The 47,680-nt window shown below is 49.6% G+C and carries 43 protein-coding genes and 1 pseudogene; 32 read left to right on the top strand and 12 right to left on the bottom strand.

What is annotated here, in order from left to right; translation table 11 throughout:
- Positions 1–52 precede the first annotated feature (52 nt).
- Positions 53–1,546 carry an Rne/Rng family ribonuclease gene (locus HMPREF3052_RS09895; RefSeq protein ID WP_070749682.1) on the bottom strand — a complete coding sequence of 498 codons (1,494 nt, stop codon included), beginning with the start codon at positions 1,544–1,546 and terminating at the stop codon, positions 53–55.
- A 237-nt stretch (positions 1,547–1,783) separates the two neighbouring features.
- Between HMPREF3052_RS09895 and grxC the strand changes: the two genes are divergently transcribed.
- The 3 genes from grxC (at position 1,784) to recG (ending at position 4,637) form a co-directional block, all read left to right on the top strand.
- Complete coding sequence (grxC, locus tag HMPREF3052_RS09890) at positions 1,784–2,041, top strand: glutaredoxin 3 (RefSeq protein WP_003684090.1); 258 nt, start codon at positions 1,784–1,786, stop codon at positions 2,039–2,041.
- 21 nt (positions 2,042–2,062) lie between these two features.
- On the top strand, positions 2,063–2,497 hold the full coding sequence (secB, locus tag HMPREF3052_RS09885) for a protein-export chaperone SecB (protein ID WP_003682271.1): 435 nt from the start codon (positions 2,063–2,065) through the stop codon (positions 2,495–2,497).
- A 100-nt stretch (positions 2,498–2,597) separates the two neighbouring features.
- Entirely contained in the window at positions 2,598–4,637 is a 2,040-nt protein-coding gene (recG, locus tag HMPREF3052_RS09880; RefSeq protein ID WP_070749681.1) for an ATP-dependent DNA helicase RecG, read from the top strand.
- A gap of 70 nt (positions 4,638–4,707) precedes the next feature.
- Here the strand turns inward: recG and gdhA are convergent, their stop codons facing one another.
- The gene (gene gdhA, locus HMPREF3052_RS09875) at positions 4,708–6,042 is read right to left on the bottom strand and encodes an NADP-specific glutamate dehydrogenase (RefSeq protein WP_070749680.1); all 1,335 of its coding nucleotides are present in this window, start codon (positions 6,040–6,042) and stop codon (positions 4,708–4,710) included.
- 415 nt (positions 6,043–6,457) lie between these two features.
- On the opposite strand from gdhA, the gene HMPREF3052_RS09870 reads away from it, so the two are divergent.
- Positions 6,458–7,252, top strand: a complete 795-nt coding sequence (locus HMPREF3052_RS09870; protein WP_049329872.1) for a thymidylate synthase — start codon at positions 6,458–6,460, stop codon at positions 7,250–7,252.
- A gap of 134 nt (positions 7,253–7,386) precedes the next feature.
- Positions 7,387–10,872 carry a chromosome segregation protein SMC gene (gene smc, locus HMPREF3052_RS09865; RefSeq protein WP_070749679.1) on the top strand — a complete coding sequence of 1,162 codons (3,486 nt, stop codon included), beginning with the start codon at positions 7,387–7,389 and terminating at the stop codon, positions 10,870–10,872.
- A 94-nt stretch (positions 10,873–10,966) separates the two neighbouring features.
- On the opposite strand, the gene HMPREF3052_RS09860 is transcribed toward smc, so the two are convergent.
- The 3 genes from HMPREF3052_RS09860 to pmbA form a co-directional block, all read right to left on the bottom strand.
- Positions 10,967–11,476, bottom strand: a complete 510-nt coding sequence (locus HMPREF3052_RS09860) for a cold-shock protein (RefSeq protein WP_070749678.1) — start codon at positions 11,474–11,476, stop codon at positions 10,967–10,969.
- A gap of 154 nt (positions 11,477–11,630) precedes the next feature.
- Positions 11,631–12,800: a glycosyltransferase gene (locus HMPREF3052_RS09855; protein ID WP_070749677.1), complete on the bottom strand. Its 1,170-nt coding sequence runs from the start codon at positions 12,798–12,800 to the stop codon at positions 11,631–11,633.
- Between the two features lie 87 nt (positions 12,801–12,887).
- Positions 12,888–14,219, bottom strand: a complete 1,332-nt coding sequence (gene pmbA, locus HMPREF3052_RS09850) for a metalloprotease PmbA (RefSeq protein WP_070749676.1) — start codon at positions 14,217–14,219, stop codon at positions 12,888–12,890.
- A gap of 124 nt (positions 14,220–14,343) precedes the next feature.
- Here pmbA and yjgA point away from each other — a divergent pair, with 124 nt between their 5' ends.
- The 3 genes from yjgA (at position 14,344) to HMPREF3052_RS09835 (ending at position 17,622) form a co-directional block, all read left to right on the top strand.
- Entirely contained in the window at positions 14,344–14,865 is a 522-nt protein-coding gene (yjgA, locus tag HMPREF3052_RS09845) for a ribosome biogenesis factor YjgA (RefSeq protein ID WP_070749675.1), read from the top strand.
- Between the two features lie 102 nt (positions 14,866–14,967).
- The gene (recJ, locus tag HMPREF3052_RS09840; RefSeq protein ID WP_070749674.1) at positions 14,968–16,668 is read left to right on the top strand and encodes a single-stranded-DNA-specific exonuclease RecJ; all 1,701 of its coding nucleotides are present in this window, start codon (positions 14,968–14,970) and stop codon (positions 16,666–16,668) included.
- Between the two features lie 18 nt (positions 16,669–16,686).
- A complete protein-coding gene (locus tag HMPREF3052_RS09835; RefSeq protein ID WP_070749673.1) occupies positions 16,687–17,622 on the top strand; it encodes a DMT family transporter in 936 nt (311 codons plus the stop codon).
- A 70-nt stretch (positions 17,623–17,692) separates the two neighbouring features.
- Here HMPREF3052_RS09835 and HMPREF3052_RS09830 read toward each other — a convergent pair whose 3' ends face one another.
- From HMPREF3052_RS09830 to HMPREF3052_RS09810, 5 genes are all read right to left on the bottom strand, one after another.
- Positions 17,693–18,676 (bottom strand): hypothetical protein, encoded by a 984-nt coding sequence (locus tag HMPREF3052_RS09830; RefSeq protein WP_070749672.1) that lies wholly within the window; start codon positions 18,674–18,676, stop codon positions 17,693–17,695.
- An 18-nt stretch (positions 18,677–18,694) separates the two neighbouring features.
- On the bottom strand, positions 18,695–19,126 hold the full coding sequence (locus HMPREF3052_RS09825) for a lysozyme inhibitor LprI family protein (RefSeq protein WP_070749671.1): 432 nt from the start codon (positions 19,124–19,126) through the stop codon (positions 18,695–18,697).
- 18 nt (positions 19,127–19,144) lie between these two features.
- Positions 19,145–19,573, bottom strand: a complete 429-nt coding sequence (locus tag HMPREF3052_RS09820; protein WP_283126976.1) for a lysozyme inhibitor LprI family protein — start codon at positions 19,571–19,573, stop codon at positions 19,145–19,147.
- A 29-nt stretch (positions 19,574–19,602) separates the two neighbouring features.
- Positions 19,603–20,064: a hypothetical protein gene (locus tag HMPREF3052_RS09815; protein ID WP_070749669.1), complete on the bottom strand. Its 462-nt coding sequence runs from the start codon at positions 20,062–20,064 to the stop codon at positions 19,603–19,605.
- Between the two features lie 100 nt (positions 20,065–20,164).
- A complete protein-coding gene (locus HMPREF3052_RS09810; RefSeq protein WP_070749668.1) occupies positions 20,165–21,640 on the bottom strand; it encodes an aldehyde dehydrogenase family protein in 1,476 nt (491 codons plus the stop codon).
- Positions 21,641–22,083: 443 nt separating this feature from the next.
- On the opposite strand from HMPREF3052_RS09810, the gene adhP reads away from it, so the two are divergent.
- On the top strand, positions 22,084–23,127 hold the full coding sequence (gene adhP / locus HMPREF3052_RS09805) for an alcohol dehydrogenase AdhP (RefSeq protein WP_083318825.1): 1,044 nt from the start codon (positions 22,084–22,086) through the stop codon (positions 23,125–23,127).
- 69 nt (positions 23,128–23,196) lie between these two features.
- Here adhP and HMPREF3052_RS09800 read toward each other — a convergent pair whose 3' ends face one another.
- A complete protein-coding gene (locus tag HMPREF3052_RS09800) occupies positions 23,197–24,120 on the bottom strand; it encodes an RluA family pseudouridine synthase (protein ID WP_070749667.1) in 924 nt (307 codons plus the stop codon).
- Positions 24,121–24,462: 342 nt separating this feature from the next.
- Between HMPREF3052_RS09800 and HMPREF3052_RS09795 the strand changes: the two genes are divergently transcribed.
- The 23 genes and pseudogenes from HMPREF3052_RS09795 (at position 24,463) to HMPREF3052_RS09685 (ending at position 46,614) form a co-directional block, all read left to right on the top strand.
- On the top strand, positions 24,463–26,523 hold the full coding sequence (locus HMPREF3052_RS09795; protein WP_070749666.1) for an HsdM family class I SAM-dependent methyltransferase: 2,061 nt from the start codon (positions 24,463–24,465) through the stop codon (positions 26,521–26,523).
- A 17-nt stretch (positions 26,524–26,540) separates the two neighbouring features.
- On the top strand, positions 26,541–27,638 hold the full coding sequence (locus HMPREF3052_RS09790) for a restriction endonuclease subunit S (protein ID WP_070749684.1): 1,098 nt from the start codon (positions 26,541–26,543) through the stop codon (positions 27,636–27,638).
- A gap of 136 nt (positions 27,639–27,774) precedes the next feature.
- Positions 27,775–29,070, top strand: coding sequence for a histidine--tRNA ligase (hisS, locus tag HMPREF3052_RS09785; RefSeq protein ID WP_070749683.1), 1,296 nt, complete (start codon positions 27,775–27,777; stop codon positions 29,068–29,070).
- A complete protein-coding gene (locus tag HMPREF3052_RS09780) occupies positions 29,071–29,700 on the top strand; it encodes a YfgM family protein (RefSeq protein WP_070749665.1) in 630 nt (209 codons plus the stop codon).
- 140 nt (positions 29,701–29,840) lie between these two features.
- Positions 29,841–31,298: a ribosome biogenesis GTPase Der gene (gene der, locus HMPREF3052_RS09775; protein ID WP_049331367.1), complete on the top strand. Its 1,458-nt coding sequence runs from the start codon at positions 29,841–29,843 to the stop codon at positions 31,296–31,298.
- Between the two features lie 299 nt (positions 31,299–31,597).
- Positions 31,598–31,894 (top strand): RNA chaperone Hfq, encoded by a 297-nt coding sequence (gene hfq, locus HMPREF3052_RS09770; RefSeq protein WP_003683208.1) that lies wholly within the window; start codon positions 31,598–31,600, stop codon positions 31,892–31,894.
- A 78-nt stretch (positions 31,895–31,972) separates the two neighbouring features.
- The gene (locus tag HMPREF3052_RS09765) at positions 31,973–32,542 is read left to right on the top strand and encodes a tRNA 5-(aminomethyl)-2-thiouridylate-methyltransferase MnmM (protein ID WP_003683221.1); all 570 of its coding nucleotides are present in this window, start codon (positions 31,973–31,975) and stop codon (positions 32,540–32,542) included.
- A 55-nt stretch (positions 32,543–32,597) separates the two neighbouring features.
- Complete coding sequence (locus HMPREF3052_RS09760) at positions 32,598–32,972, top strand: SirB2 family protein (RefSeq protein WP_049350659.1); 375 nt, start codon at positions 32,598–32,600, stop codon at positions 32,970–32,972.
- Positions 32,973–32,987: 15 nt separating this feature from the next.
- Positions 32,988–33,476 (top strand): 2-amino-4-hydroxy-6-hydroxymethyldihydropteridine diphosphokinase, encoded by a 489-nt coding sequence (gene folK, locus HMPREF3052_RS09755; protein ID WP_070749664.1) that lies wholly within the window; start codon positions 32,988–32,990, stop codon positions 33,474–33,476.
- Between the two features lie 97 nt (positions 33,477–33,573).
- The gene (locus HMPREF3052_RS09750) at positions 33,574–34,209 is read left to right on the top strand and encodes a deoxynucleoside kinase (protein ID WP_003683252.1); all 636 of its coding nucleotides are present in this window, start codon (positions 33,574–33,576) and stop codon (positions 34,207–34,209) included.
- Positions 34,210–34,245: 36 nt separating this feature from the next.
- The gene (locus HMPREF3052_RS09745) at positions 34,246–34,689 is read left to right on the top strand and encodes a peroxiredoxin (protein ID WP_049329898.1); all 444 of its coding nucleotides are present in this window, start codon (positions 34,246–34,248) and stop codon (positions 34,687–34,689) included.
- 81 nt (positions 34,690–34,770) lie between these two features.
- Positions 34,771–35,643 carry a site-specific tyrosine recombinase XerD gene (gene xerD, locus HMPREF3052_RS09740; RefSeq protein WP_210399518.1) on the top strand — a complete coding sequence of 291 codons (873 nt, stop codon included), beginning with the start codon at positions 34,771–34,773 and terminating at the stop codon, positions 35,641–35,643.
- 227 nt (positions 35,644–35,870) lie between these two features.
- Positions 35,871–36,071, top strand: a complete 201-nt coding sequence (locus tag HMPREF3052_RS09735; RefSeq protein WP_003681978.1) for a (2Fe-2S)-binding protein — start codon at positions 35,871–35,873, stop codon at positions 36,069–36,071.
- A gap of 149 nt (positions 36,072–36,220) precedes the next feature.
- The gene (locus HMPREF3052_RS09730; RefSeq protein ID WP_036472354.1) at positions 36,221–36,454 is read left to right on the top strand and encodes a glutaredoxin family protein; all 234 of its coding nucleotides are present in this window, start codon (positions 36,221–36,223) and stop codon (positions 36,452–36,454) included.
- A gap of 69 nt (positions 36,455–36,523) precedes the next feature.
- Positions 36,524–37,132 (top strand): SMC-Scp complex subunit ScpB, encoded by a 609-nt coding sequence (locus HMPREF3052_RS09725; RefSeq protein ID WP_070749662.1) that lies wholly within the window; start codon positions 36,524–36,526, stop codon positions 37,130–37,132.
- A gap of 68 nt (positions 37,133–37,200) precedes the next feature.
- Positions 37,201–37,878 (top strand): annotated as a pseudogene (locus HMPREF3052_RS09720) (BCCT family transporter); the annotation flags it as partial.
- Positions 37,879–38,078: 200 nt separating this feature from the next.
- The gene (gene recN, locus HMPREF3052_RS09715; protein WP_070749660.1) at positions 38,079–39,740 is read left to right on the top strand and encodes a DNA repair protein RecN; all 1,662 of its coding nucleotides are present in this window, start codon (positions 38,079–38,081) and stop codon (positions 39,738–39,740) included.
- Positions 39,741–39,855: 115 nt separating this feature from the next.
- Positions 39,856–40,812: a glutathione synthase gene (gene gshB, locus HMPREF3052_RS09710; protein WP_070749659.1), complete on the top strand. Its 957-nt coding sequence runs from the start codon at positions 39,856–39,858 to the stop codon at positions 40,810–40,812.
- Between the two features lie 68 nt (positions 40,813–40,880).
- Positions 40,881–41,264, top strand: coding sequence for a diacylglycerol kinase (locus tag HMPREF3052_RS09705; protein ID WP_070749658.1), 384 nt, complete (start codon positions 40,881–40,883; stop codon positions 41,262–41,264).
- Positions 41,265–41,395: 131 nt separating this feature from the next.
- On the top strand, positions 41,396–41,875 hold the full coding sequence (locus HMPREF3052_RS09700) for a copper chaperone PCu(A)C (RefSeq protein WP_070749657.1): 480 nt from the start codon (positions 41,396–41,398) through the stop codon (positions 41,873–41,875).
- A 126-nt stretch (positions 41,876–42,001) separates the two neighbouring features.
- A complete protein-coding gene (gene mnmA / locus HMPREF3052_RS09695) occupies positions 42,002–43,105 on the top strand; it encodes a tRNA 2-thiouridine(34) synthase MnmA (RefSeq protein ID WP_070749656.1) in 1,104 nt (367 codons plus the stop codon).
- 94 nt (positions 43,106–43,199) lie between these two features.
- Entirely contained in the window at positions 43,200–44,855 is a 1,656-nt protein-coding gene (locus HMPREF3052_RS09690) for an AMP-binding protein (RefSeq protein WP_070749655.1), read from the top strand.
- A 124-nt stretch (positions 44,856–44,979) separates the two neighbouring features.
- Positions 44,980–46,614 (top strand): CTP synthase, encoded by a 1,635-nt coding sequence (locus HMPREF3052_RS09685; RefSeq protein ID WP_049350648.1) that lies wholly within the window; start codon positions 44,980–44,982, stop codon positions 46,612–46,614.
- Between the two features lie 64 nt (positions 46,615–46,678).
- Here the strand turns inward: HMPREF3052_RS09685 and HMPREF3052_RS09680 are convergent, their stop codons facing one another.
- Complete coding sequence (locus tag HMPREF3052_RS09680) at positions 46,679–47,425, bottom strand: carbonic anhydrase (RefSeq protein WP_070749654.1); 747 nt, start codon at positions 47,423–47,425, stop codon at positions 46,679–46,681.
- Between the last annotated feature and the right edge of the window lie 255 nt (positions 47,426–47,680).

Raw genomic sequence — 47,680 nt, 5'->3', positions numbered from 1 at the left:
ATGAGTGTCCAAGATTTGGGGGCCAGTTCAGTTTTCAGACGGCCTTTTATCTTTACAGCAACACAATATCGTATTGCTCCTGCGTGTAGGCGGTTTCGACTGCCAGCGAAATCGGCTTGCCGATAAAGTCTATCAACATCGCCAGCGATTGCGATTCTTCGTCTAGGAACAAGTCGATGACATTCGGAGCGGCCAAAATGCGGAAGGCTTGGACATCATAGCGGCGCGCTTCGCGGACGATTTCGCGTTGGATTTCGTAGCACACGGTTTGCGGCGTTTTCAGACGGCCCCGACCTTGGCAGGAAGGGCAGGGTTCGCAGAGGATTTGGCTTAAGTTTTCACGCGAGCGTTTGCGGGTCAGTTCGACAAGACCCAGGCTGGTAAAGCCGTTGAGGGTGACGCGGGTGCGGTCGAAACTGAGGGCTTTGGCAAGCTCTTGCAGGACGGCTTCGCGGTGGATTTCCTGCGCCATATCGATGAAGTCGATGATGATGATGCCGCCGAGATTGCGCAGGCGAAGTTCGCGGGCGATGGTGTGGCAGGCTTCGAGGTTGGTGCGGAAGATGGTTTCATCAAAATTGCGTGCGCCGACAAAGCCGCCGGTGTTGACATCAATGGTGGTCATGGCTTCGGTAGACTCGATGATGAGGTAGCTGCCGAAGTTGAGGTTGACGCGCGGTTGCAGGGCGCGGGCGATTTCCTGCTCGATGTTGTGGGTTTCAAATAGGGGGCGTTCGCCTTTGAACAGCTCGATCCTGCCCAATGCACCTTGAACGTATTGTTCGGCAAACTGGGTCATACGGCGGTGGTTTTCGGTGGAGTCGACCAGGATTTTGTGCGTATCGAGGCTGAACATATCGCGCAATACGCGCAGGCTCAAAGGCAAATCTTGATAGAGCAGGGTTTCGGGCGGCTGAATTTTTGCCTGTTTTTGAATGTGTTCCCACACTTTGGTCAGATAGTTGATGTCTGATTGCAGTTGGTCATCGGAAGCGTTTTCAGCGTTGGTGCGGATGATGTAGCCGTGGCAGGCGTTTTCGGGCAGCAGGTTGTTGAGGCGCTCCCTCAAACTGCTGCGTTCGGCATCGTCTTCGATGCGCTGGGAAATGCCGATGTGGTCTTCCTGCGGAAGGTGGACGAGGAAACGCCCCGCTAACGAAATTTGAGTGGAAAGGCGCGCACCTTTGGTATTGATGGGGTCTTTGATGACCTGAACCAAGACAGACTGGCCTTCAAAGAGCATGTGTTCGATGCGTTGGGTTTCGTCCGGATTGCGGCGTTGTTCGAGGACATCGACGATATGCAAAAACGCGGCGCGTTCCAAGCCGATATCGATAAACGCACTTTGCATGCCGGGGAGGACGCGTTTGACGACACCCAAATAAATATTGCCGACCAAGCTGTGGCCGCTGTTGCGCTCGATGTGCAGCTCGCAGATATTGTTTTCTTCCAAAACGGCCACACGCGTTTCTTGCGGCGTAATGTTGACGAGGACGGTTTCGGACGGACGCACGGCGTCCTTGGGGATGGGAATTCCTGAAAGCATGGGGATACCTGATTTTGAATAGAAAAACTTTTGCGATGTGTTCTTCTCCAAAAAACAAATGGCAAAAGTCATTCTGCGAAAGCGCTTATCATACTTTAATTATGGTTTTTCCGCATCTGCACAAATGTTTATGGCCAAGAGGCCGTCTGAATGTTTTTTACAACCGTACGGCGGGAACACTTGTAAAATAACACCTATGCCCATATAGTCATGAACATTGGTATTTTGGAAGAAATCATGCAAACCGTTACTGTTTATACCGGTCCATATTGCCCGTACTGCACCATGGCGAAAAGGCTGTTGCAGGCGGTGGGTGTGAAAGAAATCAACGAAATCCGCATCGACGGCAATCCGGAAGTTTTTGCCGAAATGCAACAGCTTTCCGGCCAGCGCAGCGTGCCGCAGATTTTTATCGGCGACACCCATGTCGGTGGCTTTACCGATTTGTACCGCTTGCAGCAGGAAGGCAAGTTGGACGAATTACTGAATCCTTAACCCTTAACTTAGGAAAATAAAATGAGCGAAGAATTGCAACCCGTATTCAGCGTTGAGCGTTTGTATGTAAAAGACTTGTCTTTGGAAGTGCCTCACGCACCACAAATCTTCTTGGAACAAGGCGAGCCTGAAGTGGATATGCGCGTTTCTACCGGCAACACCAAACTGGAAGACGGCTTCTACAGCGTTGACGTTACCGTGACCGTGACTGCCAAACTGAACGAAGAGCGCACCATGTTCTTGAACGAAGTTACCCAAAGCGGCATCTTCCGTCTGGAAAACATTCCTGAAGAAGACGTACAACTGCTGCTGGGCGTTGCTTGTCCAAACATCCTGTTCCCTTACGCACGCGAAGCCATTTCCAACAGCGTAACCCGCGCCGGCTTCCCACCTGTGCTGCTTGCTCCGATCAATTTTGAAGCAATCTACCAAGAACAACAGGGAGCTAACGCTTAATCGCGTTATACCTAAATTAAGGCCGTCTGAAACATTGCGTTCAGACGGCCTTTTTGTTTTCGGATAAAATACAGCAAACTTTCAATCAGCTGCCTTTAAGATGACGCCCGAAACCCAAAAACAGCTCAAAATCACCGATGTTTCCGCCAAGAAGCTCGAAAAACTCAACCTCCATACCGCATGGGATTTGGTGTTGCACCTGCCGTTGCGTTATGAGGACGAGACGCACATCATGCCGATTAAGGATGCGCCGATCGGCGTGCCGTGTCAGGTTGAGGGCGAAGTTATCCATCAGGAAGTAACGTTCAAACCGCGCAAGCAGCTTATCGTCCAAATCGCCGACGATTCCGGCAGCGTCCTTTTTCTGCGCTTCATCCACTTTTACGCCAGCCATCAGAAACAGATGGCGGTCGGCAAACGCATCCGCGCCGTGGGCGAAATCAAACACGGGTTTTACGGCGACGAGATGATTCACCCTAAAATCCGTGATGCCGAGAGCAGCGGTTTGGCGGAAAGCCTCACGCCGATTTATCCGACCGTAAACGGTTTGAACCAGCCTACTTTGCGCCGTATTATTCAGACGGCCTTGGACGTTACGCCGTTGCACGACACCTTGCCTGATGCTCTATTAGGCCGTCTGAAATTGCCGCACCTCGCCGAAAGCCTGCGCCTTTTGCATTCGCCGCCGCCGAGTTTCACTATTCATCAACTTTCAGACGGCACGCTGCCTGCATGGCAACGGCTCAAATTTGACGAACTTTTGGCGCAACAGCTTTCCATGCGCTTGGCGCGGCAGAAGCGTGTCAGCGGCTCGGCCACGGCATTGGGCGGCGACGGCACATTGACTCAAGCCCTGCGCCACGCTTTGCCGTTTGCCCTGACCGATGCGCAAGAAAAAGTTGTTTCCGAAATCTGCCGCGATATGGCGCAAACCCACCCCATGCACCGCCTGCTGCAAGGCGATGTCGGCAGCGGCAAAACCATTGTGGCTGCCTTGTCTGCTTTGACCGCCATTGAATCCGGTGCGCAGGTGGCTGTAATGGCGCCGACCGAAATCCTTGCCGAACAGCACTTCATCAAGTTCAAACAATGGCTTGAGCCGTTAGGGCTTGAAGTCGTTTGGCTTTCAGGCAGCCAGCGCAAAAAAGCCAAAGACGAAGCCAAAGCCAAACTTGCCGACAGCAGCGTCAAAATCGCCGTCGGTACGCACGCCCTGTTTTCAGACGACGTCGAGTTTCAAAATCTCGGCTTGGTGATTGTGGACGAACAACACCGCTTCGGCGTCGCCCAACGTCTCGCCCTCAAAAACAAAGGGCGCGACGTCCACCAGCTGATGATGTCCGCCACGCCTATCCCGCGCACGCTCGCCATGAGTTTCTTCGCCGACTTGGACGTGTCTGTCATCGACCAGTTGCCGCCCGGGCGCACCCCGATTAAAACCCGCCTCGTCAACAACGTCCGCCGCTCCGAAGTCGAAGGCTTCGTTCTCAACATCTGCCGCAAAGGGCAGCAGGCATACTGGGTCTGCCCGTTGATTGAAGAAAGCGAAACCCTGCAACTGCAAACCGCAACCGAAACCCTAGAGCAGCTTCAGGCGGCATTGCCCGAACTCAACATCGGCTTGGTACACGGGCGCATGAAAGCCGCCGAAAAAGCCGAAGTCATGGCTCAGTTTGCCGCAGGTCGTCTGAATGTATTGGTTGCCACCACCGTCATCGAAGTCGGCGTAGATGTGCCCAACGCCGCCCTGATGGTGATCGAACACGCCGAGCGCATGGGCTTGGCGCAGCTGCACCAATTACGCGGACGGGTAGGGCGTGGCGCGGCAGAAAGCGTGTGCATCCTCCTGTTTGCCGAACCCTTGAGCGAACTCGCCAAAGCGCGGTTGAAAGTCATTTACGAACACACCGACGGCTTCGAAATCGCCCGCCAAGACCTCAACATCCGCGGCCCCGGCGAATTTCTCGGCGCGCGGCAAAGTGGCGTTCCCATGCTGCGTTTTGCCAATCTCGAAGAAGACTTACACCTTTTAGAACAAGCGCGCGAAATCGCCCCGATGCTGATTGAACAAAACCCTGAAATCGTTGAAGCGCATTTGGCAAGATGGCTTTCTAGCAGGGAAGGTTATTTAGGCGTATAAGGTTTGCTTTAAAAGAAAAAGGCCGTCTGAAAGATTTCAGACGACCTTATGATTTGCGTTGATGCAGCTTTTAGAAACCTTGCGCCAACATGGCATCGGCAACTTTGACGAAACCGGCAATGTTCGCACCATTGACATAGTTTACTTTGTCGCCGACTTTACCGTATTTCAGGCAGGATTCGTGGATGTTGTGCATGATGTCAAACAGGCGGCTGTCCACTTCTTCGCGTGTCCAAGACAGGCGGATGGCGTTTTGACTCATTTCCAAACCTGAAGTCGCTACACCGCCGGCGTTGGAGGCTTTGCCTGGAGCGTAGAGGATGCCGGCTTTGATAAATTGTTCGACTGCGCCTAAAGTTGACGGCATGTTCGCACCTTCGGCAACCACATAGCAACCGTTGGCCAGCAAGATTTTGGCGGCATCTGCATCCAATTCGTTTTGGGTGGCGCAAGGCAGGGCGACTTCGGCCGCGATGTTCCACGGTTTTTGGTTTTCAAAGTATTGCAGGCCTTGTTCTTTGGCATAAGTGGCCACGCGTTCGCGGCGTACTTCTTTCAGCTCGATCAAAGCAGCCAGTTGCGCTTCGGTCATACCGCTGTCAGGGAAGAGGACAAAGCCGTTGGAGTCGGAAACGGTCAATACTTTTGCACCCAGTTGGATGGCTTTTTCGGCAGCGTATTGCGCCACGTTGCCGGAGCCGGAAATCAACACGCGTTTGCCTTCGATGCTGTTGTTGCGGGTTTCCAACATGGCTTGGGCAAAATACACGCAGCCGTAGCCGGTAGCTTCAGGACGAATCAGGCTGCCGCCCCATTCGAGGCCTTTGCCGGTCAGGACGGAAGCAAACTCGTTGCGGATTTTTTTGTATTGGCCGAACAGATAGCCGATTTCGCGGCCGCCTACGCCGATGTCGCCGGCAGGGACGTCGGTGTCGGCGCCGATGTGGCGGTAGAGTTCGGTCATAAAGGCTTGGCAGAAGCGCATTACTTCGGCGTCGGATTTGCCTTTAGGATCAAAGTCGGAACCGCCCTTGCCGCCGCCCATAGGCAGGGTAGTCAGCGCGTTTTTGAAGACTTGTTCAAAAGCGAGGAATTTCAACACGCCCAAATCGACGGTAGGGTGGAAGCGCAAGCCGCCTTTGTAAGGGCCGATGGCGGAATTCATTTGGATGCGGTAGCCGCGGTTGACTTGGACTTGGCCTTTGTCGTCCATCCAAGTGACGCGGAACATAATCACGCGCTCCGGCTCAACAATGCGCTCAAGCAGGCTTTGTTGGGTGTATTTCGGGTTTTTCGCCAAAAACGGATCCAAACTCATGAACACTTCTTCAACGGCTTGATGAAAGGGTTCTTGGTTGGGGTTGCGTTGTTTGAGATTGGTAAATAGAGTGTTCAGGTCGGTCATTTTTCTAATCCTATTGAGTGAGATGTTTCAATATTTATGTTTTGAAATATAGCCGTAAAAATTTTACTTGCCAAGAAAAATTTTGCCTAGATTGTTGACATTATTTTTTTACTAATTTGTAAAAATGGAATTATATTTTAAATTTAACTAAAAATTTTCAAATATATTTTGTAAAATAGATTTTATAAAAAATAAAATTCTAATCATTTAAATTGGAGAATACTGAAAAATTTTTTTGTAAAAATTTAATTCAGCTCAAAAATTTCTGTAAATTAGTGCGGAATTGTCAAAATTGTTAATGAGTGTACTACGCGAATATAGGGAAGATTGCCTCATTGAAGACAGAGAGGCAGGCCGTCTGAAAATTCGGTACAATACACACGAAATTCCCACAACACATACATTAAGGAAACACATGAAAGCCTATCACGACCTTATGCGCCATGTTCTCGACAATGGTATCGATAAATCCGACCGTACCGGCACCGGCACGCGTTCCGTGTTCGGTTACCAAATGCGTTTTGATTTGAGTGAAGGCTTTCCGCTGTTGACCACCAAAAAACTGCATCTGCGCTCGATTATTCATGAGCTGCTTTGGTTTCTCAAAGGCGATACCAACATCAAATACCTGAAAGATAACAACGTTTCCATTTGGGACGAATGGGCGGATGAAAACGGCAATTTGGGCCCGGTTTACGGCTACCAATGGCGCAGCTGGCCCGCACCCGACGGCCGCCATATCGACCAAATTGCCAATGTGGTTGAACAAATCAAAAAAAATCCCGACTCGCGCCGTCTGATTGTATCGGCATGGAATCCGGCTTTGGTCGACGAAATGGCCTTGCCGCCTTGCCACGCGCTGTTTCAGTTTTACGTTGCTAACGGCAAACTGTCCTGCCAGCTTTACCAACGCAGCGCCGATATTTTCCTTGGCGTACCGTTTAACATCGCCAGCTACGCATTGTTGACCATGATGATGGCGCAAGTATGCGGCTTGGAAGCAGGTGAGTTTATCCATACGTTTGGCGATGCGCATTTGTACAGCAACCATATCGAGCAGGCTCAACTGCAATTAAGCCGCGATTTCCGAAGCCTGCCGACCATGAAAATCAACCCTGAAGTCAAAGACTTATTTGCCTTCAAATTTGAAGACTTCGAGTTGGAAGGCTATGATCCGCATCCGCACATCAAAGCAGCCGTATCGGTGTAGTTCAAATTAAAAATAAAAAGGCCGTCTGAAACTTCAGACGGCCTTTTTATTTGATTTGAGTTGTCAGATTTTCTCTCAACGTATAAGCGTATTTCCGTTAAAATACGCCTTCTTTTCCGATTCGAAACATTGCCATGCGCCTTACCCACATCAAACTTTCCGGCTTCAAATCTTTTACCGACCCGACCACGATTCATGTTCCGGGGCAGCTTGTTGCGGTTATCGGGCCGAACGGCTGCGGCAAGTCGAATGTGATTGACGCGGTGCGCTGGGTGTTGGGCGAGGCTTCGGCGAAGCAGCTTCGCGGCGAGAGTATGCAGGACGTGATTTTTAACGGTGCGGCGACGCGCCGTCCTGCGCCGAGGGCTTCGGTGGAGCTGGTGTTTGACAATAGCGACCATAGTTTGCAGGGGGCGTGGGGGCAGTATGCCGAGGTGAGCATCAAGCGGCAGCTGACGCGTCAGGGCGAATCGACGTATTTCATCAACAATCAGACCGTGCGCCGCCGCGACATTACCGATTTGTTTCTGGGTACGGGCGTGGGCGCGCGTGGTTATGCCGTTATCGAACAGGGGATGATTTCGCGCATCATCGAAGCGCGGCCGGAGGAGTTGCGCGCCTATATTGAGGAGGCGGCGGGCGTGTCTAAATATAAGGAACGCCGCAAGGAGACGGAAGGTCGTCTGAAAGACACGCGCGAGCATTTGCAGCGTTTGGGCGATTTGCAGAACGAGTTGGCGCGTCAGGTGGAAAAGCTGGAGAAACAGGCGGAAACCGCCGAACGCTACAAATCCCTGACCGCGCAGTTGAACCAGAAACAGGATTTGCTCGATTACGCCCAATGGCAGCAATCGCTTGCCGCCGCCGACAAGGCGACCGCGCAGCATCAGTCTTTGCAGGCGCAGCAGGACGAAACCGCCGCGCAGGTTCAGGCGTTAAACGACGAAGTACACGCCTTGCAGACCGCCGAGCAGGCGCAGCAACAGGCAGTACACGAATTGAGCAACAAACGCGGCGTGTTGCGCGAGCAGATTGCCCGTTTGGAAGAACAAATCCGCCATCAGCAAAACCTGCATCAACGCATCGAACGCGACAAGCAGGCGGCGCAGGCGCAGATGCAGCGTATCCATCAGGAGCAGCAGCAAATCCGCGTACAGCTTGAAGAAAACGAGTTGCAGGCCGAAGAAAAGCAAACCGAATTGGCGGAATGGGCGATGCAGGTTGCCGAACACGAAGAGCGTCTGCCCGAATTGGAAGAAGCCCAAGCCACGCTCAACGCCGCCTTCCAAACCCAGCAGGACGAGGCAAACCGCATCCGCCGCGAACTGGCGTTGAAGCAGCAGCAGCTTGCCCATGCCGAACAAACCGTTGCCAAGCACGAAGAGCGCAAAGGTCGTCTGAAACAGGAAAACCAAGCCCTGAACCTGCCCGACGAAGCGGAAACCGCCGCTGCGCAGGAAGCCGCCGCCTTGTTGCAAAGCCAGCAAGAGCATTACGAAGAACAAATCATTGCCGCCGAAGAAGCCCTACACGCCGCCCGCGAAGCGTTTCAGACGACCTCAAACCGCTTCCAAAGCCTGAAGCAGCAACATATTACCTTGCAGGCGCAGCAGCAGGCGTTGTCGCAAATCCTGTCGCAACAGCAGGAAGCCGCCGACTTCTGGCAGGCAACCGACCACGCCGCCGTGCCGCAACTGTGGCAACACATCACCGCGCCCGCCGAGTGGCAGCACGCCCTGTCCGTCATCCTTGCTGAACGCCTGCACGCCCGCGCCGTGCCGCACAGCTTCGTTCCCCCCGCGCCTTTGCCGCAGGGGCAGGCGGCATGGCTTTCAGACGACCTCTCCGGCGGCATCAAAAAATCCCTGCCCGTACAGGCATTGCTGAACCAAATCCAAGCGCAGCCGCCGTTTCAGACGGCGTTGCACCACTGGCTCGACGGCGTATTGTGCGCGCCCGATTTGAGCTACGCCCTCGCACATCAAAGCGATTTGGGCGCACACCAAATCTGGCTCACACCCGAAGGCCATCAGGTCGATAAAGTCAGCGTCCTGCTCTATGCCAAACCCGCGCAGGAAAGCCTGATTGCCCAAAAAGCGCGCTTCGACGGTATCGCGTCCGAACTGGAAAAACTTGCCCCCGAACTCTCCGCCGCCGAATCCGCGTTCAAACAGGCGGAGGCCGCTGTGCGCTCGTCCGAAGTGCAGCACAAAAACTTGATGCAGCAGCAACAGCAGCACACGCGCCAATACAGCCAAGCGCAGCAACGCGCCGCCGAACTTCTGGCGCGCACCAACCAAGGGCAAATCCGCCGCGAACACATCGAGCGCGAACTGGCGCAGTTGGCAGAAGAGCAGACCGTGTTGCAACACACGTCCGACGGGCTTTCAGACGACATCGTTACTTTGCAGGAAGCCGTCGCCGAACTCGAACACCAACAGCAAACCACCGCGCACAGTCGCCAAGAGCAGCAAGGCCGTCTGAAACAGGCGCAGCTTGCCCTGTTGGAAGCCAACCGCCAATACGGACTGGCCGAAGTCGCCGTTCACAAACTCAATCAGCAAAAACAAAACTACCAACAGCAAATTGCCCGACTCGAACAGCAAACCCTCGACTGGCAGGAACGCCAGCAAGAGCTTGCCCTCGCCTATGAAACCGAGTTCCAAAACGACGAGCAGCACATCAAGCTCGACGAGCTGACCGAAGCCGTGCACACGCTGGACGAAGAATACATCGCCGTGCAGGAAAAACTCGCGCAGATTCAGGAACAGGGCAGGGAGCAATACGCCCGCGTACAAACCCTGCAAACCAAGCTGCCGCAGCTTCAGGCCGCTACCCAAACCGCCCTGTTGCAGCAGCAGGAAGCCCTGATTAACGCCAAACGCTACCATCAAAACCTGACCGAACGCGCTGCCGATTTGGACGCGCTCGAAGCGTTGGCGAAAGAATCGCCGAAAGTATTGAACAGCAGCATCGGCAGCCTTACCCAGCAAATCGAAGCACTCGGCGCCGTCAACCTCGCCGCCCTGCAAGAACTCGAAGAAGCGCGCGAACGCGACGGCTACTACCGCAGCCAAAGCGAAGACGTGCAGGCCGCCATCACCCTTTTGGAAGAAGCCATCGCCCAAATCGACGACAAAACCAAAGCGCGTTTCAAAGAAACCTTCGATGCCGTCAACGGCAAAGTCCAAACCTTCTTCCCCACCCTGTTCGGCGGCGGCGAAGCCACCCTCAAAATGATAGGCGACGACCTCCTGACCGCCGGCGTGTCCATCATGGCGCGTCCGCCCGGCAAGAAAAACAGCACCATCCACCTCCTCTCCGGCGGCGAAAAAGCCCTCACCGCCATGAGCCTCGTGTTCGCCCTGTTCAGCCTCAACCCCGCCCCCTTCTGCCTTCTGGACGAAGTCGACGCCCCGCTGGACGACGCCAACACCTCGCGTTTCTGCAATCTGGTCAAAGAAATGTCGGCGCAAACCCAGTTCCTCTACATCTCTCACAACCGCCTGACCATGGAAATGGCAGAGCAGCTCGTCGGCGTAACCATGCAGGAAAAAGGCGTATCGCGCGTCGTTGCCGTGGACATCAAGCAGGCGTTGGAAATGGCGGAGCCGAATTGAGGTAAGAATAAAGGCCGTCTGAAAGAATGAGGAAGAAATCTATAATTTCATCTTCCCATTTTTTCAGACGGCCTTTTTTGTATTGGATACAGCGTTATTGTTTTGACGCATCATCTTTGGCGCGTTGAGGCTGCCCCGAGCGTTGGTTGCTGCGGTTGACGGCATCGCGCCATGCTTTGCGTTCGGCTTCGATTTTGGCGGCTACTTCGTGAACCATGGTTTCTTGTTTTTTGACGGCTGGCTCTTCCGGTGTGTTGTCGGAAAAGTGGAGGCTGTACCATAAGGCAGCGAAAATGCTGCAGACGAAGATAACGGCAATCAGGCCAACAATGGCTTGCTTGCCGGCGAGGGGTTTTTCGGGGGGAGGGACGAGGATATCGAAGCAGTCGGCGCAATCGAGGGCGAAGCAGACGTTTTCGGCTTCTTTGCGGCCGCGTCGGCCTTCTGTGATGTTGAAGGAGATGTGTTGCCCTTCGGCCGGAAGGCGGGTAAGGGTGGTGAAGGCGGCAAGGGCAAGAAAGATTTCTTGGCCTGTGTCTTCTATGGTAGCGGCGCCGAAGCCGCGTTTGCTGTTCCAGCGAGTAATCGTTCCGTAATAGCGCATAATGTATGTGGGGATATTATTATAGGTAACAGTTTTTCTTTGGACTGATTTTAAATCAAAAAGTTTGGTTATTGTCTTAATTTTACACTAGATTTGTCTTGTTGGAAGAAGACGGGCTGTCTGAAGGATTTCAGACGGCCTGTATGGTTTATGCCTACTTATTAAGCACTTTTTGGAAGGTGTCGATCAGGTGTTGCGCAATGGCACGGCTGCCGAATTGTTGCAGGCAATCTTGGCGTAAGCGGACGGGATCGTATTGTGCATGGTTTTCGTAGAGGGTGAGCAATGCTTTGGTCAGCTCCGGTATGTTTTCGATTGGCACCAGCAGGCCGTTGTCGGATGTGACGATGGACTCGGGGCCGCCGCAGCGTGTTGCGATAACGGGTAAACCTTGCGACAGTGCTTCGATATAGACGACGCCGAAGGTCTCGGTACGGCTGGCGAGGACGAATGCGTTGCTGTGGCGCATGAGGTCTAAGGTTTGGTCGGTGGTCAATGCGCCGGTAAAGGTAACGGCGTGGTTGATACCCAAGTCGCTTGCCAGTTGTTTCAGACGGCCTTCTTCTGCGCCGCCGCCACCGATTTTGAGTTTGAGCTGCGGATGGGTTTTGAGTGCTTCGGCAAAAGCAGGTAGGAGCAGGTCGTGGCCTTTGAGATGGCGCAGATGGGAGACGCTGCAGAAGGTGAAGTCTTGATTGTTCTTTTCGGGGAACTCGAAATCCTGTTCAAAATTGCCGCCCAGCATATTGGGCAGGTATTGCCAGTCTGTACCGGCGTAGGTTTTTTCGAGAATGCGGCAGAAATCACGGCTGACGGCGAACCGGGCTGCGCTGTGGCGCACGGCTTCGTGCATGGACGGCCATTGGTTTTTGCGGACAAGACCGCGTGAAATGGCGCTGCTGTGTTCGGTAATCACATAGGGAATGCCGTATTTTTTGAAGATGGCACAGGCCAAAATGCCGGCGTAGTTGACGCAGTGGGCATGAATTACGTCGGGTTTGCCGTTGTCGGCGATATAGGCTTCAAAAGCTTTCATGCCTGCGTTGACCCAGCGGATGCGGTCGATATCGACAACCGGACAGCGCGGGAAGAAATACATGCTGTCGTAGGCGTAAGTGTTGAGTCCGCCTTGTTGATGGCGGCGCAGGCCGTAGAAGCGCGAGAAGATGGTTTTCGGCTGGCTTCTCAAGTAGCGGAACATGGGCACGACCATGCCGATTTTCATGCCTTCGCGTTGCAGGGCTTGGGCTTGGAGGCGGAAAAAGATTCCGTCCACGTCGGTTTCGGAAGAAGGATACCAAGAGGGGATAACGACAATATGCATGATGTGTTTTTTATGGAAGTAGATAACGGCGAGGCCGTCTGAAAAGAAAAGATATCTTTCAGACGGCCTTTTGTATATTTAGTTCAATCAGTTGCCGGCAACCGTCATTTTTGAAACCAAGATGGAGCCGATTTGGTTGGACGAACGGCGTAATGCGTCGTCTGCCACGCCGATGATGTCGCGGTACATATCCTGCAAACGTCCGGCAATGGTGATTTCCTGAACCGGATAGGCAATGACGCCGTTTTCCACCCAAAAACCGGCCGCGCCGCGCGAGTAGTCGCCGGTAATGCCGTTGACGCCTTGTCCCATTAATTCGGTAACTAGCAAACCTGTCCCCATTTCTTTCAACAGGTCGGCCTGCGTGGCGTGGGTGTGGTTCAGATACAGATTGTGCGCGCCGCCGGCGTTGCCCGTTGTCTGCATGCCGAGCTTTTTCGCGCTGTAACTGCTGAGGAAATAGCCCTCGACGATGCCGTCTTTCACTACAAAACGCGGCTGAGTGGCCACGCCTTCGGCATCGAAATAAGTGCTGCGAAACGAGCGCAGGATATGCGGTTCTTCGCGCAGACTCAGAAACTCGGGCAGCACCTGTTTGCCGATGCTGTCAATCAGGAAGCTGCTTTGACGGTAGAGCGCGCCGCCGCTGAGCGCGCCGATAAGGTGGCCGATTAAACCGACTGCGACGGTAGTGTCAAACAGTACGGGATAGCTGCCGGTCGGTACGCTGCGGCTGTTCAGACGGCGTAAAGTCCGTTCGGCCGCGGTTTCGCCGATGAGTTCGGGCGCGTCCATGTCTTCGTGACGGCAGGAAGAATCATACCAATAGTCGCGCTGCATGCCATGTTCGTCGCTGGCGACCACGCTGCAAGAAATGCTGTGGTGCGTGCTTTGCTGGTGTGCGGCAAAGCCATGGGTGTTGCCGTAGACGTATTGGTAATGGCCGGTATGAACCGATGCGCCTTCGGAATTTTCAATGCGTTGGTCCGATGACAGCGCGGCCTGTTCGCATTGTTTGGCTAAATCGATGGCGGATTCGGTACTCAAATCCCATTCGTGGTAGCGGTCGAGGTCGCCGATGTGGGTTGCCATCAAGGCAGCATCGGCAAGGCCGGCGCAATCGTCTTCGGCGGTATAGCGTGCAATATCGATGGCGGCTTTGACCGTATCTTGCAGGGCGCGTTCGGAGAAGTCGGCAGTGCTGGCGCGGCCTTTGCGTTGGCCGACATAGACCGTAATGTCTAAAGATTTATCTTGTTGGAACTCGATTTGTTCGATTTCGCCCAGGCGCACGCTGACGCTTTGACCGAGCGACTCGCTGAAATCGGCTTCGGCCGAGGTGGCGCCGGATTGTTTGGCCAAATCCAGCGTGTGTCCGCACAAGCGCAACAGCTCGTCCGGTGTGTGGTTAAACAGCATAAAAAGGTTTCCTGACAGGGTTTTGCGGCATTTTAACCGTTTCAGACGGCCTCTGCAAAAATCGCACGGAAAGGCCGTCTGAAAACTGATAAAATAGGCAGATTCAGAAAATCAGGGAAACACAATGTTTGAACAAGAAGACGAATGGGTCAGCAAAACCCAAATGAAAAAGCAGATGAACGATTTGCAGGCTTTGGGTATGGAATTGACCAAGCTCTCCAGCGATACGCTGAAAAAAATCGGCTTGGACGAAGAGCTGTTCGAGGCCATCGCCACCTATAAAAAAATCACGTCCAACAGCGCGCTCAAACGCCAAGCCCAATTTATCGGCCGCCTGATGCGCGATACCGACCCTGCGCCCATCGAAGCCTTTTTGGCCAAACTGCGCGGCGACAATACGGCGCACAATGCCTTTTTGCAACGCGTCGAGCAGGCGCGTACCCGACTGTTGGCAGACGATGGCGCGATTACCCAATTTATGGCCGATTTTCCGCAAGCCGACGCCGGCAAATTGCGCACCTTGATCCGCAATACCAAAAAAGAACAGGAACAAAACAAACCGCCGAAAAACTTCCGCGCGCTGTTCCAAGAAATTAAAGCAGTGATGGAGGCCGGTCAATCCGATGCTTCAGAAGAAGGGCAATAAACCTTAAGGCCGTCTGAAAACCGATTGCAGGTTTCAGACGGCCTCCTCCTTAAAATAAACGCTTCAAAAATATTAATTTTTCTCTATTTAATCCCACACACCATGTCCGTCAAAATCCAAACACGTTCCATTAATCCGACTGTTTTTAACGACTTGCTTACTGCCGGTACCGATCCTTTGATTGCGCGGCTGTGCGCTGCGCGTGATGTGCAAAGTCCGGCCGAGTTGGATGACAAGCTTGCTGCGCTTTTGCCGTATCAAACGCTGACAAACTGCGAAGCTGCCGCCGGCCGTTTGGCAGATGCGATTGAGCGTCAGGAAAAAATCCTGATTGTCGCCGACTATGATGCCGACGGTGCGACGGCGTGTTCCGTCGGTATGAGCGGTTTGGCGGCGATGGGGGCGAAAGTGGATTTCCTTGTGCCTAACCGCTTTGAACACGGCTACGGCTTAACGCCCGAGCTGGCTGAAATCGCGGCAGAGCAAGGTGTGGATTTATTGGTGACGGTGGATAACGGTATCGCCAGCATTGCAGGCGTGGCGCGTGCGCAGGAATTGGGTTTGGATGTGATTGTTACCGACCACCATCTGCCTGCCGAGACCGTACCCGACTGCATCATCGTCAATCCGAACCAAAAAGGCTGCGGTTTCCAAAGCAAAAGCTTGGCGGGCGTGGGCGTGATTTTTTATGTATTGATGGCTTTGCGTGCCGAACTGCGCCGCCGCCATTATTTTTCAGACGGCCTGAAAGAGCCGAATCTGGGCGACCTTTTGGATTTGGTCGCACTCGGTACCGTCGCCGACGTCGTCACTCTAGACCACAACAACCGTATCCTCGTGTCTCAAGGTTTGAAACGGATGCGTTCGGGCAAAATGCGCCCCGGTATCCGCGCTTTGTTTGAAGTGGCGCGACGGGATTGGCGCAAGGCTCAGCCTTTCGATATGGGCTTTGCGTTGGGGCCGCGCATCAATGCGGCCGGACGGCTGGACGATATGTCGGTCGGCATTGCCTGTCTGTTGGCACGAGATGATGCCGAAGCGCAGGAACTGGCGGCTCAGTTAAACAACCTCAATATCGAACGCCGTGAAATCGAGCAGTCTATGCTGCAAGACGCGCTGAATGATTTTCCTGAAACCTTGCCTTCAGGGCAGACGACTTTGGTGGCGTATCGCGACGATTTCCATCAAGGCGTGGTCGGCATCGTTGCCAGCCGCCTCAAAGACCGTTTTTATCGTCCGACCATCGTATTTGCGCCTGCCGACAACGGCGAAGTGCGCGGTTCGGGACGCTCCATTCCCAATCTGCACCTGCGCGATGCTTTGGACTTGGTGTCCAAACGACATCCCGATTTGATTTTGAAATTTGGTGGACACGCAATGGCGGTGGGTTTGAGCATACTTGAACACAATATTCCTGCGTTTCAGACGGCCTTTGAAGAAGCCGTGCGCGAGATGGTGTGCGAAGACGATTTGTCGCAAACCTTCATCACCGACGGCAGCCTGCCTGCCCGCGATATTACACTGGAACAGGCGCAAAACCTTGCCCGGCACGTTTGGGGGCAGGGCTTCGCGCCGCCGAGTTTTACCGACGAATTTCATGTTGTCCGCCAGCAGCCTTTGGGCGCGGAGGGCAAACACAAAAAAGTCTGGCTGCAAAAAGACGGCTACGAATTTGAAGCCATGTTTTGGCGTTGCAGCGAAGACATTCCCGAATACATCCGCACGGTGTACCGCCCCGTTGCCAACGAATGGCGGAATAATCTCGAATTGCAGCTTTATATCGACTACTGGGAAGCCGCGTAAGCAAAGGCCGTCTGAAAAATGAAGAAACAAAAACCTTGGCTCGGCTTTTCATTGGCGCTGCTTGCCACCATGACTTGGGGCTCGCTGCCGGTCATCGCCCAACAGGCCTTAAAAGCCGTTGATGCACCCACTTTAGTGTGGGTGCGCTTTTTAGTGGCTTCGCTGGTGTTGTTTGCGTTGTTGGGGCTGACCGGCAAGCTGCCGAGGCCGTCGGAATTTTCCAAGCAAACCTTGTTTTTATTGGTGCTGGGCATTATCGGTATTTCCGCAAACTTCGTACTTGTTGCCATGGGTTTGCACTATATTTCGCCGACAACCACGCAGGTGTTGTGGCAACTCTCGCCCTTTACCATGATTTTGGTCGGCGTTGGCGTGTTTAAAGAAGCCTTTACTCATTGGCAAAAAATCGGCTTGATGCTTTTGCTGACGGGTTTGGTCATGTTTTTCAACGACAAATTCGGTGAACTTTTCAGCTTGGGCAGCTACGCGGTCGGCGTGATGATGGCGGCTTCGGGCAGCATGATTTGGGTGTGCTACGGTGTGGCGCAAAAACTTCTGTCCAAACATTTCAATTCGCAACAAATCCTGCTCATGATTTATTTTTGCAGCAGCTTTGTTTTCCTGCCGTTTGCCGAACCGTCGCAAATCGCCCATATCGGCAATCCGTTTTTATGGGGCTGCTTTATCTATTGCTGCCTGAACACGCTGATCGGCTATGGTTCATTCGGCGAAGCACTCAATCATTGGGACGCTTCAAAAGTCAGTATCGTAACCACGCTGATTCCTGTATTCACCATGATATTTTCCACCGTCGGCCATCATCTCGCCCCCGATTATTTTGCCGCTTCGGATATGAATATCGTCAGCTATGTGGGTGCCATGGTGGTTGTGACCGGGGCATTGCTGGCTGTGGCCGGAGAGAAAGTAATGGGGCTTTTTTTGAGAAAGATATAAAGCATTTATTGCGAAACAGAATAAAGCAAGGCCGTCTGAAACAGGTTTCAGACGGCCTCATGTGGAGCGATTAGCCGAAAGACCGCCCACCAAATTCCCTTTCCGCAGGATTCTGCTGCACAGAAATTTCCCTCGCTGCCGTTTGTTGCCGTTCCTGTTCCATTCTTTCCTGTACTTTTGCATTGAAAGCATCAACAACTTCACGGTTCTCCGCCAAAACCTGTTTGGCGAAAGAGCCGTCCTTATCATTGAGCAAGCCTTGAACCAAGGCATGGAATTTATCTGTTTGGGTTCGCGGTTTTTCGCGGGTCGGAGCGGTAACGTCCTCGATGTGTTTGTCTCTGCGACGGGCATCGGCGGGATGTTTGACACCGTAAGCCGTATTCATACGGAAGTTTTTTAAATCTTCCATATCCAGTTTGCCTTCGACTTTGACCTGTCGTCCTCCCGGCAGCCTTACTCCGTTATCTTCTTTACTCTGGCTGAGGAACTCCTCCAAAGCTCTGTTTACTTTTCCTCCATATTGGTTGCCTATATCGGCAATAAAGACTTGTGCCTGCATATTGGATTGCAGGAATTTTTTATTTTCGTTATTTTTAATATCAGAAATAACTTGATTGACGTCTTTAACTTTTTTATCAAGAACTTTATCGTAATTCTGATTGATTAACGAGATACCCGCTTCGGAAGCCAAAGCCTGATTCAATTTCGGTTTCAAATTTTGATACACCTGTTTGTCTTCGGCAGACATTTTATTGAACGGCTTGTATAGATGAATTTGCATCTGCTTTATTTCATTATCGGAAATAAAACGGTTGCCTTTTGAGTCTGTTGCTTCTCGCGCAATCTGTTCTAATAATTTTTGTCCTTTAACATTGCTGCCTATGTCGTATTGGATGGGGCCGAAACTCGGACCGCTGGAAGCCTTCTCCGCATTCGATATTTTGTATGCGCCGTGCCCACCCGACAATTCGTTTACCATCATTGCCTGATGGATATAGTATTTTAAACCGTCTTCCGGTTTCAAATGGTCTCCGCCTGTAAAGCGACTCATATCAGTCTCCTAAAAAAATTAAAAACGTTCCAATGCCTTCAAATGAAGTTGTGTTTGTTCGATATAACACATATAAAAAACTCTGTCCGCCGGTGATTTTAAATCAGTCGTTACCGTCGGATCATCACAGAGTTCGTCCCGATAAGCCTCCCATTTTGAGCGGACGCTTGTGAAATACTGTTTGGATAAACCGTGCAGTTTTTTGTCTTTGGTGGCAGCCCGCCTAAATAAATCTTTATATTTTGTGTTCAATTTGCCTTCGAATTCCCTTGATGTAAGCCTCAAACAATCTTCATCCATTTGGTCAACAGGTTCGGGACAAAGATTCTTTTCCTGTTTTGGTTTAACGGCATTTGCAGCTTTTCCAGACGACCCTGCCGCACCGACACAGGCGGCGGATGTCATTATTGCCAGCAACGGCAGAATGTAACGGATTTTGTGTTTCGACATATCAGTCTCCTAAAAAAATCAAAAACGTTCCAATGACTTCAAATGATGTTGTGTTTGTTCAATATAACACATATAAAAAACTCTGTCCGCCGGTGATTTTAAATCAGTCGTTACCGTCGGATCATCACAGAGTTCGTCCCGATAAGCCTCCCATTTTGAGCGGACGCTTGTAAAATACTGTTTTGTCAAGCCATGAAGTTTTTGGTCTTTGGCAGCGGCACGTCGAAATAAATCTTCGTACTTCTTATTTAATGCAATTTCAAAATCTAATAGGGTAAGCCTCAAACAATCTTCATCCATTTGGTCAACAGGTTCGGGACAAAGATTCTTTTCCTGTTTCGGTTTAACGGCATTTGCAGCTTTTTCAGACGGCCCTGCCGCACCGACACAGGCGGAGGATGCCATCATGGCCAGCGGCGGCAGAATGTAACGGTTGTTGGATTTCAATATATCAGCCTCCTAACTATCTATCAGCTTTATAAAGAATTTTCAAAGCGTTCCAACGCTTTCAAATGGTTTAAATTCTGCTCGAATCTGCAAATACGGATGTAGCGTCCTGCAAGAGGACGAACTTTCGTCGCAACGGATGGGTCTGAACACAGCATTTCTGTATAACTTTCCCAATTCTTACGGATAGTCAAAAAATATTCTTTGGATACTCCATTCAATTTGGGGTCTTTTGAATCGATACGGTGCAGCAGATTTTCGTATTTCTTATTCAATTGCTTTTCCAACCTCATACTGAAAATATCCACACATTCATAGCCTTGTCTGTCTATGTCTTTCATCATGCTTTGGGGGCAAATATCCTTACTGTCCTGTTTTTGCCTTGTTACCTTTGGAACAGCTTTTTTAGATGGCTCCGCCGCACCGACACAGGCAGCAGATGTCATTATTGTCAGCAACGGCAGAATATAACGTGTTTTGTGTTTCGACATAATTTATCTCCTAAAAAAGTTATTGTGTAATTAATAGGGCAGTTTGAAAAGTTTTCAAACTGCCCTATCATGTTCAAACCGCTATCATGCGAACATTCAATCAATAGAAGCCTTCGCGTTCTTCACGGGTGCTGATGTAGATGTTTTTCACTTGGGTGTAGGCGGAGAGCATCATTTTGTGGGTTTCGCGGCCGATACCTGAAGTTTTGTAGCCGCCAAACGGCGCACCGGCAGGCAGGCGGTTGTAGCAGTTTACCCAAACGCGGCCGGTTTCCAATGCGTTGGAAACGCGCAGGCAGCGGTTGATGTCGGTACTCCACACTGCGCCGCCCAAGCCGTATTCGCTGTCGTTGGCCATTTTGATGACGTCTTCTTCGGTTTTGAATTTAATCACGGTGGCAATCGGGCCGAAGATTTCTTCTTGGGCAACACGGGCTTCGTTGCTGCTGGCTTCAATCAAAGTAGGCTCGACAAATTCGCCTTTGCTCAATTCGCCTTCGATTTTTTTACCGCCGGTAATAATGCGGCAGCCTTCCTGTTCACCGATTTTGACGTATTTCAAAATAGTCTCGAGTTGACCGGCGTTGACTTGCGAACCCATTTGAGTGTCGTCTTCCCAAGGCAGGCCGACTTTGATTTTTTTGAATTCTTCAGCCAACGCATTGACGAATTTGTCGTAAATGCCTTCTTGTACAAAAATGCGCGAACCGGCGCAGCACACTTGGCCTTGGTTGAACAAAATACCTTTTTGCGCGCCTTCGAGGGCTTTGTCGAAAGGCATATCGTCGAAGAAGATGTTGGCAGATTTGCCGCCCAATTCCAAAGTGGACGGAATCAGCAATTCGGCGGAGGCAATACCGACGCGGCGGCCGACTTCGGTTGAGCCGGTAAAGGCCAGTTTGTTGAAGCCTTTGTGGTGCAGCATGTATTCGCCGGATTTGGAACCGCGGCCGGTAATCACGTTCAACACGCCTTTAGGCAGCAAGTGGTTGATTTTTTGAGCGAGGGACAACAGGCTCAATGAAGTGCTGGAAGAAGGGTGGATGACGATGGTACAACCTGCGGCCAATGCCGGAGCGATTTTCCATGCGGCCATCAAGAATGGGAAGTTCCAAGGAATGATTTGGCCGACAACGCCGATCGGTTCGCGCAGAACGATGGACAGGTCTTCGGCATCAAGTTGGGTCGCAGTACCTTCTTCGCCGCGGATCACGCTGGCGAAATAGCGGAAATGGTCGGAGGCCAAAGGCACGTCGGCAGCGCGGGTTTCGCGGATGGGTTTGCCGTTGTCCAAGGTTTCTTGCAGGGCGAACAATTCGGCGTTTTCGTCAATCACATCGGCGATTTTGTTCAAAATGGCCGCGCGTTCGGCAGTCGTGGTTTTACGCCATGTTTTGAACGCTTCTTGCGCAGCGGCTACGGCAGCATCGACATCGGCATCGGTTGCGTCGGTAAATTTGGCTAACAATTCGCCGTTGGCAGGATTGTATGAATCCAAAAGCGCGCCGGGTTTGGTCCACACGCCGTTAATCAAAAGGCCGTACTCTTTATCAAACACATTTAAATCTTTTGCCATGATGCTGTCTCCTTGGTTGTCTTCTTGAGATTTCGGACGTATCTCCAACGTCGTCTGAAAATAGAATAGTATTTTTTCTCTTTCAGTTCAAGCACTAAAAATGATAACATTCTCAAAATTCCAAATATGTAATTTTCTAAAATAGGAAATCCAATCCGATAAGGCTTGACCCCGCATGGAAATGAAGCGGGTTTGTTAATGTATTTAAAGTTTTCAGACGACCTTTTTTACATGATGCGTGTAAGAATTTTTCAGCGTTTTAGCGGGCATATTTTCATACAGACAAAATGTTATGGTATAACATTTTATTTCTTATTTTTCAAAAAGATAGGGTGTTGACACGGCGAAATGAAGGGGAGTATTCTCATTTAGAGGAAAGGCGTTATTCCGATTCCGCCTGTCCCACCATTTACGGATTTCTGACGAATGCCAAGGAGAACACCATGAAAATGCATGCTGTGGTAGTAAATAAAGATGTAGCAGGTGATGTAGAAGTTGTTGAACGCGAACTGCGTCCGCTGGAATACGGCGAGGCGTTGGTGGAAGTCGAGTATTGCGGCGTGTGCCACACCGACTTGCACGTTGCGGCAGGCGATTACGGCGACAAACCAGGTCGCGTGTTGGGACACGAAGGCATCGGTTTGGTTAAAGAAGTTGCTGACGGTGTGAAAAATCTGAAAGTTGGCGATCGTGTCAGCATCGCATGGCTGTTCCAAAGCTGCGGTTCTTGCGAATACTGCAATACCGGCCGCGAAACCTTGTGCCGCTCTGTATTGAACGCAGGCTATACTGCCGACGGCGGCATGGCGACCCACTGTATCGTCGATGCGGACTACGCCGTTAAAGTACCCGACGGTCTTGACCCTGCGCAAGCTTCGAGCATTACTTGTGCCGGTGTGACCACTTATAAAGCGATTAAAGTTTCCGGCGTCCGTCCGGGTCAATGGATTGCCATTTACGGTGCGGGCGGTTTGGGTAACTTGGGTGTCCAATACGCGAAAAAAGTATTCGGCGCACACGTCGTCGCCATCGACATCAACGATGAAAAACTGGCATTCGCTAAAGAAAGCGGTGCAGATTTAGTCATCAACGCCGCCAAAGAAGACGCAGCCAAAGTGATTCAGGAAAAAACCGGCGGCGCACATGCAGCCGTTGTTACCGCCGTATCTGCCGCCGCGTTCAACTCTGCCGTGGACTGCGTCCGTGCAGGCGGTCGCGTCGTTGCCATCGGTCTGCCGCCCGAATCTATGGACCTGTCCATCCCGCGTCTGGTCTTGGACGGCATCGAAGTGGTCGGCTCTCTGGTCGGTACCCGTAAAGATTTGGAAGAAGCATTCCAATTCGGCGCAGAAGGCTTGGTTGTGCCTAAAGTCCAGTTGCGTGCTTTGGATGAAGCGCCTGCCATCTTCCAAGAAATGCGCGAAGGTAAAATTACCGGTCGTATGGTGATTGATATGAACAAAGAGTGCAGCTGTATTCATCACTAATCAAATGATTTTGTGACAAAAAGGCCGTCTGAAACTTTTCAGACGGCCTTTTTTATTGGATTGGATAACTTAAAGTGCAAAATCGCTTTCAAATGCGCGGATTTCTCCGCTGACAGGATCGGTAAATTCTATTCTTTTGGCCAGAAGTTTTAAAGGTCTGTCGTAGTCTTCATCACCGGCCGCCAAGGGGTTAGGGTAAAGCGCATCGTTCATCAGCGGCATATTCAAACTCATCATATGCACGCGGAGCTGGTGTTTCTTTCCGGTATGCGGCGTGAGGCGGTAGAGGCTGAATGCACCGCGGTTTTCGATAAGTTCGATGGTTGTGTGGGCGTTGGGTTCGCCTTCCGTTTCACGCGTGAGAAAGAATTTTTCGCCGCGTTCCATTCGTGACGAAAGATCCAGCGGATAGTCCAAATCCGTCCGCGTCGGCGCCACCGCTTCATAGGTTTTTTGTACGGTTTTTTCTTGGAACATGGTCTGATAATCACGACGCGTGGCAGGGTTGAGCGAAAGCAGCATAACGCCTGCCGTATCTTTGTCCAAGCGATGAATCGGCGTAATGTCTTCAACATTCAAATGCTGCAATTCAGACCGCAAACGCAGGCGCGTGAGCAAGGTTTCCCGCAAAAATCTGCCGCTGGGGATGACGGGCAGAAAATGCGGTTTGTCCACCACAATCAGGTGCTCATCAATATGCAAAATCTTTTCTTCAAACGGAATACGCGGCTCGCTCTCACGGCTGGTTTCACGGTAATAAAACATCGTCTTGCCGGGTTCGAACAAGGTATTCTCATCAAACGGCACGCCATCCGCGCCCACCACAAAACCGCTGTTCAGCCGCCGCCGCCAGTTTTCTTCGCCGACAAAGGGAAAATGAGCGCATAAAAAATGCAGCAGCGGCAAGCCGTAAAACTGCTTTTCATGCGGCAAAACCAAGTAGCTGGGTTTGACACCGTCTAAAAGGGGTAGGGGATTGGTACGTTTTTTCATGCGGCGGATTGTACTCGGTTTTTAGGGTTTTTTCAGACGGCCTTTTGATTGCTATTGACGCGATATTGCACTTTTTATCATGATTTTCGTTGTAGATGGAAATCTATCTTTTATAAAGGACAACCTGTTGTAAAGTAGGAAAACTGTATTTTTTCAGGAAGAATAGGAACGACATCTTTTCCGGATTTGATATTGCAAACAGATTAACTATTCAAGTTAAAGGTTGTTTGAAAATTTTGAGGATGGTTTTCAAACGACTTTAGTAGGAATAAATCAAGCATGAAAGGGGCGAGTATATTATCATAGCGGTTGTTTACACATTTCATATGTCGGATAAAACCAATGACCCAAGCAAGCAAAAAATCCAACAAATCCATTGAACCCAATATCGCTGATCTTGCTAACGGTTGGCTGAAATCCTACAAGCTCGATTACAGACTTGAACAAGCAAGCCTCAATACTGAAATTGACAAAGCCTTAGACGACTATTATTCCAAAAACGGTGGCACCGGCGGAAACCGTCCCGATGTGAAGCTTTTGCTACAAAGCAGTAAAAACGGGCGTTACTATCCCGTGCTTATCGAATATAAAGGTCATAAAGACAAACTGGAAAAACTTGATGCTGATGGTAATGTCGAAAACCGCAACGCTAAAAACGAGCCAATTTTCAAAAACATCAACGGCTATGCCGTAAACGGCGCGGTACATTACGCCAACGCCGTACTGCACCATACCAGTTACACTGACATCATCGCCGTCGGCATGACGGGCTACAAAGACGAGCAGGGAGAAATTCGTCATGAAATCGGCGTGTATTATGTGTCTAAAAGCAATTTAGGCGTAGGGCAGCGCGTCGGCGATTTTGACGACTTTTCATTTCTAGCAGCAGAACACTTTGAAGATTTCATCAGCCAAGTTGAAGAACTCTCGCTCACGCCCGAAGAATTGGACAGGCTCAAAGAAAAGCGTGAAAAAGAAATTGATGCCAGCCTAACCAAGCTCAACAACGACATCTACCAAAACGAAAAAGGCCTAGGTGAAAACGACCGCGTCTATCTCGTCGCCGCCGCTATCATCGCCACCATCGGCATACCCGGAAAAGTTGCGCCTCTGGAAAAATCCGACCTCAAATCATCAAACGAACGCGGCTGGAGAGACGGCGATATCCTTGTGCGCAAAATCGAGTCTTTCTTGGAAGAAAAAGCTCTACCCAAAGAAAAGAAAGAGATGATTTTACGCACATTGTCCAATACTCTTCTGACCGAAAATATCAATAAAGTTCACAGTGGCGAAACCCAATTAAAACGTGTCTTTACCAAAATTGTCGATGACTTGGGCATCTACTACAAAATCGGGCTGACTACCGATTTTACTGGCAAGCTCTTTAACGAAATGTACTCATGGCTGGGCTTTACTCAAGATAAGCTCAACGACGTGGTGCTGACCCCATCTTATGTCGCCACATTACTTGCCAAACTTGCCCGCGTTAATAAAGATTCCTATGTTTGGGACTTTGCCACAGGTTCAGCCGGGCTGTTGGTTGCTGCCATGAATGAAATGCTGATAGATGCTAAAAACAGCATAGATTCCCCACAAGAACTACGAGAAAAAGAAGCACAAATCAAAGCTGAACAGCTTTTGGGTTTGGAGTTGCTTTCTAACGTCTATATGCTTGCCATTTTGAATATGATTCTGATGGGCGACGGTAGCTCTAATATCTTAAACAAAGACTCACTGACCGATTTTGACGGCAAATACGGCTTCGGTAAAACCGACCATAAATTCCCCGCTGATGCCTTTATCCTTAATCCTCCGTATTCTGCCAACGGCAACGGCATGAACTTTGTTGAACGTGCATTGAACATGATGGAAAAAGGCTACGCCGCCATCATTATCCAAAATTCCGCAGGTTCAGGAAAAGTCCGCGAAATTAACAGGCGGATTCTGCAAAACAATACTCTGCTTGCTAGCATAAAAATGCCTCTTGATTTGTTTATTGGTAAATCCAGCGTGCAAACTAATATTTATGTTTTCAAAGTAGGCGAACCGCATGAGAAAGACGAAACTGTTAAATTTATCGATTTTTCAAATGACGGTTATACCCGTACCAACCGCAAAAAAGCCAGCAATAATCTCAAAGATACTGGCAATGCACGAGGTCGTTATGCGGAATTGGTAAATTTAGTCCGCTTCGGTAAGAAGAAACTCAATATTTTCAGCGAGAAAGAGTATTACGAAGGCACGATCAATCCGAAAAATGGAGCGGACTGGAACCAATCTGCTCCAATTGACACAAAGCCGACGCTTGATGATTTCAAAAAAACCGTCAGTGACTATCTCGCCTGGGAAGTTTCCAATCTGTTAAAACGCCAAAATAAGGAAGATGATACTCTGGGAAAGTAGATATCCACTTGACTGAGATGCTGAATGAAGTTGAGTGGGGAGAGTTTAAACTAGGAGATTTATTTGAAATCAATCCGACAAAATATTATCGGCTGAGTAATGAAGAAATTATTTCAGTAAATGGTACTGTACCTTTGGTTTCAAATTCTTCCGTGGATAATGGAGTAATGGGATTTTCCAAGCTGCCGGCAAATAATATAGGAAATACGATAACTTGTTCTGATACAACGATTGGTGCGGATACAATGTTTTATCAAGAGAAGGCCTTTATCGGTTATTCGCATATTCAACATTTTGTCCCCAAGCCTATAATGGCAAGATTCAACAGGGCAATTGCACATATAATCATTACGGCAAGCAGAATTGCGACAACCAAAAAATATGATTACGGAGTGAAATTTAACAGAAAGGAGATGCGTTCTACAAAAGTTCATCTTCCCATCAAAAATGGTCAAATAAATCTTGACTTTATGGAAAATTTCGTGGCCGAGCTGGAAGCTCGGCGTTCCGCCGAGCTGGAAGCCTACCTTTCAGCCGCAGGGCTGAAAGATTATCGGCTGACGGCAGAAGAAAAGCAGGCGTTGGCGGCTTTTGGACAACGAAAGTGGGCAAAATTCAATCTTGAAACCTTATTTGGCAATGCCACACGCGGTAAACGCCTAAAAAGCGATGACAGAATTTCAGGCTGCCTGCCATTTGTCACCGCAGGCGAAGCGGATACGGGCATTTCCGCCTTTATCGGGAATCCGGTTCACCGTTTCAAAGCCAATACTGTTACGATAGATATGTTTGGTTCGGCAAAATACCGTAATTACGAATACGGCGCAGACGACCATGTAGCAGTCGTGCATACCGATGAATTGGAAAAAATGGCGGTGTTGTTCATTACTTCCGCCATCCATAAGGCAGCATATACGGGAGAGTTCCACTATGGGCGGAATTTCTACGCCAAAGACGCAGATAATCTGATGATTAATTTACCTGTAGAAGACGGCGAACCTGACTACGCTTATATGCAAACTCTAATTTCCGCCGTGCAAAAACAAGTCATCAAAGACGTGGTGCGCTATGCCGATGAAAAAATCGCTGCCACCAAAACGGTAACAGCAAGGTAAACCCGTTTAAAATTGAAGACCGTCTGAATGCGAAAACCGATTTTCAGACGGCCTTTTGATTTGTTCCCAACCTCACAAACCCTTAAAAATCAGCTATAATGCCCAACTATTTGATTTTCGCTTATCCCATATTGAAATGGCACAAAAAATTCAATCTGTAAAAGGTATGAACGACCTTTTACCTGTCGAACAAAAAGATTTCAAACTGACGGCTGCGTTTTGGCAGGCGTTTGAAGATACGGTCGGCCGTTGGACACGCGCTTACGGCTATCAGCAAATCCGTACGCCGATTGTCGAGCAAACCGGTTTGTTTGTCCGCTCCATCGGCGAGGAAACCGATGTGGTCGGCAAGGAAATGTACACCTTCTCCGATTCAAACGATTCTTTGAGTTTGAGCCTGCGTCCTGAAGGTACGGCTTCTTGTCTGCGTGCTGTGGTCGAACACAACCTTCTGTACAACAGCCCGCAAAAGCTGTGGTATATGGGGCCGATGTTCCGCCGCGAGCGTCCGCAAAAAGGCCGTTATCGTCAGTTCCATCAGGTCGGTATCGAGGCTTTGGGTTTTGAAGGGCCGGATATCGATGCGGAAATCATAGCGATGTCTGCCGACTTGTGGGAAAAATTGGGTATTCGTGAATATCTGACTTTGGAAATCAACAGCTTGGGCAACCGTGAGGAGCGTGTGGCACACCGTGCGGCATTGGTTGAATATTTGACCCGCTATGAGGCGCAACTGGATGAAGACAGCAAACGCCGTCTGAAAACCAATCCTTTGCGCGTTTTGGATACGAAAAACCCTGATTTGCAGGAAATCTGCAACGCGGCGCCGCGTCTGGTGGATTACTTGGGCGAGGCTTCGCAAAACCACTATGCACGCTTCAAGGTGATGTTGGATGGTTTGGGTATTCAATATATTGAAAATCCGCGCCTGGTCCGTGGTTTGGATTATTACAATCAGACGGTTTTTGAGTGGACGACCGACAAACTCGGCGCGCAGGCGACTGTGTGCGGTGGCGGCCGTTACGATGGTTTGATTGAAGAACTTGGCGGCAAACCTGCGCCGTCTATCGGCTTTGCAATGGGTATTGAGCGCCTGCTGCTTTTGGTGAACGAATACGGCTCGCTGGAAGTGAACGCTGCGCCTGATGTCTATGCAATGCACCAAGGTGAAGGTGCGGACTTGCAGGTGATGAAATACGCGCAAGCCTTGCGCGCTCAAGGTTTCAATGTGATGCAGCATTCCGGCTATCAGAGCCTGAAAGCGCAAATGAAAAAAGCAGACAACAGTGGCGCACGCTTTGCCCTGATTGTGGCTCAGGATGAGCTGGCAAACGGTACGGTTACCCTGAAAGATATGCAGGGCAAACACGAACAACAAACCGTTGCCGCCGCTGATTTGACAGACACTTTACAACAATGGAAGAACGCATAAATGGCAGCCCATTTGGAAGAACAACAAGAGTTAGACAACTTTAAATATTTTTGGAAACGCACCGGCCGTTGGATCTTTGCCTTGCTGATCGTGGCGGCTTTGGGGTATTTGGGTTACACCATTTACCAAGGCCAAAAAGCTTCAAAAGATCAGGAAGCCGCTGCCGTATTGGCGCAAATGGTGGAAAAGGCGCAGCAAAAAACCGACCCCAAAGCCATCAACGCCGATTTGGCCGAATTGCAAAAAAACTATCCTGATTCTATTTCGACAGCCCAAGCCACTTTGATGGTAGCGGCAACTGAGTTTGATGCCGGCCGTTATGATGTGGCGGAAGGTCATTTGAATTGGGTGCTGAAAAATCAAAACGCACCGCTGGTTCAAGCTTTGGCAGCGCAGCGTTTGGGCGTTACCCTGTTGCAGCAAAAAAAATACGATGCCGCCATCAATGCCCTGAATACTCAGGTTGAGGCTGATTTCGAGCCTTTGATGCTGGAAACCAAAGGCGATGTTTACGTTGCCCAAAATAAAACCAAAGAAGCCGTACAAAGTTACGAAGCTGCTTTGAGCAAATTGCCGCAAACCGCCGTGGGCCGCGAATTGCTGCAAATGAAAATCGACAGCTTGAAATAAGTTTTTTTGAAATCAAGGCCGTCTGAAGTTGCCATGACTTTTCAGACGGCCTACACTTATCCTTATCAACCGTGTTTTTAAAACACCTGCTTGTGTTCCGCTCCCGTTTTTAGGCGGCACTTGACACAGAAAGACTCCACATGAAACCAACAATCGCGCTTGTCGGCCGCCCCAATGTCGGCAAATCTACTTTATTCAACCGTTTGACGCGTACCAAAGACGCGCTCGTGCATGACTTGCCCGGCCTGACGCGTGACCGCCATTACGGTCATGGCAAAGTCGGCAGCAAACCTTATTTGGTCATCGATACAGGCGGTTTTGAGCCGGTTGTGGACAGCGGTATTTTGCACGAAATGGCAAAACAAACCTTGCAGGCTGTCGATGAAGCCGATGCAGTTGTGTTTTTGGTGGACGGCCGTACCGGTTTGACGCCACAAGATAAAATCATTGCCGACCGTTTACGCCAAAGCCCGCGTCCCGTTTATTTGGCCGTGAATAAAGGCGAGGGTGGCAATAGGGCCGTACTTGCCGCCGAGTTCTACGAACTTGCCCTGGGCGACCCTTATGTTATTTCAGGTGCGCACGGCGATGGCGTGTATTATCTGATTGAAGATATTTTGGAAACATTCCCTGAGCCTGAAAAGGAAGAGGAAGAAGCCAAACATCCTGTTTTTGCTGTAATCGGCCGTCCAAATGTCGGTAAATCGACCTTGGTAAACGCTATTCTCGGAGAAGAGCGCGTGATTGCTTTTGATATGGCAGGCACGACGCGCGACAGTATCCATATTGATTTTGAACGTGAAGGCAAACCGTTTACCATCATAGATACCGCAGGTGTGCGCCGTCGCGGCAAAGTAGATGAAGCAGTAGAAAAATTTTCCGTTATCAAAGCCATGCAGGCGGTTGAAGCGGCAAACGTTGCTGTTTTGGTGTTGGATGCTCAACAAGATATCGCCGATCAAGATGCGACGATTGCAGGTTTTGCCTTGGAAGCAGGCCGTGCCTTGGTGGTAGCGGTCAACAAATGGGACGGCATCAGCGAAGAGCGGCGCGAGCAAGTGAAACGCGATATCAACCGCAAACTGTATTTCCTTGATTTTGCTAAGTTCCACTTTATTTCTGCGTTGAAAGAGCGCGGTATAGACGGTTTGTTTGAAAGCATTCAGGCTGCCTACAATGCTGCGATGATTAAGATGCCGACACCGAAAATCACGCGCGTATTGCAAAGCGCGATTGAGCGGCAACAACCGCCGCGTGCTGGCTTGGTGCGTCCGAAAATGCGTTATGCCCACCAAGGCGGCATGAATCCGCCGGTGATTGTGGTACACGGCAATTCGCTGCATGCCATTTCTGACAGCTACACACGCTATCTGACCCAAACATTCCGCAAAGCCTTCAATCTGCAAGGTACGCCGCTCAGAATTCAATACAATGTTTCGGAAAACCCGTATGAAAATGCGGAAGACAAACCGAAGAAAAAACCACTGCGCCGTGTCAGCCTGAGCAACCGTATTGAGAAACGCGAAGGCCGCAAGGAAGAGAAAAACCGCTTCAAGAAGAAAACCAAAGTCAGCGTGAAAAAACAATTTAGCAAATAAGCACAAAGGCCGTCTGAACAATTTCAGACGGCCTTTTTATAATGAAAAACAGCTCATTAGAGCTTCATGGCATATTTTCGATAGGGTTTGCCGAATTTTAAAAAAACATTCAATTTGGATTTGGGATTGTTGTGAATATGGAAATGAAACAGTCGGTTTAACGAGAAATTCCCTTATTGCTGGATTCCTAAACGGTGTGATAGAAAAAAAATAGTTGGTAATTTATCCTATTCGGGGCTACAATCCCATCAAACGCCGATTTTGGCGTCTTTACAATCATAATAATGGAGCTCAAAAATATGACAGCTAAAGGACAAATGTTACAAGATCCTTTTTTGAATGCGTTGCGTAAAGAGCACGTTCCGGTTTCAATCTACTTGGTAAACGGCATCAAGCTGCAAGGCCAAGTGGAATCATTCGACCAGTACGTTGTTCTGCTGCGTAATACTTCCGTCACTCAAATGGTTTACAAACACGCTATCTCAACAATCGTTCCTGCACGCGCAGTCAGCCTGCAACACGAAAACAAACAACCTCAAGCCGCTGCCGCAGCTGCTCCGGTTCAAGTTGAGACTGCGCAACAACCTGCCGAATAAATGATGTAACGCATTCCTGTTTTTCAATACCTTACCGCTTTTGCGGTAGGGTATTTTTATTTTCAGACGACCTTTATCATGCTGCTTGAAAACATTCTTCCCTTTGCACACTCCCTGTTACGACAAGCCTTAAAAGCAGGCGGCCGCGCTTTGGATGCGACGGCTGGAAATGGGCATGATACTTTGCTGTTGGCGCAGTCGGTTGGCGAGACGGGTAGGGTGTGGGCGTTTGATGTGCAATCTAAAGCATTAATGCAGACCCAAGGCCGTCTGAAAGAAAACGGCGTAGATGGCCGGGTAGCCCTGATACATGGCGGCCATGAAAACCTTTTATCTTATATCGATGAGCCTTTAGATGCTGCAGTATTTAATTTCGGTTGGCTGCCGGGTGGCGATAAAAGCTGTACGACTGAAGCGGCAAGCAGCATCCGTGCGCTGACGGATACTTTGGGTTTGCTGAAAGAGGGCGGCCTTGCCGTAGCGGTATTGTATCCGGGACATGAAGCCGGCCGAATAGAGGCTGAAGCGATTGTGCAATGGGCGGAAACTTTGCCGCAGGAAGCCTTTGCCGTGTTACGCTATGGCTTTGTCAACCGCCGCAATGCGCCTCCCTATCTGCTGGCGATTGAAAAGTTGCGTCAGAAATAGATGTTTGCGGTAAAATAGCTGCTTTGTTTTTCAACCCTCAACATAAGAAACTGCCATGCAATATCTGTTTGTAAAATACAGCCATCAGATTTTCGTTGCCATCACCATCCTGTTGTTCAACATCCGTTTTTTCCTGCTCTGGCGTCATCCTGAGAAACCGTTGGCAGGCATTTGGAAGGCCATGCCGCATTTGAACGACACCATGTTGCTGTTTACCGGCTTGTGGCTGATGAAGATTACCCATTTTTCACCGTTTAATGCGCCGTGGCTCGGCATGAAAATCCTGCTGTTGCTGGTTTATATTGTGTTGGGCATGATTATGATGCGTTCGCGTCCGCGTTCGCCGAAATTCTATATCGTCTACGTTTTGTCCATGTCGTGTGTTGCCACGATTGTTTTCCTTGCCAAAACCAAAACGCTGCCGTTTTAAAAGAGGCCGTCTGAAATGTATCCGCATTTTGCCGTTGTCGCTTTGGGCAGCAATCTTGCCAATCCTGCCGAACAGGTTCGCGCCGCTTTGGCTGAATTGGCCGCGCATCCGCATATCCGGCTCGAAAAAACATCTTCCCTGTATCTGACTGCGCCAGTCGGCTATGATGATCAGCCCGATTTTGTGAACGCCGTTTGTACCGTGAAAACATCATTGGACGGCGTGGCGCTGTTGGCGGAGTTAAACCGCATCGAGGCCGAATTTGGGCGCGAACGTACTTTTCGTAATGCGCCGCGCACTTTGGATTTAGACATTATCGATTTTGACGGTATTCGCAGCGATGACCCGCATCTGACTTTGCCTCATCCGCGTGCACATGAGCGCAGTTTCGTTATGTTGCCGCTGGCCGAAATCCTTCCGGATTTCGGGTTGGGCGAGCATGGTCGTGCGGCTGATTTGGCTCAGGCTTTGGGCGGGCAGGGTATTCGCCTGTTGAAAGAATAAGGGCCGTCTGAAAAACGGACTAAAACAAGAAAGGGCGTGTTGGACACGCCTTTTTTGCTATAAAATATTGTCGGGAAACACATTACAAAGAGTTACTATGAATCCTCGTTATATTGTTGTCGAAGGCGCCATCGGTAGTGGCAAGACCGCTTTGAGCCGCCGCTTGGCAGAGCATTTCAGCGCGTTGCTGTTGTCGGAGAATCCGGATCATAATCCGTTTCTCATGAAGTTTTATAGCAATGTTTCCAATAATGGCTTGGCTGCCGAACTTTTCTTCCTGACGCGCCGCGCTGAAAGCGTGAATATTATTGACGACCAATGTGCGCAAGGTGGAATGGTTGTGGCTGATTTTCTACCGGAAAAAGACCGTATTTTTACGCCCATCGTTTTGAATGATGACGAGCAGCAGCTTTTTGCCGATATGAAGCAACGCATTCTGCCGCAATACGCAGAGCCCGATGTGGTGATTTATCTGCAAACCGCTGTCGAAAACAACCGCAAACGTCTGCAAAAACGTCACGAAGGCATTATCAGCTTGTTTCCCGAAGGCTATTTGGGACGTGTGCATGACGAATATAGTCATTTCTTCCATTTGTATCAAAGCGCGCCTTTGCTGACTGTCAATGCCGATGAGTTGGATTTGGCCGGCAATGACGACCATTTCCAGCTTTTGTTGCGCGCATTGGAAGATTTTCAAGGTACGCGCAGTTATTTGAATTTAAGCGAAAAATAAACGCAGGCTAGGTTTAGGCCGTCTGAAAGGAATAATATGTCAAAATATCAATTCACACTCCCATCTTCTTCCGGCAGCGATTTTAACTCCGCCGAACATTTGCCGTTGGTTGTCTATTTTTATCCTAAAGACAGCACGCCCGGCTGTACCACCGAAGGCTTGGATTTCAATGCCCGATTGGAACAATTCACAGCATTGGGCTATACCGTTGTCGGTATTTCGCGCGACGGTGTCAAATCGCATCAGAATTTCTGTGCCAAACAAGGCTTTCAGTTTGAATTATTGAGCGACAAAGAAGAAACCGTCTGCAAACTGTTTGACGTGATCAAGCTGAAAAAGCTTTACGGTAAAGAATCCCTCGGCATCGAGCGAAGCACGTTTGTGCTGGACGAAAACGGCGAAATCGCCCATGAATGGCGCAAAGTCAAAGTGGCCGGACACGCGCAGGAAGTTTTGGATACCATTTCTCAAGCCTCTTAATAGGGCTTTGAAAACCTAAGGCCGTCTGAACGGATGTAAAGTCATGCCGTTCAGACGGCCTTTCAATACAGTTTGATGAATATGGACGATTTAATAGACAAGCTGCTTGAATCCCTTTGGCTGCAAGACAGGCTCAGCCACAATACGCTGCAAAGTTACCGCCGTGATTTGGTCAAAGTTGCAGCGCGTTTGGCCGAGGGCGGACAGGATTGGTTGAGTGCCGATGAATTTGCCCTGTCTGATGCCGTGTATGCGGAAGGGGAAAAAAACACGTCCCAAGCGCGGGCATTGTCGGCTTGCAAGCGCATGTACGGCTGGTTGGAAGAAACAGGCCAAAGAGCAAACAATCCCACCCGTTTTCTCAAAGCGCCGAAGTCGGAACGCAAACTGCCCACGCTGATTACCGAAGCCCAAATCGATGCGCTGCTGGCTGCACCGGATGTGGAAACGCCGCACGGACTACGCGACAAAGCCTTACTCGAAGTCATGTATGCAACAGGCTTGCGCGTGACCGAAGCCGTCAAATTGACGCTCAGCGATATCGATTTACATCGCGGCAGTATCCGTACCATAGGCAAGGGCGACAAATTGCGCCTGGTTCCGTTGGGGCAGGAAGCGGCATATTGGGTGGAACGCTATTGCAACGAATCGCGCCCGTTGTTGCTGAAAAACAAAATCTGCGACGAAGTGTTTGTCAGCCAAAAACGCAGCGGCATCAGCCGTCAGCTTGCATGGATGATAGTCAAAGAATATGCCGAAGCGGCCGGTATTGCTTCGCTCAGCCCGCACGGTTTGCGCCATGCTTTTGCTACGCATTTGGTCAATCACGGCGTCGATTTGCGCTCAGTCCAGATGATGTTGGGACATTCCGATATCAACACCACGCAGATTTATACCCATGTTGCCAATATCCGTTTGAAAAACATGGTCGATGAACACCATTCCCGTTCATAAATAAAGGCGGCATCTCGAAGATGCCGCTTTTTGTTATTGAGGCCGTCTGAAAGGTTATCAAACTTTAAAATTATAAAATATCAATCAAAATATAAAATTTCATAGAAAAATTTTAAAGCAAAAGGGCTGTGTCAATATTGCAATGCAAACCGTTTTTATTTATATTTACGTTTAAGAATAAATCCTACTCTCAATTACAGAGAGTAACAAAATAATTGGAGCACATCATGTTCGTATGCATCTGCAATGCCATTACTGACCACGACATCAAAGAGACTATCGCCGCCGGTGCAACCACCATGAGCGATTTGCAGGCTCAATTAGGTGTGGCGACTTGTTGCGGTTGTTGCGGCGAATTGGCAGCGTCATTTTTGACTGCAAGCAGTGCCCAAAATACCGTGACTGCCGGTATCAACGTTCAGTCTTAATTTTAGAATGTACACAAAGGCCGTCTGAAGGCGTGACAGAAATCCTTGATTTCGTTTCACGCCTGTTCAGACGGCCTTTGTCATGCCTGTATGGTTTGGAGGCATTTTGCTATACAATGGCCGCTTTTGTCCCTCCGAGAGTAACCGCCATGAAACTGACCTTGATGTTTCGGGAGTATTGCAGCCTGTGCCACAAAATGCGCGAACAATTAAAGCCTTATCAGGAGCAGTTTGGATTTGAGCTGGATATTGTCGATGTTGATGAAGATCCGGTTTTAGAAGAAAAGTACAATGAGCTGGTGCCTGTTTTGCTGGATGGCGATACCGAAATCTGCCATTGGTTTTTGGACGAAGAAAAACTGAAAGCGCATTTGAGCGCGTAACAAACCGTTGACCATATTGTCTTTCAGACGGCCTTTGGCTGTTTATGCCGTCTGAACATTGATTTTATTATGACTGAAAAACTTTCTCCCGATGCGCTGATTGAAGCGGCGCTGTTGACGCAAGTCGAACCCCTAAACGAGAAAACCATGCGCGAATTGTGCGTGCCGCCGTTGTCGCAAGACAAGCTGATTGACGTGTTGGCGCAACTGAAGGCCCGCTGGCAGGGCAGGGCTTTGCAACTGGTGCATACCCATGAGGGCTGGCGCTTCCAAATCGACCAAGCCGCATTTGAACGACTGGGCAGCCTGCAAGAGCAGCGCGCGCCACGTTATTCCCGCGCCGTGATGGAAACGCTGGCGATTATTGCCTATCAGCAACCGGTAACGCGTGGCGATATCGAAGGTATACGCGGCGTGGCGGTGTCGCAAAATGTCATGCAAACCTTGCAGGATAGAGGCTGGATTGAAGTCATCGGCCATCGTGATTCTATCGGCCGTCCGGCTTTGTGGGCGACAACGGCAACATTCTTAAGCGATTTGCGTTTGGAAAGTTTGGAAGAATTGCCGCCGCTGACTGAATTGGGCGAGCTGGTGTTGCCTGATTTGATGGAAACGCCGCCGACAGGCGATGAGGAAGCTGAAGAAGCAGTTGAATCAGGAAGCAGACTGATTAACTGATTTGAATGTAAAGGCCGTCTGAAACAATCGTGTTTCAGACGGCCTTTATTGTTGTATAACACTATGATGTTATGTGGGGTGTGTTGATTTCGGCTGTGGCCATTGTGTTGCTGGGTGCCGGCGGTTTGCCCATCTTGCAAACCATGACCCTGATTGCGTCTCTGCCGTTTGCGGTGTTGATGATTTTTATGATGGTTTCTTTGTGGAAAGCCCTGAACAACGATGCCAAATATTTTGCAACCGCCGTCAATCCGGGCAGTATTTTCTGGTCGGGCGATCATTGGAGGGAACGCCTTGGCCAAATGATGAATCAGACGCAGGAAGTCGATATCATCAAATTTATGAAAAATATGGCGCTTCTGGCAATGCAGGAATTGAAAGACGAATTGACCGAAAAATACAATATGGACGTAGAAATTCGTTGCCTGTTGCAACAGGATGAGCCGTCGGTGGAGCTGGTGGTACATAAAGGGACGGTAAGGGATTTTGTCTATGGGATTAAATCCGTAAAGCGAGAAATTACCGACCAGTTGATTCGCGAAGACGGCCTGCCTCATTTCAAATATGCGGCAACGTTCATACCGTTGACGTATTTCTCGGATGGGCGCGATAGATACGATGTGCAATATATGACGCAAAAAGAATTGATTGCCGATATGCTCAAGCAGTATGAGCGTTATCTGAACCTGCTTGCCGGAGTGGGGCAGGAATTGATGGGGCATGAACAAGTAGAACTGGCAGAGTAAAATAAATTTAGGCCGTCTGAACATGTAGCCATATTCAGACGGCCTTTTTATTGCCTGTTTAAAAAAATAATTTTTTTAAAATAAATATCTTAGATAAATTATAAGAAAAATCTGATTCAAACTATAAAAAATCTTAGTTATAATCAGCTTATCTAAAGCTATTCCGCATAGGTGCGGGTGATTTACTAAGGAATACTACAATGCTGTTGGCACTTTCTTTGCGTGATTTTGTCATTGTTGAAAACTTGAATCTTGATTTTCAAAACGGCTTTACCGTATTGACAGGCGAGACCGGTGCAGGCAAATCGATTACTCTAGATGCGATTGGCCTGTTGTTGGGCGATAAGGCCGATTACAGCCAAGTGCGCAGCGGTGCCAAAGAAGCGCAGTTGTCGGCTTTATTCGACATCAGCGGTTTGCCCGAACTGAAAGCGCAGCTGCAGGAACAAGGCCTTTTGGAAGAAGATGCCGAAGAGCTCAGCATCCGCCGTATTATCGATGCCAAGGGCAAAAGCCGCAGTTATATCAATAATCAGGCAGCAACATTGGCGCAACTGAAAGCCATCGGCGAGCAGTTAATCGATATTCACGGCCAAAATGCCCATCACTCATTGAATCAAGAATCTGCGCAACGCGAGTTATTGGATGCGTTTGCCGGCAGCAAAGAGCAGGCAGAAACGGTCAAACAGCTTTATCAAAATTGGGTCAATGCGAAAAAGGCACTGCAAGAAGCACAAAAGCAGGCAGAAACCATGGCCATCGAACGCGAGCGTTTGGAATGGCAGTTTAATGAATTGAACCAATTGGAGCTCAAGCCCAACGAATGGGAAACCTTAAGCCAAAGCCACGACAGCCTGGCGCATTCGGCCGAGTTGCTGCAAACCGCCGAACAAGTAGGTGACAGCATAGACGGAGACAACGGCATCCAACGTCAAATCTATCAATGCCAAAAATTATTGGGCAATCTGCAAAACATTGAGCCGCGCTTCGCCGAGAGTCTGAATATGTTGGCAAGTATTGAGGCAGAATTGGGTGAAATCAGTGCCAATATGCGCGATGTGGCCGGTCGCAGTGATATCGATCCTAATGAATTGGCCGCACAAGAAAGCCGTATGGGCGAATTGATGAGCATGGCGCGCAAATACCGCATTGAGCCGGAAGAGTTGCCGCAAAAGTTGGTAGAAATTGACGAGCGCCTGCAAAACCTGCAAGCGGCTGCCGATTTGGAAGCCTTGGAAAATACAGTCGCACGCAATCTTGCCGAATACCATGAAGCCGCGCATATTCTCTCCGCCATGCGCCATCAGGCAGCCGGCCGTTTGGGTGAAGAGACCACCGAGCATATGCAGCATTTGGCCATGAAAGGCGCACGTTTTGACATCGTCTTGTTGCCGTCTTCACCGACCGCGCATGGTTTGGAGCAGGTGCAATTCCAAGTGGCGGCGAATAAAGGCAATCCGTCCCGTCCTTTGAACAAAGTGGCTTCCGGCGGCGAATTGGCACGTATCAGCTTGGCTTTACAAGTGGTTGCCAGCCAATACACACAAGTACCGACATTGATTTTCGACGAAGTGGATACCGGTATTGGTGGCGGCGTTGCTGAAATGGTCGGTAAAGCTCTGCGTGCCTTAGGTAAAAAACATCAAGTCCTGGCGGTAACCCATCTTCCTCAAGTCGCCTCTTGCGGTGAAAACCATTGGCAGGTTCGTAAGCATAGCGAAGGCGAACAAACCGTCAGCGAAATCAGCGTCTTGAGCCATCATCAGCGCATTGAGGAAATCGCGCGTATGCTGGGTGGCGAAATCATTACCGATACCACACGCAGCCATGCCGCCGAACTCTTACATTTGGCAGCTGCCTAAAAGCCTCAAGGCCGTCTGAAAATAGGATTCAGACGGCCTTTTCTATATTTTGCCACCTTTTCAGGCAGGCAGAATACAAGGTATGATTATATCGTCTGTTTACAAGGAAATTTTGATGAAAGTCCTGTTTATCGCCGATCCGATGGCAAGTTTTAAAACCTATAAAGACACTACTTACGCCATGATGCGTGAAATGGCAAAGCGCGGTTGGCAGCTTTTTCATACCTTGAGCGGAGAATTGTCCGTCCGTGAAGGTTTGGTGGTGGCTCAGGCAGCGGCATTTGAGTTTGTCGGCGCGAAAAACGATGATGATCACGAATGGTTTAAAGCAGAGGCAAAAGTTCAGACGGCCTTGAAAGATTTCGATGCGGTCATTATGCGCACTGATCCGCCGTTTGATATGCAATATCTGTACGCAACCCAGTTTTTGACGTTGGCAGAGCAGCAGGGGGCAAAAGTATTTAACAGCGGGCAGGCAATGCGAGATTTCAATGAGAAATTGGCGATTTTGAACTTCAACCAGTTTACCGCGCCCACTTTGGTTACCACACGTTCCGCCGATGTCCGTGCCTTTTTGAAAGAACACGGCGACATCATCATCAAACCTTTGGACGGCATGGGCGGTATGGGCATTTTCCGCCTGACCGAATCCGACCCCAATATCGGCAGTATTTTGGAAACCCTGATGCAGCTTGATTCACGTACCATCATGGCGCAACGTTATATTCCTGAAATCGTACATGGCGACAAGCGCATTCTGATTATTGGTGGGGAAGTTGTTCCGTATGCTTTGGCGCGTATTCCGCAAAACGGAGAAACGCGCGGCAACTTGGCTGCCGGCGGTCGCGGCGTGGCACAGGAATTGAGCGAGCGCGACCGTGAAATTGCAGAAACCCTGGCGCCTGAATTGAAACGCCGCGGTATTTTGCTTGCCGGTTTGGATGTCATCGGTAGCAACCTGACCGAAGTCAACGTAACCAGCCCGACCGGCTTCCAAGAAATCATGAAGCAAAAAGATTTCGACGTTGCCGCCATGTTTGCAGATGCCGTCGCATCTTGGGCGAAACCATAAACCCAAAGGCCGTCTGAAAATTAACCCGACCGTTTCTTTTCAGACGGCCTTTTCATGTTGAGTATATGATGAAACCATCTTCCTACGCTTCCGAGAAAAAAGGAAAAAACGGTATCAAGCGCATTATCAATGCGTTTGGTTATTCCAAAGACGGACTGGCTGCCGCGTATCGTTATGAAAGCGCATTTCGCCAAGTTTTTTGGCTGAACCTGATTTTAATTGTCTTGGCTTTGTTCCTTGATTTCGGCCCGGTCACCAAAATGGTGCTTGTTGTCGCATCGTTTATTTCACTGATTACCGAATTGTTTAATACCGCCATCGAGGCAGCTGTTGACCATACCTCTACTGAAAAACACGAGCTGGCCAAGCGTGCCAAAGATGCCGGTTCGGCCGCGCAACTGATGGCTTTGTTAATGTTATTTATTGTTTGGATTTTTGCATTAACTGCTTAGAAATGTGGTAATATGGTAATTCATTAGGATTAGATAGTATTACTTAATCTATATCAAAGTTTTCAGACGGCCTTCGGTTGTAAGATAAAGGCTGTATATCCCAGCCATTTGGCAAACATAAGGAGCAAAACATGAAAAAATTAATGGCAACCCTGATTCTGGCAGGCTTGGCAACTTCCGTATCTGCAGCCGGTATCCATATTGAAGACGGTTGGGCACGTTCTACCGTTGAAGGTATGAAAATGGGTGGCGCATTCATGAAAATCCACAACGATGAAGCTAAAAAAGACTTCTTGGTTGGCGGCAGCAGCCCGGTAGCCGAGCGTATCGAAGTACATACCCATGTAAACGACAACGGCGTAATGCGCATGCGCGAAGTTAAAGGCGGCATCCCGCTGGAAGAAAAAGGCGTAACCGAGCTGAAACCAGGCAGCTACCACGTTATGTTCATGGGTCTGAAAAAACCGCTGAAAGAAGGCGAAAAAGTACCTGTTACCCTGAAATTCAAAAACGCGAAACCTCAAACTGTCGAGCTGGAAGTGAAAACTGCACCGCAATCCGGCATGGATCACGGTCACGGCCATGGTCACGGTGGCGCGCATCAACACTAATTGCTTGAATTTGCATATAAAGGCCGTCTGAAAGTCATTGGGCTTTCAGACGGCCTTTTCTGTCGTTAAATCAAAATGTGCTAAAATCACGCTTTAAAAAATGTATTTAAAACCCACATTCCCCTCATGAATACTACCAACACACCAACAAACATCATCGTCGGCCTTTCCGGCGGCGTCGATTCATCCGTTACCGCGGCCCTGCTCAAACAGCAAGGCCATCAAATCAGCGGTGTGTTCATGCAGAACTGGGAAGATGACGACAACGACGAATATTGCAGCATCAAACAAGACTCCTTTGATGCCATTGCCGTTGCCGATATCATCGGTATCGATATCGACATCGTCAATTTTGCCGCGCAATATAAAGACAATGTATTTGCCTATTTCCTCAAAGAATACAGCGCAGGCCGCACGCCAAATCCGGATGTCTTGTGCAATGCCGAAATCAAATTCAAATGCTTTTTGGATTATGCCATTGAGCAGGGCGCCGATACCATTGCCACCGGACACTATGCCCGCAAAGAAGTTCGCAATGGCGTGCATTACCTGCTCAAAGGCTTGGATCAAAACAAAGACCAAAGCTATTTCTTGTACCGCCTCAAACCTTTCCAACTTGAGCGCGCGATTTTCCCATTGGGCGAGTTAGAAAAGCCTGAAGTCCGCCGTCTTGCCGAAGAATTCAAATTACCGACTGCAACCAAAAAAGACAGTACCGGTATTTGCTTTATCGGCGAACGCCCGTTCCGCGAATTTCTGCAAAAATACCTGCCGACCAATAATGGCAAAATGGTTACCCCTGAAGGCAAAGTAGTCGGCGAACACGTCGGCTTGATGTTTTACACGCTGGGCCAACGCAAAGGCTTGGGTATCGGTGGCGCAGGTGAGCCATGGTTTGTGGCGGCCAAGGATTTGACCAAAAACGAACTGATTGTCGTCCAAGGCCATGACCATCCTTTGCTTTATACGCAAAGCCTGATCATGAACGATTTGAGTTTCACATTGCCCGAACGCCCGAAAGAAGGACGCTATACCTGCAAAACGCGCTACCGTATGGCTGACGCACCTTGTACGTTGCGTTACTTGGATGATGAAACCGTCGAGCTTGTCTTTGACGAGCCGCAATGGGCGGTAACCCCCGGACAATCTGCGGTACTGTATGACGGCGATGTGTGCTTGGGCGGCGGTATCATCATGTCCACCGACAAGCCTGTCATTATTACTGCTTAATAAAAGGGCCATCTGAAAACGAAGCGGCGGATTGAAATAAAGCCTTTCAGACGGCCTCGATTTCAAAAAACGACTAAATAAAAGACTGATCAATATGGAAAAACTCTGGCTCAAAAGCTATGAACAAGGCGTAAACTCTGAAATCGATATTTCTCAATACAGCTCCATCAGCGACGTATTCCGTCAAAGTGTCGAGAAATTCGCGGATAAACCTGCTTTTCAAAACATGGGCAAAACGCTGACTTATGCCGAAGTGGGCAAGTTGGCTACCGATTTTGCTTCTTACCTGCAAAACGTATTGAAACTGCCGCGCGGTGAGCGTGTGGCGATTATGATGCCGAACGTTTTGCAATATCCGATTGCGCTTTTCGGTATTTTGCAGGCCGGTTTGGTGGCAGTGAATACCAATCCGCTTTATACGCCGCGCGAGTTGGAGCATCAGTTGAAAGACAGTGGCGCGACAACGATTGTCGTGTTGGAGAACTTTGCCAATACGTTAGAATTGGTGTTACCGCGTACGCAAATCAAACATGTGATTGTCGCGTCGGTCGGCGATATGTTCGGCATGATTAAAGGCGCGTTGATGAACTTCGTCATCCGCAAAGTGAAAAAAATGGTGCCGGAATACCGCATTCCCAATACCGTGACTTTTCAGACGGCCTTGAAGCAAGGTGCGGCCAATTCGTTCAAACCAGTCGAGTTGACGCGCGACGATACTGCTTTGCTGCAATATACGGGCGGTACGACCGGTTTGGCGAAAGGCGCCGTCCTCACTCACGGCAATATCTGCGCCAATATGTTGCAGGCAAAAGAATGGATTAAAAACAGCCTGCACGAAGGCAAAGAAACGGTTATTGCCGCGTTGCCGCTGTATCATATCTTTGCCTTGACGGTGAACCTGATGATCTTTGCGAATACCGGTTCTAAAATCATCCTGATTACCAATCCGCGCGACATGAAAGGATTTATCGGTGAATTGAAAAAAGAGCCGATTAGCGTATTCATCGGTGTGAATACCCTGTTTAATGCGATGGTCAACCGTCCAGATTTTGCCGAAGTCGATTTTTCCCGTTTGAAGCTGACTTTGGGCGGCGGTATGGCAACGCAAAGAGCCGTGGCGGAAAAATGGAAAAAAATCACCGGTACGCCGATTGTGGAGGCCTACGGCTTGACCGAAGCCAGTCCGGGCGTATGTTGCAATCCTTTGAATATCGAAGCTTACAGCGGCGGTATCGGCCTGCCTGTTCCTTCAACTGAGATAGAATTGCGCGATGCAGACGGCAAAGAAGTGCCTATCGGACAACCGGGCGAATTGTGGGTGCGCGGCCCGCAAGTGATGAAAGGCTATTGGAATCGTCCTGAAGAAACCGCCAAAGCAATCGATGCACGCGGCTTTTTGGAGACCGGCGACATTGCCGTGATGGATGAAAAAGGCTGGCTGAAGCTGGTGGACCGCAAAAAAGATTTGATTGTGGTATCTGGTTTCAATGTGTATCCGAACGAAATTGAAGAAGTGGTGGCCGGCAACGACAAAGTCTTGGAAGTCGCGTGTATCGGCGTGAAAAGTGAGAAAACCGGCGAAGCGATTAAGGTCTTCGTCGTACGCAAAGACCCGTCTTTGACCAAGGAAGAGCTGATCGATTTCTGCCGTAAAGAACTGACCGCTTATAAAGTGCCGAAAGACATCGAATTCCGCGACGAGTTGCCAAAATCCAACGTTGGCAAAATCCTGCGCCGCGAGCTGCGCTGATATATAGAATCAGTATGATAAGGCCGTCTGAAAACGCTATTTTCAGACGGCCTGAAGCTTTTGCCGTTTGCCAGAATATGCTGCTTCAAGTTAAAATCATACATTCCAACATGGGTATCACATCATGACTAAATTTATTTTCGTAACCGGCGGCGTTGTATCTTCTTTAGGTAAAGGTATCGCCGCCGCTTCTATTGCTACTATTCTCGAGTCGCGTGGCTTGAACGTGACCATGCTTAAACTCGACCCGTATATCAACGTTGACCCGGGTACCATGAGCCCGTTTCAACACGGCGAAGTATTCGTGACTGATGACGGCGCGGAAACCGACCTCGACCTCGGTCACTACGAGCGTTTCATCAACGCCACCATGACTCGCCGTAACAGCTTCAGTACCGGCCAAGTCTATGAAAACGTGATTGCCAAAGAGCGTCGTGGCGACTATCTGGGCGGTACCGTACAAGTAATTCCGCACATTACTGATGAAATCAAACGCCGCATCCATGAAGGCGCGGCCGGTTATGATGTGGCGATTGTCGAAATCGGTGGCACAGTCGGCGATATCGAATCTTTGCCTTTCTTGGAAGCCATCCGTCAAATGCGCAGCCAGCTCGGCCGCAACAATACATTGTTTGCCCACCTGAGCTATGTTCCTTACATTGCCGCCGCCGGCGAAATCAAAACCAAACCGACCCAGCATACCGTTAAAGAAATGTTGAGCATCGGTTTGCAACCGGATATCCTGATCTGCCGTATGGACAGAGAAATGCCTGCGGACGAGCGCCGTAAGATTGCTTTGTTCTGTAACGTTGAAGAACGCGCCATCGTGGGCAGCTACGATGTGGACAGTATTTACGAATGCCCTGAAATGCTGCATAACCAAGGCATTGACAGCATTATTACCGAGCAGCTCCAACTGAATGTCAAACAAGCCGATTTGACCGAATGGAAGAAAATCGTTCACGCGATTCGAAATCCGAAACATACCGTCAAAATCGCGATGGTCGGCAAATACGTTGATTTGACCGAGTCCTACAAATCATTGATCGAAGCCCTGAAGCACGCTGGTATTCACACTGAAACCGACGTACAAATTACTTTTGTCGACAGCGAAAGCATCGAGAAGGGCAATGGCGACGTTTCCATGCTCAAAGACATGGACGCGATTTTGGTGCCGGGCGGCTTCGGTTCACGCGGCGTAGAAGGCAAAATTGCCGCTGTACGATATGCGCGTGAAAACAACGTACCATACTTGGGCATCTGCTTGGGTATGCAAATCGCCCTGATCGAATACGCCCGCGATGTTGCAGGCTTGAAAGGTGCGAACTCTACCGAGTTTGACTTGAAATGCGCCGCGCCTGTCGTTGCCCTGATTGACGAATGGCAAACTGCCGACGGCAGCGTAGAAACCCGCGACGAATCTGCCGATTTGGGCGGCACCATGCGTTTGGGTGCGCAAGAAGTTGATCTCAAACCGGGCAGTCTTGCCGCAAAAATCTACGGCAGCGAACATATCCGCGAACGCCATCGCCACCGCTATGAGGTCAACAACAACTATGTTCCTCAGTTGGAAAAAGCAGGTTTGGTCATCGGCGGCGTATCCGCAGGCCGCGAGCGTTTGGTTGAAACCATCGAATTGCCAAATCATCCTTGGTTCTTCGCGTGTCAGTTCCATCCGGAATTCACTTCCAATCCGCGCAAAGGTCATCCTTTGTTCAGTGCGTTTGTAAAAGCCGCGTTGGGTAACAAAAAAGCCTGATTAATGTGATTGAAAAAGCACCCGTTATCCGGGTGCTTTTTTTGTTTTCAGACGGCCTTAGAAGTTATTTGTCTTCATTGACTTCGCGGTCGTTCAAAGGTTGTACGGGACGGTTGTTTTCTCCGCCGATAATGTCGCGCATGGCATTAAACTGCGCCGCATCTGCCTGAACCGGAGTTTTTAAGACAACCCAAGTAACGTTTTCGCTGCAAGGCGGCGTTGTCAGCGAGCCTTTCAGTTGGAAGGACTTGCTATCTTTAGGCAGCAGGGCTTGGATATTTAAGTTTTTCAACGTTACGGATTCGCCCGCCTTCAGTTTTTTTGCAGTAAGTGCGGACAGGGCAGGATTGTTTTTGCCCGGTTTAAATACAGAGCCGATGACTGCCAAAGTACCGTCTTCGGCTTGATGGACGAAATGCGCTTCCATCGGGAAATGTCTGCCTTTGAAAGTATGTTCGCTCGGCGTATGGAAGTGGAATTGTTTGAAGGTATAGGTTTTACCGTTAATCACGATAGTTTGAGCCTTGCCTTGCGGCGTGGCTTGAAGGGTATGGCCGTTATTTTCTACTTTGTAGTCGGCGATGTTGTAACGGTATGCCAGTTGTTTGCCTTTTACTGCTTTTGTTGTGGAGAAGTCCACTGGAGATTGCTGTTTGCCTGTTTTGCAGACAGCAAAGTCTTCACTCAAATCACCCCAGTGTGCAGCATCGTTTTCACCTGTGTAAGACCAATGTGCATGATGGGTTTCGGCGGATACCGTTGCAGTAGAGACAGCCATTAGCAAAGATAAAAAGAGATGTTTGTTCAACATAAGAGCTTCTATTTATTTATATTAGGTAAAATGAAAAATTTATACAAAATAAATTATCGATATAAAAAAGCTTTTTCATAATAAGAAAGTTAATGATAGTGGCAATTTGGGAATATTGGGTTGATATATGGCAAACATTTATCAAGCAATCATTTTTGATTAAATGATTACAATAATAGGGATGATTGTCTTTGTCGCAACTTTAAATAGGAAAGGCCGTCTGAACTTTGAACTGCACCCCAAAAGTTGGACATC

The sequence above is a fragment of the Neisseria sp. HMSC056A03 genome (assembly GCF_001815685.1).
GTDB lineage: Bacteria > Pseudomonadota > Gammaproteobacteria > Burkholderiales > Neisseriaceae > Neisseria > Neisseria subflava.
Note: the sequence above shows the minus strand (reverse complement) of the source record. Positions and strands in the feature narration are given on the sequence as shown.

Excerpts from the sequence above, each read along its gene's own strand:
- HMPREF3052_RS09895 (WP_070749682.1), bottom strand. The coding sequence starts at position 1,546 with ATGCTTTCAGGAATTCCCATCCCCAAGGACGCCGTGCGTCCGTCCGAA.
- grxC (WP_003684090.1), top strand. The coding sequence starts at position 1,784 with ATGCAAACCGTTACTGTTTATACCGGTCCATATTGCCCGTACTGCACC.
- secB (WP_003682271.1), top strand. The coding sequence starts at position 2,063 with ATGAGCGAAGAATTGCAACCCGTATTCAGCGTTGAGCGTTTGTATGTA.
- recG (WP_070749681.1), top strand. The coding sequence starts at position 2,598 with ATGACGCCCGAAACCCAAAAACAGCTCAAAATCACCGATGTTTCCGCC.
- gdhA (WP_070749680.1), bottom strand. The coding sequence starts at position 6,042 with ATGACCGACCTGAACACTCTATTTACCAATCTCAAACAACGCAACCCC.
- HMPREF3052_RS09870 (WP_049329872.1), top strand. The coding sequence starts at position 6,458 with ATGAAAGCCTATCACGACCTTATGCGCCATGTTCTCGACAATGGTATC.
- smc (WP_070749679.1), top strand. The coding sequence starts at position 7,387 with ATGCGCCTTACCCACATCAAACTTTCCGGCTTCAAATCTTTTACCGAC.
- HMPREF3052_RS09860 (WP_070749678.1), bottom strand. The coding sequence starts at position 11,476 with ATGCGCTATTACGGAACGATTACTCGCTGGAACAGCAAACGCGGCTTC.
- HMPREF3052_RS09855 (WP_070749677.1), bottom strand. The coding sequence starts at position 12,800 with ATGCATATTGTCGTTATCCCCTCTTGGTATCCTTCTTCCGAAACCGAC.
- pmbA (WP_070749676.1), bottom strand. The coding sequence starts at position 14,219 with ATGCTGTTTAACCACACACCGGACGAGCTGTTGCGCTTGTGCGGACAC.
- yjgA (WP_070749675.1), top strand. The coding sequence starts at position 14,344 with ATGTTTGAACAAGAAGACGAATGGGTCAGCAAAACCCAAATGAAAAAG.
- recJ (WP_070749674.1), top strand. The coding sequence starts at position 14,968 with ATGTCCGTCAAAATCCAAACACGTTCCATTAATCCGACTGTTTTTAAC.
- HMPREF3052_RS09835 (WP_070749673.1), top strand. The coding sequence starts at position 16,687 with ATGAAGAAACAAAAACCTTGGCTCGGCTTTTCATTGGCGCTGCTTGCC.
- HMPREF3052_RS09830 (WP_070749672.1), bottom strand. The coding sequence starts at position 18,676 with ATGAGTCGCTTTACAGGCGGAGACCATTTGAAACCGGAAGACGGTTTA.
- HMPREF3052_RS09825 (WP_070749671.1), bottom strand. The coding sequence starts at position 19,126 with ATGTCGAAACACAAAATCCGTTACATTCTGCCGTTGCTGGCAATAATG.
- HMPREF3052_RS09815 (WP_070749669.1), bottom strand. The coding sequence starts at position 20,064 with ATGTCGAAACACAAAACACGTTATATTCTGCCGTTGCTGACAATAATG.
- HMPREF3052_RS09810 (WP_070749668.1), bottom strand. The coding sequence starts at position 21,640 with ATGGCAAAAGATTTAAATGTGTTTGATAAAGAGTACGGCCTTTTGATT.
- adhP (WP_083318825.1), top strand. The coding sequence starts at position 22,084 with ATGAAAATGCATGCTGTGGTAGTAAATAAAGATGTAGCAGGTGATGTA.
- HMPREF3052_RS09800 (WP_070749667.1), bottom strand. The coding sequence starts at position 24,120 with ATGAAAAAACGTACCAATCCCCTACCCCTTTTAGACGGTGTCAAACCC.
- HMPREF3052_RS09795 (WP_070749666.1), top strand. The coding sequence starts at position 24,463 with ATGACCCAAGCAAGCAAAAAATCCAACAAATCCATTGAACCCAATATC.
- HMPREF3052_RS09790 (WP_070749684.1), top strand. The coding sequence starts at position 26,541 with ATGCTGAATGAAGTTGAGTGGGGAGAGTTTAAACTAGGAGATTTATTT.
- hisS (WP_070749683.1), top strand. The coding sequence starts at position 27,775 with ATGGCACAAAAAATTCAATCTGTAAAAGGTATGAACGACCTTTTACCT.
- HMPREF3052_RS09780 (WP_070749665.1), top strand. The coding sequence starts at position 29,071 with ATGGCAGCCCATTTGGAAGAACAACAAGAGTTAGACAACTTTAAATAT.
- der (WP_049331367.1), top strand. The coding sequence starts at position 29,841 with ATGAAACCAACAATCGCGCTTGTCGGCCGCCCCAATGTCGGCAAATCT.
- hfq (WP_003683208.1), top strand. The coding sequence starts at position 31,598 with ATGACAGCTAAAGGACAAATGTTACAAGATCCTTTTTTGAATGCGTTG.
- HMPREF3052_RS09765 (WP_003683221.1), top strand. The coding sequence starts at position 31,973 with ATGCTGCTTGAAAACATTCTTCCCTTTGCACACTCCCTGTTACGACAA.
- HMPREF3052_RS09760 (WP_049350659.1), top strand. The coding sequence starts at position 32,598 with ATGCAATATCTGTTTGTAAAATACAGCCATCAGATTTTCGTTGCCATC.
- folK (WP_070749664.1), top strand. The coding sequence starts at position 32,988 with ATGTATCCGCATTTTGCCGTTGTCGCTTTGGGCAGCAATCTTGCCAAT.
- HMPREF3052_RS09750 (WP_003683252.1), top strand. The coding sequence starts at position 33,574 with ATGAATCCTCGTTATATTGTTGTCGAAGGCGCCATCGGTAGTGGCAAG.
- HMPREF3052_RS09745 (WP_049329898.1), top strand. The coding sequence starts at position 34,246 with ATGTCAAAATATCAATTCACACTCCCATCTTCTTCCGGCAGCGATTTT.
- xerD (WP_210399518.1), top strand. The coding sequence starts at position 34,771 with ATGGACGATTTAATAGACAAGCTGCTTGAATCCCTTTGGCTGCAAGAC.
- HMPREF3052_RS09735 (WP_003681978.1), top strand. The coding sequence starts at position 35,871 with ATGTTCGTATGCATCTGCAATGCCATTACTGACCACGACATCAAAGAG.
- HMPREF3052_RS09730 (WP_036472354.1), top strand. The coding sequence starts at position 36,221 with ATGAAACTGACCTTGATGTTTCGGGAGTATTGCAGCCTGTGCCACAAA.
- HMPREF3052_RS09725 (WP_070749662.1), top strand. The coding sequence starts at position 36,524 with ATGACTGAAAAACTTTCTCCCGATGCGCTGATTGAAGCGGCGCTGTTG.
- recN (WP_070749660.1), top strand. The coding sequence starts at position 38,079 with ATGCTGTTGGCACTTTCTTTGCGTGATTTTGTCATTGTTGAAAACTTG.
- gshB (WP_070749659.1), top strand. The coding sequence starts at position 39,856 with ATGAAAGTCCTGTTTATCGCCGATCCGATGGCAAGTTTTAAAACCTAT.
- HMPREF3052_RS09705 (WP_070749658.1), top strand. The coding sequence starts at position 40,881 with ATGAAACCATCTTCCTACGCTTCCGAGAAAAAAGGAAAAAACGGTATC.
- HMPREF3052_RS09700 (WP_070749657.1), top strand. The coding sequence starts at position 41,396 with ATGAAAAAATTAATGGCAACCCTGATTCTGGCAGGCTTGGCAACTTCC.
- mnmA (WP_070749656.1), top strand. The coding sequence starts at position 42,002 with ATGAATACTACCAACACACCAACAAACATCATCGTCGGCCTTTCCGGC.
- HMPREF3052_RS09690 (WP_070749655.1), top strand. The coding sequence starts at position 43,200 with ATGGAAAAACTCTGGCTCAAAAGCTATGAACAAGGCGTAAACTCTGAA.
- HMPREF3052_RS09685 (WP_049350648.1), top strand. The coding sequence starts at position 44,980 with ATGACTAAATTTATTTTCGTAACCGGCGGCGTTGTATCTTCTTTAGGT.
- HMPREF3052_RS09680 (WP_070749654.1), bottom strand. The coding sequence starts at position 47,425 with ATGTTGAACAAACATCTCTTTTTATCTTTGCTAATGGCTGTCTCTACT.